This window comes from Pedobacter zeae, from assembly GCF_014196715.1.
Lineage (GTDB): Bacteria > Bacteroidota > Bacteroidia > Sphingobacteriales > Sphingobacteriaceae > Pedobacter > Pedobacter zeae.
Genome location: NZ_JACIEF010000004.1, coordinates 346,029 through 403,699, shown reverse-complemented (window position 1 = coordinate 403,699; position 57,671 = coordinate 346,029). Strand labels below are relative to the sequence as shown.

General features: G+C 40.6%; 31 protein-coding genes (1 of these 31 only partly in view). 11 read left to right on the top strand and 20 right to left on the bottom strand.

Features of this window, described 5'->3' with window-relative positions:
• The 6 genes from GGQ60_RS20330 to GGQ60_RS20305 all read right to left on the bottom strand — a co-directional run.
• A protein-coding gene (locus GGQ60_RS20330; protein WP_183767840.1) for an FKBP-type peptidyl-prolyl cis-trans isomerase crosses the window boundary here: on the bottom strand, positions 1–195 show its 5' end (the start). The gene continues 291 nt to the left of window position 1, outside the view; 195 of the gene's 486 nt are visible here — the first part of the coding sequence; the start codon lies at positions 193–195; its stop codon lies off the left edge, out of view.
• Between the two features lie 180 nt (positions 196–375).
• Positions 376–2,169, bottom strand: a complete 1,794-nt coding sequence (locus GGQ60_RS20325; RefSeq protein WP_183767838.1) for an acyl-CoA dehydrogenase FadE — start codon at positions 2,167–2,169, stop codon at positions 376–378.
• Between the two features lie 152 nt (positions 2,170–2,321).
• Complete coding sequence (locus GGQ60_RS20320; protein ID WP_183767835.1) at positions 2,322–2,672, bottom strand: four helix bundle protein; 351 nt, start codon at positions 2,670–2,672, stop codon at positions 2,322–2,324.
• A 107-nt stretch (positions 2,673–2,779) separates the two neighbouring features.
• Positions 2,780–3,955 (bottom strand): acetyl-CoA C-acyltransferase, encoded by a 1,176-nt coding sequence (locus tag GGQ60_RS20315; protein WP_183767833.1) that lies wholly within the window; start codon positions 3,953–3,955, stop codon positions 2,780–2,782.
• Positions 3,956–4,094: 139 nt separating this feature from the next.
• Entirely contained in the window at positions 4,095–6,500 is a 2,406-nt protein-coding gene (locus tag GGQ60_RS20310; RefSeq protein ID WP_183767831.1) for a 3-hydroxyacyl-CoA dehydrogenase/enoyl-CoA hydratase family protein, read from the bottom strand.
• Positions 6,501–6,574: 74 nt separating this feature from the next.
• Positions 6,575–7,009 (bottom strand): MarR family winged helix-turn-helix transcriptional regulator, encoded by a 435-nt coding sequence (locus GGQ60_RS20305; protein ID WP_183767829.1) that lies wholly within the window; start codon positions 7,007–7,009, stop codon positions 6,575–6,577.
• A 119-nt stretch (positions 7,010–7,128) separates the two neighbouring features.
• Here GGQ60_RS20305 and GGQ60_RS20300 point away from each other — a divergent pair, with 119 nt between their 5' ends.
• Complete coding sequence (locus tag GGQ60_RS20300) at positions 7,129–8,091, top strand: hypothetical protein (RefSeq protein WP_183767828.1); 963 nt, start codon at positions 7,129–7,131, stop codon at positions 8,089–8,091.
• Positions 8,092–8,139: 48 nt separating this feature from the next.
• On the opposite strand, the gene GGQ60_RS20295 is transcribed toward GGQ60_RS20300, so the two are convergent.
• The 6 genes from GGQ60_RS20295 to GGQ60_RS20270 form a co-directional block, all read right to left on the bottom strand.
• Complete coding sequence (locus tag GGQ60_RS20295) at positions 8,140–9,459, bottom strand: DUF6089 family protein (protein WP_183767827.1); 1,320 nt, start codon at positions 9,457–9,459, stop codon at positions 8,140–8,142.
• Positions 9,460–9,595: 136 nt separating this feature from the next.
• On the bottom strand, positions 9,596–11,305 hold the full coding sequence (locus tag GGQ60_RS20290; protein WP_183767826.1) for a DUF885 family protein: 1,710 nt from the start codon (positions 11,303–11,305) through the stop codon (positions 9,596–9,598).
• Between the two features lie 100 nt (positions 11,306–11,405).
• Positions 11,406–13,742 carry a GAF domain-containing protein gene (locus GGQ60_RS20285; protein ID WP_183767825.1) on the bottom strand — a complete coding sequence of 779 codons (2,337 nt, stop codon included), beginning with the start codon at positions 13,740–13,742 and terminating at the stop codon, positions 11,406–11,408.
• Positions 13,743–13,808: 66 nt separating this feature from the next.
• Positions 13,809–15,530 carry a gamma-glutamyltransferase gene (ggt, locus tag GGQ60_RS20280; RefSeq protein ID WP_183767824.1) on the bottom strand — a complete coding sequence of 574 codons (1,722 nt, stop codon included), beginning with the start codon at positions 15,528–15,530 and terminating at the stop codon, positions 13,809–13,811.
• A gap of 94 nt (positions 15,531–15,624) precedes the next feature.
• Positions 15,625–17,046, bottom strand: coding sequence for a TlpA family protein disulfide reductase (locus GGQ60_RS20275; protein ID WP_183767823.1), 1,422 nt, complete (start codon positions 17,044–17,046; stop codon positions 15,625–15,627).
• Positions 17,047–17,094: 48 nt separating this feature from the next.
• Complete coding sequence (locus tag GGQ60_RS20270) at positions 17,095–18,864, bottom strand: AMP-dependent synthetase/ligase (RefSeq protein ID WP_183767822.1); 1,770 nt, start codon at positions 18,862–18,864, stop codon at positions 17,095–17,097.
• Positions 18,865–19,120: 256 nt separating this feature from the next.
• On the opposite strand from GGQ60_RS20270, the gene GGQ60_RS20265 reads away from it, so the two are divergent.
• Positions 19,121–19,585: a hypothetical protein gene (locus GGQ60_RS20265; RefSeq protein WP_183767820.1), complete on the top strand. Its 465-nt coding sequence runs from the start codon at positions 19,121–19,123 to the stop codon at positions 19,583–19,585.
• 95 nt (positions 19,586–19,680) lie between these two features.
• Here the strand turns inward: GGQ60_RS20265 and GGQ60_RS20260 are convergent, their stop codons facing one another.
• Positions 19,681–21,459: a M61 family metallopeptidase gene (locus GGQ60_RS20260; RefSeq protein ID WP_229685172.1), complete on the bottom strand. Its 1,779-nt coding sequence runs from the start codon at positions 21,457–21,459 to the stop codon at positions 19,681–19,683.
• A 426-nt stretch (positions 21,460–21,885) separates the two neighbouring features.
• On the opposite strand from GGQ60_RS20260, the gene GGQ60_RS20255 reads away from it, so the two are divergent.
• The 6 genes from GGQ60_RS20255 to htpG all read left to right on the top strand — a co-directional run bounded on the left by GGQ60_RS20255 (position 21,886) and on the right by htpG (position 31,196).
• Positions 21,886–22,989, top strand: coding sequence for an efflux RND transporter periplasmic adaptor subunit (locus tag GGQ60_RS20255; protein ID WP_183767816.1), 1,104 nt, complete (start codon positions 21,886–21,888; stop codon positions 22,987–22,989).
• Complete coding sequence (locus tag GGQ60_RS20250; RefSeq protein WP_183767814.1) at positions 22,986–26,096, top strand: efflux RND transporter permease subunit; 3,111 nt, start codon at positions 22,986–22,988, stop codon at positions 26,094–26,096. The genes GGQ60_RS20255 and GGQ60_RS20250 overlap by 4 nt, the downstream gene beginning before the upstream one ends.
• Position 26,097: 1 nt before the next feature.
• Entirely contained in the window at positions 26,098–27,408 is a 1,311-nt protein-coding gene (locus GGQ60_RS20245) for a TolC family protein (protein WP_183767812.1), read from the top strand.
• A 395-nt stretch (positions 27,409–27,803) separates the two neighbouring features.
• Positions 27,804–28,667, top strand: coding sequence for an N-acetylglucosamine kinase (locus tag GGQ60_RS20240; RefSeq protein WP_229685171.1), 864 nt, complete (start codon positions 27,804–27,806; stop codon positions 28,665–28,667).
• 108 nt (positions 28,668–28,775) lie between these two features.
• A complete protein-coding gene (locus tag GGQ60_RS20235; protein WP_183767810.1) occupies positions 28,776–29,168 on the top strand; it encodes a response regulator in 393 nt (130 codons plus the stop codon).
• A gap of 141 nt (positions 29,169–29,309) precedes the next feature.
• Positions 29,310–31,196 carry a molecular chaperone HtpG gene (gene htpG / locus GGQ60_RS20230; protein ID WP_221236012.1) on the top strand — a complete coding sequence of 629 codons (1,887 nt, stop codon included), beginning with the start codon at positions 29,310–29,312 and terminating at the stop codon, positions 31,194–31,196.
• A 168-nt stretch (positions 31,197–31,364) separates the two neighbouring features.
• On the opposite strand, the gene GGQ60_RS20225 is transcribed toward htpG, so the two are convergent.
• Together GGQ60_RS20225 and GGQ60_RS20220 are read right to left on the bottom strand one after the other, a co-directional pair.
• Positions 31,365–31,832 (bottom strand): type I restriction enzyme HsdR N-terminal domain-containing protein, encoded by a 468-nt coding sequence (locus GGQ60_RS20225; RefSeq protein ID WP_183767808.1) that lies wholly within the window; start codon positions 31,830–31,832, stop codon positions 31,365–31,367.
• A 21-nt stretch (positions 31,833–31,853) separates the two neighbouring features.
• Positions 31,854–32,228, bottom strand: coding sequence for a hypothetical protein (locus tag GGQ60_RS20220; protein ID WP_183767806.1), 375 nt, complete (start codon positions 32,226–32,228; stop codon positions 31,854–31,856).
• Positions 32,229–32,593: 365 nt separating this feature from the next.
• Here GGQ60_RS20220 and GGQ60_RS20215 point away from each other — a divergent pair, with 365 nt between their 5' ends.
• Positions 32,594–33,337: a LytR/AlgR family response regulator transcription factor gene (locus tag GGQ60_RS20215; RefSeq protein WP_183767804.1), complete on the top strand. Its 744-nt coding sequence runs from the start codon at positions 32,594–32,596 to the stop codon at positions 33,335–33,337.
• Positions 33,338–33,502: 165 nt separating this feature from the next.
• Here the strand turns inward: GGQ60_RS20215 and GGQ60_RS20210 are convergent, their stop codons facing one another.
• The gene (locus tag GGQ60_RS20210; protein ID WP_183767802.1) at positions 33,503–33,655 is read right to left on the bottom strand and encodes a hypothetical protein; all 153 of its coding nucleotides are present in this window, start codon (positions 33,653–33,655) and stop codon (positions 33,503–33,505) included.
• Between the two features lie 145 nt (positions 33,656–33,800).
• On the opposite strand from GGQ60_RS20210, the gene GGQ60_RS20205 reads away from it, so the two are divergent.
• Positions 33,801–34,916: a sensor histidine kinase gene (locus GGQ60_RS20205; RefSeq protein ID WP_183767800.1), complete on the top strand. Its 1,116-nt coding sequence runs from the start codon at positions 33,801–33,803 to the stop codon at positions 34,914–34,916.
• On the opposite strand, the gene GGQ60_RS20200 is transcribed toward GGQ60_RS20205, so the two are convergent.
• From GGQ60_RS20200 to GGQ60_RS20185, 4 genes are all read right to left on the bottom strand, one after another.
• On the bottom strand, positions 34,900–37,710 hold the full coding sequence (locus GGQ60_RS20200; RefSeq protein WP_183767798.1) for a lantibiotic dehydratase: 2,811 nt from the start codon (positions 37,708–37,710) through the stop codon (positions 34,900–34,902). The two genes, GGQ60_RS20205 and GGQ60_RS20200, sit on opposite strands and share 17 nt — an antisense overlap.
• A 368-nt stretch (positions 37,711–38,078) precedes the next feature.
• On the bottom strand, positions 38,079–40,079 hold the full coding sequence (locus GGQ60_RS20195; RefSeq protein WP_183767796.1) for an OmpA family protein: 2,001 nt from the start codon (positions 40,077–40,079) through the stop codon (positions 38,079–38,081).
• A 69-nt stretch (positions 40,080–40,148) separates the two neighbouring features.
• Positions 40,149–41,150, bottom strand: a complete 1,002-nt coding sequence (locus GGQ60_RS20190) for a PorP/SprF family type IX secretion system membrane protein (RefSeq protein ID WP_183767794.1) — start codon at positions 41,148–41,150, stop codon at positions 40,149–40,151.
• Between the two features lie 37 nt (positions 41,151–41,187).
• The gene (locus GGQ60_RS20185) at positions 41,188–54,651 is read right to left on the bottom strand and encodes an Ig-like domain-containing protein (RefSeq protein ID WP_183767792.1); all 13,464 of its coding nucleotides are present in this window, start codon (positions 54,649–54,651) and stop codon (positions 41,188–41,190) included.
• Positions 54,652–54,891: 240 nt separating this feature from the next.
• On the opposite strand from GGQ60_RS20185, the gene GGQ60_RS20180 reads away from it, so the two are divergent.
• Complete coding sequence (locus GGQ60_RS20180; protein ID WP_183767790.1) at positions 54,892–57,483, top strand: NACHT domain-containing protein; 2,592 nt, start codon at positions 54,892–54,894, stop codon at positions 57,481–57,483.
• Positions 57,484–57,671 lie beyond the last annotated feature (188 nt).

The window sequence follows — 57,671 nt, the reverse complement described above, 5'->3', positions numbered from 1 at the left end:
TATTATCTGATAAAAAATACCGCTGGCATCTTTTGTTGCCGGAATATTATTAGCCTTAACAAAAGCACTGATTGCAGTAGTATCTGCCTTAAATTGCGGAGTAGGATCGTAATCATCAACTGGCGCATTTTTTTTACAGGCGGCAAGACATCCCGTAAGGCATATCAATAAAATAATGTATTTAAACTTAACCATAGTCAGCAAAAATAAGCTTTTAATGCAGATGCTGCAATTTTTAACCTATTTTAACAAATTTAAGGCGTTTAAAAAGGTAAAAAGCTAAAGAACATGAGAAAGATTTCTGCAGCATAAAAAAGGGTTTAAGATTTAGGCATGCACCTAAACCTTAAACCCTCAACCTTTCGACCTTCTACCTTAAAAGATATATTTATTGGCTTCGATTAATTGTTGTGCAACCCTTTGGCGGGCATCTTTAACATTAAATGGCTCCATTTTGGTAAAGCGGCGCAAGCCTACCTGCATCATACGCAACTCATCGCCTTCGGCAAATGCCCATAATGCTTCTTTACCCGCCTTGGCTATTCCATCAACCGCTTCAACCAGATAAATACGAAGTAAATCCAGCTGACCGGCCACCGCGGCTTCGCCACGCATGGCAACCAGTTTTTCGGTTCTCAACAAGGCGGATTCAGCTACATATACATAACTGGCCATATCGGCAATGTTCATTAAAATTTCCTGTTCTTTGCTTAAGGTCATCATGAGCTTTTGTACCGCAGCACCGGCTACCATTAAGGTTGCTTTTTTAAGGTTCGATAATACCTTTTTCTCTGCAGCAAATAGCGTGGTATCTTCTTCTCCGAAATCAGGAATGCTCATCAATTCGGCTGCTACAGCAGTGGCAGGTGTCATTAAATCCAACTCGCCTTTCATGGCACGTTTCAGCATCATATCAACGGTTAACAAACGGTTAATTTCGTTGGTACCTTCGAAAATCCTGTTGATACGTGCATCGCGGTAAGCCCTGTCCATTGGTGCATCGGCAGAAAAACCCATACCACCATAAATCTGAACGCCTTCATCAACGGTATAATCCAATGCTTCCGAACCCCACACTTTTAAGATAGCGCATTCTACCGCAAATTGCTCAACAGATTTTAACCTGGCTTTGCCCGATTCCATTCCTCCTGCAACCAATTGGTCGTAGGTATCATCTATGTTCTGTCCGGCACGGTAATTCGCCGCATCAACGGCATAAATTTTAGAAGCGATCTCTGCAATTTTAAAGCGGATGGCCCCATATTTAGAAATGGGACGGCCAAACTGAATCCTTTCATTTGAATAATTGATCGCAGTATTTAACGTTGCTTTTGAAGCACCGATGGCAGCAGCAGATAATTTAATACGGCCAATATTTAAAATGTTTACCGCGATTTTGAAACCGTTTTCACGTTCGCTTAACATATTCTCAACAGGTACGGGACAATCATTAAAGAAAACCTGGCGTGTTGAAGAGCCTTTGATGCCCATTTTATGTTCTTCAGGATTCATGGTGATCCCGCCGAAATCTTTCTCCACAATAAATGCGGTTAAGTTTTTATCGTCGTCTATTTTGGCAAAAACAATAAAAATATCGGCAAAACCACCGTTCGTGATCCACATTTTCTGACCGTTGATGATATAATGTTTACCATCATCGCTCAGTTTAGCTTTTGTTTTACCTGAGTTTGCATCCGAACCCGAGTTTGGCTCTGTTAAACAATAAGCAGCTTTCCATTCACCAGAGCCCAGTTTAGGGATGTATTTTGCTTTTTGTTCTTCATTTCCGTAATATAAAATTGGCAAGGTACCGATACCCGTATGTGCAGAAAGTGCCACCGCAAAAGAGTGTCCGGCTCCAACTATATCAGCAACCAACATGGAGGTATTAAAGTTTTTACCAAAACCTCCGTATTCTTCAGGTACCGAAACACCCAAGATACCCAGTTCGCCGGCTTTGGTTAAAAGTGTTGGCATTAACTCCGGGTCTTCCTGTTTATCGATTTTATCTAAATTGGGGTAAACTTCAGCCGCCAAAAAATCGCGACAGGTCTGTGCAATCATCTGTTGCTCTTCATCAAATTCTTCAGGGATGAATACTTCCTGATAGGTGGTATCCTTAATTAAAAATTCTCCACCTTTAATTGTCTTTTTTTCAGTTGTTTCCATGGTTTTTAGTATCTAGTGTTGAGTAAAGAATGCCAAGACATGAGTATTAAGTATCAAGACAAAGCATACATCATAAATTTTCATTTTATATTTCCTGCTATGCAATTCAACCTTGATCATTGATAATCAAATCTTAACTTTCGATATCCATATCAAATTAATCTTCTTTCCAGGGCATAAATCATCTTTTGAACTTCAGTAGTTTTTTCAATCAAATCAATAGCAAGCGGATCATCCAATAATCCCAATTTATTTGAAATAATTACCTGAGCCTCTAGTTCAAAAGCAGAGCCCTGACTTATCGTTAAAAAATATTTAAATTGTGCACTGGTTCCCCTACCCGCTCCCTCAGCAATATTGGAAGGTATCGAGACAGCGCATCTTTTCATTTGAGAAATCAAACCGTATCTCTCATCAACAGGCAAAAACGAACTAGCCTTATAAACATCAACTGCCAAATCAATTGATTTTTGCCAAACTTTTAATTCTTTAAAATTGTGCATATACCATTAGTATTAGTGATTGAGTAATATGTCGGGATGATTTTATAAACCGGTTTATTCACCTGCTATTAAATCTTGATACTACATACTCATATCTTGATACTAATTTAAAGCAACTCAAAAATCCCCGCAGCGCCTTGCCCGGTTCCAACGCACATGGTTACCATTCCGTATTTTTTGTGCTGTCTTTTTAATTCGTTCATGATCTGTACGGTGAGTTTTGCTCCGGTACAGCCTAATGGATGGCCAAGTGCAATAGCCCCTCCATTAACATTGATAACATCGGGGTTTAAATCTAAAGTTCTGATTACCGCTAAAGATTGAGAGGCAAAGGCTTCATTCAGCTCAATTAAATCGATATCTTCTTTTTTCAAACCAGCTTGTTTCAGTGCTTTTGGAATAGCCTCAATTGGCCCGATGCCCATAATGCGGGGCGGAACACCTGCAATACCGTAACTTACCAGTCTGGCTATCGGCTCGGCATTCAGTTCTTTCATTTTCTTTTCAGACACTACCAGAACAAAAGCAGCACCATCAGATGTTTGCGATGAATTACCTGCAGTTACGCTTCCAACCGCATCGAATACAGGTTTCAGTTTCGCCAATTTATCTAAGGTAGTATCTGCACGTGGCCCTTCATCCGTGTCAACTACATAAGAACGCGTTTTCTTTTTCAAGTTGGCATCCAGGTAATTTTCGTTCACCGTGATAGGCAAAATACCATCCTTTAAATGACCATTTTTAATGGCATGAATGGCTTTCTCGTGAGATTTTAGTGAAAATGCATCCTGATCCTCACGGCTCACCTTATACTCTTTGGCAACTGCTTCGGCGGTTAAGCCCATTCCCCAATACCAATCCGGATTATTTTTTGCCACCTCGGCATTAGGCACCAGTTTCCAGCCCCCAAAAGGCATTCCACTCATTACCTCAACCCCACCGGCAATGATACAATCGGCCATACCAGCCTTAATTTTGGCAACTGCCGTAGCAATGGTATCTAAACCCGATGCACAGTAACGGTTTACGGTAACGCCTGGAACCTTATCGGTATCCAGCCCCATTAGCGAAACCATACGGCCTATGTTTAGCCCTTGCTCTGCTTCTGGAGTAGCGTTACCCACAATTACATCATCAATCTGTTCTTTATCTAAATTCGGAACCGAAGCCACCAGGGCCCTAATTACTTCCGCAGCTAAATCGTCGGCCCTTGTGAAACGGAATACACCGCGGGGTGCTTTACCCACTGCTGTACGGTATCCTGCTATTATGTATGCTTCCATTTTTTTTTAGTATCTAGTAGCCAGAATCAAGTATCAAGACCTAATCCTCGCATTGTTTTATTTGTTAATTAATGTAAGTAAAACTTTATTCGTCATTCGTATCCTGATACTTGATACTCATTCCTAAATATTTAACTCACTAATTCCTCAACGGTTTACCTTTCGTAATAATTGACTGAATCCGCTCCAACGATTTCCGTTCTCCTGCGAGTGATAAAAATGCTTCTCTTTCCAGATCCAACAAGTATTGCTCGGTTACTTCTGTTGGATAAGATAAATCGCCACCACACATTACATAACCTAATTTTTCGGAGATTTTTTTATCGTGTTCAGAGATGAAATGCCCTGCATACATGCTATTTGCACCTGCATAAACAATTCCTAATCCTTGTTTTCCCAGAACTTTAATATCGTTGCGCTGAACCGGTTTGGTATATCCTGCATCAGCCAGTTCAATGGCTTTGGCTTTTGCGTCGGCCAATAAACGGTTGCGGTTCATCGAGATTGAAAATTTATCTTTTTGGAGGTAACCCAGTTCGTAAGCTTCGTAACCTGAAGTAGAAACTTTGGCCATTCCGATGGTTAAGAAACGGTCTTTCAGTGCATTCTGCACAATTTGATCATCCTTATATTCATCTGAGGCGCGCAAAGCAAACTCCTTTGTTCCACCACCACCCGGGATCACGCCCACGCCAAACTCTACCAAGCCCATATAAGTTTCGGCAGAAAGCTGTACGTGATCGGCGTGTAAACTAAACTCACATCCACCCCCCAAGGTTAGGTTATGAGGAGCTACCACAACCGGGATGGAAGAATAACGGATACGCATTGAAGTATTCTGGAACATGCGTATTGCCATATTCAGTTCGTCCCACTCCTGTTCTATCGCCATCATAAAAATCATCCCCACATTGGCACCAGCAGAGAAATTTGCACCATCATTGCCAATCACCAGGCCACGGTAATCTTTCTCGGCCATATCAATGGCTTTGTTGATTCCGGAGATTACATCACCACCAATGGTATTCATTTTGGTGTGGAATTCTACGTTCAGAATACCATCTCCCAGGTCGATGATCGAAACACCAGAGTTTTTCCAAAGGGTTTTCGTTTCGCGCAGGTTGTCTAAAATGATAAACTCATCCGTACCCGGTAAAGCTTTATAATTTTTAGAAGGGATATCGTAATATTTTTTGATGCCGTTTTCTACTTTATAGAATGATGTATTCCCCGCATCGAGCATTTCGTGCACCCAGGCAGCCGCTTTATTGCCATATTGCTCCATGCCCTCGATGGCCTCTTTTACACCTACAGCATCCCACAACTCGAAAGGACCAAGTTCCCAGCCGAAACCTGCACGCATGGCATCATCAATACGGTATAGCTCGTCAGAAATTTCTGGAATACGGTCAGATACATATTCGAACAAACCAAAAGAAGAGTGGCGGAACAGTTCGCCTGCCTTATCTTTTCCTTTAGCAAAAATCTTCATCCGCTCACGAAGGTTCTCCACCGGTTTGGCCATTTCCAAAGTGGCTGATTTTACTTTTTGCTGAGGTTTATACTCTAATGTTTTTAAATCAAGTGCCAGGATTTCGGTTTTACCATCAGCAGTTTTTGTTTTTTTATAGAAACCCTGTTTGGTTTTATCGCCAAGCCACTTGTTCTCTTCCATTTTCTGCACATAAGCCGGAAGTTTAAACAGTTCATGCGCTTTATCGTCAGGACAGTTGTCGTAAAGACCTTTGGCTACTTTGATCATGGTATCTAAACCAACCACATCAGAAGTACGGAAAGTAGCCGATTTTGGCCTGCCCAGCGCTGGTCCGGTAAATTTATCTACTTCTTCTACAGTGAGATCTAATTTCTCAACCAGGTGTAAAAGTGCCATAATGGAATAAACGCCCACACGGTTAGCAATAAAAGCCGGGGTGTCTTTACATAAAACGGTTGTTTTACCTAAAAACTTATCACCATAATGCATAAGGAAATCAACGATCTCCGGTTTTGTATAAGGGATAGGAATAATTTCTAATAATTTTAAATAACGCGGTGGATTAAAAAAATGTGTTCCACAGAAATGCGCTTTAAAATCTTCGCTCCTGCCTTCTGCCATGAGGTGTATCGGAATACCGGAAGTATTTGAAGTGATTAAAGTACCCGGCTTACGGAATTGCTCTACCTGTTCGAAAACTTTTTTCTTAATATCAAGATTTTCGACCACCACTTCAATCACCCAATCGTAACCAGCAATTTTCGGCATATCATCGTCGAAGTTTCCGGTTTTGATCTTATTTAATGCTTTTTTGGTATAAACCGGTGATGGATTGGTTTTCACTGCGGTTTGCAAAGCTGCATTTACAATCCGGTTTTTTACTGCTGGGTTATCCAGCGCTAATCCTTTTGCCTGCTCTTCGGGACTGAGTTCTTTTGGGGCGATATCCAATAGCAATACCTCAACACCAATATTGGCGAAATGGCATGCAATACGCGACCCCATAATACCCGAACCTAAAACAGCAACTTTATTAATGCTTCGTTTCATTGTTATCTATTTGCTTTTCAGTAGTCTTAAAGAACCTGTTTTAGCCATTACCAAACAGGCGATTTTATATCTGATTAATCGACAGTATAAGCTACCGTGATTTCGTTCAGTTTGATGAGTAAATTAATGAAGGTTTCTTTCTCTTTTTTAGTAAAATGCTCATCGAGGTATTCATTAAATTTCCTGACAACACCTTTGGCCAAATGTTTTTTCTCTTTACCAAAATCAGTAAGGAAAACTTTTACCGAACGTTTATCCCCTGCAGAAGTTTCGCGGTAAATCAGGTTGGCTTCTTCCATATTGTTTAACATACGGGAAAGGCTGGTGGCTTTAACACCCAGCAAGGCAGCTAAATTTGAAACAGCTGTGCCATCAGTATCGTCAATGTTGATCAGCATATATCCAATGGCCTGTGTAATCCCAAAACCGGATGCCATCTGATTATACTTATTAAACATATTTTGCCACGCAAACTTAACATGGTAATCTATGGTTTGATGTTGTTTCATTTCTGTTAATTTATTATGCTTGCATAACAAAGCTAATGAATGTATTTTGTTAATGCAATAAAGATTCCGATTTTTTTTGTGTTTTATTTGTAGATTAGATCAACACTAATACACGCAACATGAAAAATAAAATTAAAATTTGGCTGATCATTTCTGCAGCTATGTGCACTGTAAACATTACCAAAGCGCAGGTATCATGTTTTGCACAGTCTTATTTAAACGATAATGATTTTAAAAAATTTAAAGGTACTACCACACTCTTTACTTTAAGATATGATGACTATAAAAACATTGAGAAATACCGCGAGGCTATTCAAAAATCATGGACTATAACCCCGTTTTTAATTATAAAACCAAACGAATTAGCTCAATATCAAGACAATCCTGCATACTCTTTTTTCTATTTTGATAGCTACACAGAACAAGTCGATTCTCTTAACTCCCTAAACGTATTGTATGCCCTGAAACTCGGCGCTCATAAAAGGACAAAAAAAAACATGCCCGTTATAGCCACCGTAAATTTGTACCCAGATTTGTTTACGCTTAAATACCTGGAAGATATTGGTTATAGTTTTACATCTACATCTAATAAAAATAAACTTTTTATTAATAACCTTTACCAGCATGCCACATTTTATAATTGGTCGCCCGGCATGTTAACCACTTATTTAATGCTATTGAATAATGCATTAATATCTAGGAATGAATTTGATATTGAATTCGAAACCACTGATAAATTAAGTCTAAGTAAGCTTAAAAATGAGCCATTGTATATTCCTGATTATGTCAAAGACAGCTTTAATCAGGAATTCAATCAGTATTCAATCCTTAACGAAGTAAATCAAGGCAAAAGTGAAAAATACCAATATCAAGTTCAGTTTGTTTCTACAAAAGAGCTTGATGAATTAATATTAAAGCCAGGTTCAAATATAAAATATCTTGTTTACACACAAAATTCCTTTGATAAAATCATTTCCATTTATGACAGCAGAAACAATAAAATTATTTACCAAAAATATACTCCAAAATCATACGGTTTCAGAAACAGTGATCTGAGCAATATTCAAAAAAATCTAAATTAAAAAAGCCCCTGATTTTCATCAAAGGCTTTAACGGGTAAAATTAAGTTTCTAGTAAAGTGTAAACTCTACGCGACGGTTTTGCTGACGACCAGCTGCTGTTTTATTAGAAGCAATTGGCTGACCCATACCGTAACCTGTAGCTTCGATACGTGATGCGTTGGCACCTTGAGAAACCAAATAAGCTTTAACAGATTCTGCTCTTTCTTTTGATAAACGTAAGTTTAATTCTTTTGAACCAGTATTATCGGTGTGGCCTGCCAGCTTTAAGCTGAAGTTTTTCTGAATTAATAAGGCAGCAACCCTGTTTAACGAAGCGTAAGATTTAGGGCGGATAGTTGCTTTGCCTAAATCGAACTCTAAGTTTTTAATGGCTTCATTAACCACTTTGCGGTCTTCTTCAGTTACAATTACTTTTTCTACAACTTTTTCTGGTGTTTTTAATGGACAACCTGAACCATCTACTACCGTACCGGCAGGAGTATCAGGACATTTATCCAATTTATCTGCAACACCATCACCATCGGTATCTTTTAAGATATCGTTCAATTCAGCACGTAATTTTGCGTTATCTGCTTTTTGTGCGTTTAAATCAGATTTCAAACCTTCTGCAGTTTGTTTTGCTTTTAAAGCTTCGTCATAAGTTAAGGCTACAGGATTATGGAAAGCCAATTGTTTTCCGCTACCTAAAGCAAATTCCAAACCTGCATAAGCGTAGTTGTATTTATCATTACCACCTTTGTAGTAACCATCTAAGTTATCTCCATCCACAAAGTTGATTGTCCAACCCAAATCGAAGTTAACCGCATCCGAGATTTTAAATTTAGCACCTAAGCCTACAGGGATGATCAACTCATTGATGTTTTTATCTCCTGCAAAAAGAGAGGTACCGGTTGCTGTTGTAATGGTTGGTTTATAACCAGCAATACCTGCACCAGCAGAAGCATAAAGCTGTAAAGTGTTTTCTTTTTTAAACATATCGATATTGAACATGTTTACTACAGCGCTCAAACTTCCTGAATAAGATAATTGTGTATCGAAAGCCCTCACCGGAGAGTTGTTTACCGCTCCGCTTTCATAAGGTTCGGAGTTATCGCCTTTTAATTTACCACGAACTCCGTCTAAACGTAGGGAGAAATAAGGTGTAAATTGTTTTTTGATGTAAAGGCCATAACCAAAACTCGATTTGTTATTGCTAAAATCGTTTTTGCCACCCAATGGCGATAATGGCGTAAGCACACCGGCGTTTACGCCGATAGACCATGTTCTGAACGTTGTTGATGTTGCAGGGCTTTCCTGAGCTGAAGCAACAGACCCGATGAGTAAACCAGCGAGCGCAACTGGTAAGGTTTTAAATAATTGTAATTTCATAATTTTCTGTATAACGTTGAATAGCGTTTCACAACCTTTACAATAGCCATACCAAAAACTACAGGCATGTAAAAATACTTATCAACTTTTCCACAGCATCAGCTTAAGAAATCTTATCCTGATTACAGCTTTTTACTTATTTAATATCACCGGCAAATTTCCATCGGGTACTGAAATTTTCGGGTAGTTGCTGGTTGGTCAGTAAAGCCCTTACCATTTCTACCGGCATATTATTTTCGTGTAATATGCGGTTGTGGAATTGAATATTAGTCATTTTACCACTTCCTACCAGCTCCTTATGCAAAGCCCTGAATTGCAGGCCGCCCAACATGTAACCAATTTGATAAAGCGGTCCGTAACCTCCTGTAAAAGAGCGGCGCACCTCTGCTTCGGCGTTGGCCCGTTCAAAACCTACACGATCTACCAGAAAATCGATACATTGCTGAGGTGTCCATTTACCCAAATGATAATTCATTGAAAAAATAATGCGCGCACAACGGTGCATGCGCCAAAAAAGCATCCCGATTTTATCTTCAGGAGATTTAGGAAAATTCTGGTCCCAAAGCAACATTTCCCAGTAGAGCGACCAGCCTTCGGTCCAGAAAGGTGTACTAAATGCCCGGCGGTAAGGTTTATAGCGGCTTTGCATAAAATATTGCAGGTTATGCCCCGGGATGAGCTCATGAAATACTACCGCTCTCGAAAAATGGCGGTTGTTTCCTCGTAAAGTCATCATTTTAGCATCTTCGCTCATATCTTCAGTTGGATAGGCAATTAATACCGATTCGCCACCTAAAAAAAACGGGGCATACAATTGTTCCTGCGGGCTTAACATGCGCATACGCCAGCCTTCTTTAGCCATTTCCGGAATAGCGATCAGCTTGTTTTTTTCTACAAAGTTGATGGCTTCATTGGCCAGTTCATAAACCAGTTCGGGTTGCTTGCCCAATTCAGGGTAATCGGTCTTTACCTTTTCGAGTGCTTTTTTCCAGTCGTTACCAAAACCCATTTGTTGCGAAGCCCTGAGCATTTCGGCATCACACCAGGCAAACTCCCGTATTGCAATGGCCTCAATCTGCTCGGGCGTGTAGGCAATCATTTCATCCTTTAGGTTGCTTAACAATGCATTTCTTCCTATCGGATTGCCAACAATACCACTTCCATCATCCCGAACATTAGCAGGTTTGGCCATTTTATCCAGTAGCGCAGCATAATCTTTCATGGCGTCAACCACTTCCGGATAAACGGATTTGGTGGCTTTGGTAAATTGCGGATCGTAACCGTCGTAAAACTTATAAGCTTCAGTAAATACGGCCTGGTATTGATTGATGGTTTTTTGCGTCCACAAAGCCTGCGCCGGGCTAACAGCAAGCTCATTCTTTTCTACCGCCTTTGCAGTTTTCAGGATCGCTGCTTTCAGTTGTTCGAATTGCTGCTGCGTAGTTTTACCATCCTGCTGCCGACCAATCCTGCGTTTTGCTTCAAAATCAAGCAGGATATTGGCAAAAGGCAAGGTAAAGATGCTGGTCTTAAATTCTGCATAGTTCTGCTGTAAAGCTGCCGAATCAGAACGGATATCGCGCTTAAGCAAGAGGTAATCAACTTTTTCGTTTACCGTAAGTTTGCTAAAAGGCAATGCTTTTAATTGTTTTTGCCATGTGGTATAAAAGCGTTCCATTCGTTTATAGTATTCTTCCGATTGCTTGAGGCTGTATTTGCGGTTAAGCATCGTTTTATCTGACTGATATTGGTTTATCAGCGGACTTACAAGGCTGGCTTCGTTGATCTGGGCCTGCACTTTTACCATAAAAGTTAAAAGTAAAAACAGCGGAAATAATCTGCGCATAGCAATAGGTGGTTTGGGTTAGCTGACGCAATATAAGAAACGGGAAGAATTGGCCATAACGGGGCAATGTAACTTATTGAAGATACTCCGCTTTTATCCCTTAAACAATGCCTAAACGCAGGGCTTTCAATCCACTTAAACCCTGCAGGTCTTCTAAATCAAGATCTTCGCTTTCAACTCCCAACACCCCGGTTTCCTGCAGATATTTTACAAACGGGAGGTAGTCGTCTATATCGCGTTTATTCAGATAAATGAGTGCCAGTTTATCAGGTTGGGTTAGCCGCTCATCAGAATTACGGATAAGCACTTTATCGATCCTTTTTTTAATCATCTGGTACCGGATGTTGTAAGCTCCTTCAACATCAAATTTCCGCTCATCGATCCTGAAGCTGATATCGATCGGGTGGTTATGGATAAAAATTAATTGGGTAGTGGCCAGCTTAACAGGCAGGTCGGCCTGGCGCTGCCGCACCATCTTTGCAATTGCCGCCATTGATGAAAGTTGCCATAAACGCAGGTTCTTCAGGTGAAAATGATTGAAAATACGGTCGGGTGCAATAGACTGCCCGATGTAGATGTCGTATTCCACTCCGTCTGTCCTGAATTTCTCGAAATAGCAAGGGAAAGATTCCTGTAGTTTTTCGCGTTCGGCCTCGAAATAATTGTTAATGTCAGTATTAATCAGCTGCATGGATGTTTCTAAAGCCTGCCGGTTTTTGTATACCACGCCACCTTGCACTGAAATACTTTCGAGGTACTGATCAATCATACTTTTCGTATTGGGGTGCGATTGCGAAATAAGCCTCAAATAATCGCTGGTTTCTTCATTGAGAAAAATATTGAGGCTGTTTTCTTCGGTGGTATTCAGCTCATCGTCATTCAAAATGGCACTCCATTTATTACAGTTAAAGATGATTTCGACAAGCAGTGCATCGCTATAGGTCTTACGAAGCTGTTCGAGCGTATTGCGGAGCAGGCTTAAATGCAGATTAAGATCGGCTCTGCTGGCAAGATTTCTCTCGGTTGTCGAGTTCCTGATATCTATCGCTCCATAAAACGGATAAACATCGGTAAAGCTGATGTCTTCGGTACGCAACGGCAAATTCTTTTTCTTATTGCGCAGGTAATGCCAGGCTGCTTCATTAAATTTCCATTGCACAGCAGGCTGGATGGAAGTATATTTCTCTTTAATGATATTTTCGAGCTCGAGGTTAAATTCATCAATGTAAACCTGCAGTAACTGGGCAATGGGTGCCAGCACCTGCTCCAGCAGCGTAATTTTCTTTTCGTCGAACGTTTCGCCAACCCAGGTGTGCATGCCCAATACACCAACCAATACCTGATTATGAAATACCGGTAAAAGTGCCATCGACTTTACATTCAGTTCTCTGAAGCGCGCTAACCAGGGAAACATTTCTCTGCTTTCGGCCCAGATATCGGGCGAGTAAAATGAATTGGGATTTGCGGCATAGCTCTCGGCAATTTCCTGAAAAGCTTCAGGGCTCAGCGTTTCTTCGCCCCACACCGAGAAAAGCAATCCACTTCCTTCTTTCACATAACCATAAACCATTTTATTGTTAACCCTTACAAAAGGAAAAAGATCAAACTCTATATTGGCATTCTGAACCAGTATCTTAAGCGACTGAATTACAGCCGAGTAAGCCGAAACTTCGTTACCCGGCACACGGCTCAACCTTACGGCTTTAATATTTTCGACGGCCTGCCTTGCGGTAACATCGGTAATCGTCAGTACTGAAATGCCCCTGAGTTCGAAAAGCGATAAGGGCAATACTTGCTGCAGCTTATCAAGTCCGGATTCTTCACTTAAGCATTGCTGTAACTCCCTATAACTGAGTTGGGGCAAGGGTTTCTCGGCTTTAACCTCGATAAATCCCGTATTTACCCCAATCTGAAAATAGCCCGGCAAAGCAGTATCTGAATTGATTCCCGAATGATATTTTTCCTTTAAGGGCACATGGAAAGCATATAATTCGTTAAGAATAAATGAATAGATAAAATGAAGCCGATCCCGCTGTTGCTGCTCGGCCGTTCTTGTTCCGGTAAAGGTGCTCTGATCTTTTTCTTCATGCTCAAGCAGCTCATACATCAGTGCTGTTCCGTAAAAAGTAATGGGCTGCATGGGTGCACAAAGGCCCCAGGCCAGTTGATCTTCGGCCAGAAGTGAGGGCGAAAGGCAGGCGTACATATGTTCAAGCAATAACTCATGCCAGTAGATGTCTTCCAGCGCAATAACCTGATCATCTATTCCCTGCTTTTTAAATTCTTTAAGGGCATTGCGGTAAAGCGCAGATTTGACGGTTTGCTCTTCTTTAATTTTTCGATGCAGGTATTTTATGAAAGGCCCAAAAGAGATGGCAGAATCTACGCCAGGTAAATCCGGATAATTGACGGCTAGATTAAATATGCGCTTTTTCATCTAAAGCAAAATAGCAAATTTAACCTATAAACACCCAATCTGAAGGAAAAATATGAAGAACCACTACTACCAGCCAACGGCCTTATCATCCCCCCGCGGGTCTGCTCCGCCCTGATAGTTACCCCATTTTGTCCTCAAAATGGCATCTACCCTTCCAATAGGTCCCTTTACAACAATAGAATAACCTTTGGCCTTTAATTTTTGGGCGGCCAGGCTATCTATGGCATCTTTTTCTACGTATACCTCATCAGGCAGCCACTGGTGATGAAATTTCTTAGCTGCCACCGCCTGTTGCATCGACATGCCAAAATCGATTACATTAATGATGGACTGAAATACCGACGTTATGATGGTAGAACCACCGGGGGTGCCCACCACCATAAACAGCTTCCCTTCTTTCTCCACAATAGTGGGCGTCATGGAGCTTAACATTCTTTTATTGGGTGCAATGGCATTGGCTTCGCCGCCAACCAGGCCATACATATTGGGTGCACCGGGTTTAACCGAAAAATCGTCCATTTCGTTGTTCAGCAAAAAACCTGCTCCCTTTACGGCAACCAACGATCCATAAGAGCCGTTTAATGTGGTGGTAATCGAAACGGCATTGCCATTACGGTCTACTATAGAAAAATGTGTGGTTTCTTCATGTTCTGCGCCTTTAATTTCGCCGGCCATTATGGTACTGCTCGGTGTTGCCGCAGCCCAGTTAAAATTTGCCATCCGGTTTTTATTATAAGCGGCCTCTAATAACTGCTGTTGCGGAACAGCATAAAAATCGGGATCTCCCAAATGCGTGGCACGGTCTGCGTAAACCCGCCGCTCGGCCTCTACAATTACCTGTACGGTTGAATCGGAATTGTGCCCCCATTTTTTTAAAGGATAAGGTTCTACCGATTGCAGCAACTGAATTAAGGCAATGCCTCCGCTGCTGGTTGGAGGCATGGTAATAATCTTATAGCCTTTATAACTTCCGGTAATGGGTTTTCGCCAGGCTGAATGGTAATTATTTAAATCTGCTTTGGTAATTAAGCCTTTGCCGCGTTGCATTTCGGCCACCACTGAATCGGCCACAGCGCCTTCGTAAAAGCCTGCCCTGCCCTTTTGCTGAATGAGCTTTAGTGTATTGGCCAATTCTTGCTGCACCAATACATCATTTTCGCGCCATGGATGTTCTAAATTTACGAGTGCCGTTCCGTTAGGGTTAAAATCCATTAATTTTCTGTGCAAGCTGTTCAGCTCGCCAGCCTGCCGGTTCGTAATGTTGAATCCGTTTGTTGCTAAATCTATTGCAGGTTGAAGTACCTGTGCCCAGGTTAGCTTCCCGTATTTTTTATGGGCCTCTACCATACCATCAACAGATCCGGGTACACCGGCAGCCAAATGTCCGTAAAGACTTTTATCTACTATCGGGTTACCGGCAGCATCGAGGTACATATTCCTGCTCGCTGCCGCAGCAGCTTTCTCCCTAAAATCCAAAGCATTTATTTCGCCATTTGCACCTCTGTATACCATAAAGCCGCCACCGCCGATGTTCCCGGCATTGGGATAAACAACCGCCAGGGCAAACTGTACTGCAACAGCAGCATCAACTGCATTGCCTCCTTTTTTTAAAATATCTACCCCAACCTGCGAAGCTTCCGGATGGGCAGAAACCACCATGCCGTTTTTATATTCACCACTATTATTTTTACCCAGCTGCCCGGTTACACAACCTGTTAATAAGAACACCAGGCCCAGGTAGCTTACCGATTTTTTAAAATTATTGAGGGGCTTTATCGTTCTCAGCATGTTTATCGATTTTTTATTGCTTATTGTCTTTTTCCGGTAACCAATTTCTTATTTAACCCTGGCTTTCAGAAAGAAGAATACTTTTTCAGGAAAGTTATAAATATTTACCAATCTGTGCATATAATTTTTCCTTGTCACTTGGTCTTAAAGCATCTTTCACAACTAATTTCCCATCTTTAATAATTAAATAACGTGGTATGGCGTAGCCCTTACCTTCCCACAATTTATCAATTAAGTCTTTCTGCAGGGCATTATTTGTGCGGATATGATTACCAGAAAGTTTATAATATTTTATCATTTCTTTCCATCTTTGGTCTTCCGTATCCTTATCCATGGAAATAAATAACATTTCAACGCCTTTAGCTTGTAGAAATTTTTCCAGACCTGCACTATATTCAAATTCAGCTTTACATGGTCCACACCAGGTTGCCCAAATATCTACAAATACCGTTTTGCCTTTAAACCTGTTTATTAAACTGTCTAAGCTGTTAATTTCAGGATAATTGGCTACAAATTTTTCATTTGCGGCATAATCCTTTTTTATATCCTTTTGGTAAGCTAAAATTTTGTTGGCCAATGGTTGTAAAAAGGGCGAAAAATTGCTTTTCGGATAGTGAGATTTAAAGTTGTCGAACAAATCAAGCAAAATTCTTTGATGATTACTCTGCAACATTTCATCATAAAGAAAGGTAGCCAAAAGGTATTCTTTTGTTCTACCGCTAAAATTATCTTCAAAGCTTTTATAGTTGCTTTTCAGGCTTTCATCTTCGTTTCTTTTCGATGGCTTTATCCCCTTTTTTAAAGGAAGATAATAATGAAGATAGGTGCTGGCATAGTATCTTGCATGGTAGTAAAAATCAGGATAAAAGACATATTGAGCATTATCTACCGGGTGTTTCTGGTATACCTCTGCCCACATTTTATCCAAATCGTTATTTATTTTTTGCTTCGTACTTAAAACGATCATCGGGATGGCCGCTTGCAGAATGACCTGTTCCGCAGAAAAATACCTTTTTATTTCGTTATAAAAGTTTGCGGAGATCTTTTGCCTGGAAAACAGCCCGGCATAAGGCTTTAGTACTTCATTCTTATCATTTTCGAGCAACTGATATAAACCGGCCGAAGTGCTGTCTCTCTTGTAATAATCTCGGGCCCTGTACTGATAAAACTCAGTATTCCTTTTGCTAAAAAGCAACATTCCCTCCATATTCCGGTCACTTTTTACCAAAACATTATTATCCAAAACCAAATTCGTGGTACCTGGCTCAATTAAAATTTGGTTATTATTGATACTCAGCCATGCAAAGTTTTTTATTGGTAAAGAATAATGTATTGTACTATCTGCACCAAAACTTAATTCCTTTACAGCAGGATAAAACCAGGTATTATCAACAGGGGTTTGAATTTTAAGTATATTATTTTTGGCATGCAGTATCTTGATAGTAATTTTTGCCTGTTGGGCAGAAGTATTTATCGCTGCTGTAGTTAATAAAATAAATAAAATAATCCGGTTCATAATTTTGACTGGCTTATGCCTTTTCTAAATTCTTATGCTGAAATCTTTTTACGGTTTATATCCCTCAGCATCTTTATATATCTTTTCAATTATTTCGTTGTTTTTTTCGGTGATTATCTTTCTTTTCAGGCTTAATTTTGGCGTGAGCTCACCACCATCAATGCTCCATTCCTTAGGTAGTAAAGCGAATCTTTTTACCTGCTCCCACTTACCGAATCCTGTGTTGGCAGCTTCGATCACTTCGTTGTATTTGGCAATAACCTGTTCATTTTTAATTAACTCCTCTATTGCCGAAAAACTAATGCCTTTCCTGCCCGCCCAGGTTTTTAAGGTTTCGAAGTTAGGTACAATCAGTGCAGAAGGGAATTTCCTGTTCTCTCCCAGAACCATAATCTGTTCGATAAAGATCGATTCTTTATATTTATTTTCAAGTATCTGTGGGGCCACATATTTGCCTCCAGCTGTTTTGAACATTTCTTTCTTGCGGTCGGTAATCTTTAAAAAGCGGCCCTCTACCATTTCGCCGATATCTCCCGTATGGAACCAGCCATCCTGATCGATGGCTTCACTGGTTAAATCAGGCCGGTTGTAGTAGCCCTTCATTACCTGGTGTCCGCGGGTTAATACTTCGCCATCTTCGGCAATTTTAACTTCAACACCTTTAATCACCTCGCCCACCGTACCGAACATGATACCGCCGTAATGATTTACTGTAATTACCGGTGAGGTTTCGGTTAATCCGTAACCTTCGAAAACCGGCATACCCGCTGCCCAAAAAATACGTGTTAAACGTGGATTCAGTGCAGCTCCCCCTGATACGATCACCACAATTTCTCCACCCAGGGCTTCCTGCCATTTTTTAAAAACCAGTTTACGGGCAATACTCAGTTTAAAGTTATACCAGGCGCCCGCGTTAACGGAGTATTTTTCGGCCAAAGCAACCGACCAGAAGAAAATACCTCTTTTAATACCGGTTAATGATTTCCCTTTCTCCATAATCTTATCGTACACTTTCTCGAGCAACCTCGGAACGGTAGAGAATACGTTGGGTTTTACATGTTGAATATCGGCCACAATGGTTTCCATGCTTTCGGCGTAGTATACCGCAGTAGAATTAAACAGGTACAGGTAAATAATCATCCGCTCGAAAATGTGCGATAAAGGCAAAAAGCTTAATCCCTTTTTAACCCCTTCGGGAATCAATACCGATGAGTTGACAAAGTTGGCCACCAGGTTATCATGCGTAAGCATTACGCCTTTTGGGGTACCTGTTGTACCCGACGTATAAATTAATGTTAAAACATCTTCGGCTTCAACCTGCGAACGGTAATCATCCAGATTTATATCTGCAGCAGCCTGGCCCTCGTTTATCAACACCTTCCAATTTTCGGCTTCGGCAATTTCGTTGAAACTATAAATCTTTATGTCTGGGTTTATGGCATCGATACAGGGCTTTATTTTTTTATACAATTCCTCGTCGGCCACAAACACAATCGTCACCGCTGCATCCTTTAATATAAACTGGATATCATGTTCGGCCAGCGTTGGGTATAAGGGCACCTGGTAAGCTCCGATCTGGTTGACGGCAAAATCGGCAATATTCCATTCTGGCCTGTTATGTGACATTACGGCCACTCTTCCTCCTTTTTTGATGCCTTGTTTAATTAACCCACGACTCAAATTATCAACCGCATTACAAAAATCGGCTGTACTATAATTTATCCATTCTCCTTTAATTTTTCCGCTGATGAATTCGTCCTTAGGATTTTCGAGGCTGTACTTCAAAAGATCAAAAACCCGTGTAATTTTTGCCGCCATATGAGTTGTTATTATTTGGTTAAGTTAAAAAAATCAATCATTAAGATTGAGCATTATGTACTTTTTAATTTAAATAATACCATCCTGCTTTGCCAGGAGCTGTATTTATTAGGATTAAAAAATTTAATACTAAACTTAGTAATTACAAAATTACTATGCAAGCATTGTTTTTTAATCTTTCGAGATTTTGACCTTAAAAACAGAAACGGCATTAAAGTTGTTAGGCTGATAATTATTTTACAAAAACATATCAATTATGAAAAAGTTATTTACAATTTTAGGATGCATTGCATTATTTGCCCTGAGTACAACAACCGTTAAAGCTCAAAACTATAAAACCGGATTAGGTTTAGGTATCGATTTCGGGGATGGCGCTACATTGGTTGGTCCATCGATCAGACATCACTTTAGCCCTAAAGCAGCTATCCAGGGCGATGTGCTTTTTGGTGGTAACTCAACAGTTATTCAGGGATTTTTACAGTATAATGCTTCAATTCCGGGAGCAAGAGGTTTAGATTGGTATATTGGCGGTGGTCCATCTGTTCAATTGTATGATGGTGGTTCTAGCTTCTACCTGGTACCAATGGTTGGTTTAGATTATAAATTTTCAGGAGCGCCTTTGGCACTTGCCTTAGACTGGAGACCAAGACTTTATATCGGATCTAACGACAGTGACTTTAATGCCGGCAGATTTGGTTTAGGCTTTAGATATACTTTCTAGCAAAACGCATGGCGCTAAGCATAAATTAGAAAACAAAAATCCCGTAAGAAATTCATCTTACGGGATTTTTTATGCCATGAGCTCAAGACTCCAGGCTAAATCCCCGTCCATTTTTTTAACACCGCCTTTTGTGCAGGTGTTGCATTTTCGTTAACGGTTGCTTTTAATCTTACCGTAGGATTTTCTTTTAAGGTTAAAGAAATTTCTTTCTCAAGTCCGTCACGGATTACTTTGACTTTCAATACATCGCCAATATTCTTTTTGGCCACCAAAGGAATCACATCTAAAGATAACATAGGGCTTTTTAACCTTACCGTTGATAGCGCATCTCTTAATGAGGTATCATCTAAACTGAGTACCACATCATTTACGTTTAAACCATTGATCCAGGCTGCAGAGTTCCTTACGGTAGAAGTAATTACCAAACCATCGTTGGTTAATTGTCCGGAAGCACCCGTAACCGGCTTACCTGGTGTTGCATTTTCTGCTGATACCTCTACACCGGCATAGCCAAAGTATTTTACATATTCCACATCATCTACCCCGTTAACATATTTTGCCCAAAAATTGGTAAAGCTGATTCCAGCTATTTTTTCGACCATAGCTTTAAACTCTGCATCCGTATAACCGCGTTTTAGCGTTTTACATTGCAGGTACATCGCTTTCATCACATCATCTAAGCTTTTAGCTCCTTTTGTGGCATTAATGATTTCAAGATCCATTAAAATACCGATTACCTCACCTTTGTTATAATAAGAAATCGAATTGTTTTTAGAGTTTTCGTTCGGGCGGTAACCAATAATCCAGGCATCATAACTTGATGAAGCGGCAGATTGATATTTCGCACCTGGCGTATTTAATACGGTACCTACGCCGCCAACCAAATCTTTCAAAAATTCATTTACATCGGTAAATCCGGCTCTGTGCAGGTATTTATTTTCGTAGTAGGATGTAAAGCCTTCAGCTACCCAAAGATTGGTGGTGTAATTTTCGTTGTCGTAGTCAAACGGGCCCAATGCAACCGGGCGCAAACGTTTAACATTCCAAAGGTGGTGATATTCATGTGCCACCAAAGATAAAAATCCTTTATAACCCTCGGCCGTATTGTAGGCATTCCGGGTAGCTCCCAAAGTAGTTGAGTTTAAATGCTCTAACCCCCCGCCTCCTTTTAAAAAGTTATGAACAATAAACAGGTAGTATTTATTCGGATTTTCGCCATAAACCTCTGTTTCTTTTTCTACAATTTTGGCCATATCAACCTTAAGTTTTTCTTTGTCGTAGTTACCTCCGCCATACATCGCTACTTCATGGCGAACACCGGCAGCTGTAAACTCAAAGGTATCCTGGTTGCCTACTTCGATCGGGCTATCATACAAAATATCAAAATCGGCTGCTTTATAGGTAAACTGCTCACCTGCAACCGGAGTTAAACCGGTTGAAACTTTGCTCCAGGTAGTAAAAGGAATAATTTTAACGGTACTTGGCGAATTGATCATCCCATCAGGATGCATAAAAATTCCTGTTGGGGATAAGAAAGCATGAGATTCGTCGATAAAAGGGGTACGCACAGAAATTTCAAATGCATAAACACGGTAGCTGATCTGGATATTGGCGGCTTTAGCCGAAAAAATTCTCCAGGTGTTTTTCCTTACTTTTTCAATTTTTACGGGTTTACCTGCTGCAGTAGCCTTAAATTCTTCCACACTTTTTTCAAATTCCCGAACCAGATAAGAACCCGGTGTCCAAACCGGCATTTTTACATCTACATAATCTTTTACCAGGCCAGAAATATTCATCCTTACTTCTGCATAATGCGCTTGCGGTTCTTTAAAAGAAACCTCAAAGCCTATTTTTACCTGTGCCTTCGCTGCCATAATACACGTTAGTAGTAAAACTAAACTTAAAATTGATTTTTTGTTAAACATATTGATATTGACTGTGTTTTGCTGCAAATTTAGATTTATTGATGGGGTTTTAATATAAAATAGCTAAATATGGTGTAAAATAGTTGTTTCTGTTTCAGTGGTTCATAGTTAATGGTTGACAGTCTTTTAGCCAATTAAACCATAAAAATCAATTGTCTTTCTTCCCTACAGCTTAGTTGTAGCATATAAATGCCAATTACATCCTGTTCCAGGCCGGCTTAACACCCAACTGAAAACTGCCAACTCCAAACTGAAAATCGGTAACATCCTTAATACAACAATTTTAGGACTAAACTATTTGAATATTTTTGCTCTCTAATGCCAAAACATTAATCTTATTTTAATGCTCAAAATACGCACGACACAAATATAAACATGAAGAAAAGGTATTTCATCTATGCTGTTTTAGCCATAGGCTTAGCTTATTTGGTTTATTACAGGATTAACGCCAACAAAAAACTTGAAGGAAAAGGCGGGCCGTCAGCTGGTGCCGGAAAAGGTAAAACGGGAGGTAAAGACGGAAAATCGGCACCACTGGTAGTAGACGGTATTGTGGTAAAACCGGTATCGTTCGATAACGACCTTGAAATTACCGGCGCCATTGATGCAAACGAATCGGTTGCCCTAAAAAGCGAAGTATCGGGGCTCGTTACCGGAATTTATTTTCGGGAGGGTGCCACGGTATCAAAAGGAAGCGTATTGGTAAAGGTAAACGACAGGGATATACAGGCACAATTGCAGGATGCGCTGACCAAACAAAAACTTTCGGGTACAAACGAGAACCGGGCAAAACAATTGTTAGCTAAAGGTGCAATAAGCCAGGAAGAATACGATACAGCCCTCGCAGATTTAAAATCGTTGCAGGCCCAGGCACAATTAATCAGGGCGCAGCTGGCAAAAACCACCATTCGTGCTCCTTTTAGCGGCAGAATAGGTTTGCGCAATATCTCTGAAGGAACTTATTTAACCCCGGCAATGGTAATTGCCAACCTGGTAAGCACCAACCCAGTTAAAGTTACTTTTTCCGTTCCGGAGAAATACGCAGGGCAGATTAAAGTGAACTCAGAAATCATATTTACTACGGATGGCTCTTCCAAAGAAAATAAGGGAAAGGTTTACGCAATAGAGCCCGGAATTAATGCGGCTACCCGTACATTACAGATCAGGGCTTTGGCACCTAATGCAGATCAGGCATTATTGCCAGGATCTTTTGCTAAAATTAAGCTTGCGCTTAACACCCTTCAAAACGCCATTCTCATTCCAAACGAAGCGGTTGTTCCGGTTTTAAAAGGCAAAATTGTGTATATCCAAAAAAATGGGAAAGCGCAGGAAGTTAAGGTAGAGGCCGGAACCCGTACGGATGAAAATATTGTTATTACTTCGGGATTAAAAGCCGGAGACACCGTGCTGACCACCGGATCGATGGCCTTAAAGAAAGATGCTCCTGTAAAAGTTCATTTGGCTAAAGAAAAATTATGAGTATCTCCACTACGAGCATAAAACGGCCGGTTTTGGCCATTGTGATGAACTTATTGATTGTTCTTTTTGGCATTATTGGCTATACTTTTCTGGGCGTTCGCGAATACCCTTCGATTGATCCGACTGTAGTTTCGGTAAGAACCTCTTATCCAGGCGCGAACTCTGATATCATCGAATCGCAGATTACCGAACCTTTGGAAAAATCGATCAATGCGATCGATGGGATCCGGAATATTTCTTCATCGAGTAACCAGGGAACGAGCAATATTACCATAGAGTTTAACCTCGATAAAAATATAGAAGAAGCCGCAAATGATGTTCGTGATAAAGTATCGCAAGCGGCAAGAACTTTACCTAAAGATATAGACGGTTTACCGGTAGTCAGTAAGGCTGATGCCAACTCCGATCCGATTTTATCGATGACAATCCAGAGCGATAAACGCAACACACTGGAGCTAAGCGATTTCGCTGAAAACGTAATTGCCGACCGTATCCAAACCATTCCCGGGGTAAGTAGTGTACAAATCCAGGGCCAGAGGAAGTATGCTATGCGGATCTGGATGGATCCAAATAAACTAAGTGCCTACGGCTTAACCTCGCAGGATATTGTTACCGCCTTGGATAATGAGAATGTAGAGCTCCCTTCAGGAAAAATTACCGGGGCTACCACTGAACTAACCGTTAAAACCTTAGGAAAACTAACCAACGAAAGTGAGTTTAACAACCTGATCTTAAGAGCCGACAGCAATCAGGTGGTTAAATTAAAAGATGTGGGTTATGCAGTTTTAGGACCGGAAAATGAGGAAACCATCCTGCGCGAATCCGGCAGGCCCATGGTGGCCATTGCCATTATCCCTCAGCCTGGGGCTAACTACCTCGATATCAGCAAAGAATTTTATAAACGTTTTGATAAACTAAAAGCCGATATACCCCAGGATATTAAACTGAAGGTTGCATTGGATAATACCCTTTTCATCAAGCGTTCGGTAACTGAAGTGGCCGAAACCATTGGTTTATCGCTGGTACTGGTAATTTTAATTATCTACCTGTTTTTTAGAGACTGGGCCATCGCTTTCAGGCCATTGATCGATATTCCGGTGTCACTCATTTTCACTTTTTTTATCATGTATGCCTTTGGCTTTTCGATAAACGTATTGAGTTTACTGGCCATTGTACTGGCAACCGGTCTGGTGGTTGATGATGGTATTGTGGTTACTGAAAATATCTTTAAAAAGGTAGAAGAAGGCATGTCGCCATTTGAAGCGGCCATAAAAGGATCGAACGAAATCTTTTTCGCGGTAATCTCCATTTCCATTACCCTTGCGGCAGTATTCTTACCGGTAATTTTCCTGCAGGGTTTTGTTGGCCGTTTGTTTAGAGAGTTCGGGGTGGTAATCGGTGCTGCTGTATTGGTTTCGGCTTTTGTATCCCTTACTTTAACACCCATGCTAAATGCCTACCTGATGAAAAAGGGTGGTCATAAACCATCGAAGTTTTACAACTGGACAGAGCCTTATTTTATCAAGCTGAACGATGCCTACGGATCGAATTTGAATAAATTTTTAGATAAAAGGTGGCTTTCCATCCCGATTATCCTGGTATGTATGGGTTTAATTTTCTTATTCTGGAAGATTTTACCAAAAGAAACGGCTCCTTACGATGACAGAAGTGCAATCAACATCAATGTAACCACCCCTGAAGGTGCATCTTTTACTTATACCGACCGGTTTATCATGAAACTGAACCAATTGGTGATCGATTCTGTTCTGGAAAAAAACGTGAATATTACCATCACCTCACCTGGTTTTGGGGGTTCAGGTTCAGTAAATTCCGGTTTTGTAAGGATGGGTTTAGTCAATCCCGAAGAACGTAAACGTTCACAAAAGGATATCGCAGATATGCTTACCAGGGTAACTAAAAAATATACAGAAGGTAAAACGATCGTTAACCAACAGCCTACCATCTCAGTTGGCCGCCGTGGTGGCTTACCGATCAGTTATATTATACAGGCGCAGAATTTCGAAAAGCTAAGGGAAAAAATTCCTTTGTTTATGGATGCAGTATCGAAAGATCCTACTTTTACTGTATCGGATGTGAACCTGAAATTTAACAAGCCCGAAATTAACCTGACGATCGACCGGGACAAAGCCAAAAATTTGGGGGTCTCTATCTCTGCAATTGCACAAACCCTGAATTTAGGCCTGAGTGGCCAAAGGTTCTCTTACTTTTTTATGAATGGTAAACAGTACCAGGTAATTGGTCAGTTCGACCGGGGTGACAGGAAAGATCCGCTGGATCTGAGTTCGGTGTATGTTCGGAATGATAAGGGCGAATTGATTCAGCTTGATAACCTGGTTACCGCTAAAGAAGAAAGCAGTCCGCCACAGCTTTACCGGAACAACCGTTTTATTGCCGCTACCGTTTCGGCAGGTTTAGCGCCGGGCAAGAGTATTGGCGAGGGTATAGATGCGATGGATGCGATTGCTAAAAAAGTACTGGACGAGACTTTCTCGACCGATTTAAGTGGCGAATCGCGCGATTTTAAAGAAAGTTCTTCAAATACCTTCTTTGCATTCGGTTTGGCCCTGCTCCTTGTTTATTTAATCCTTTCGGCGCAATTCGAAAGCTTTAAAGACCCAATTATTATCATTTTAACCGTTCCAATGGCCGTTGCCGGAGCCTTTCTATCCCTTTGGCTATGCGGCCAGAGCTGGAACATCTTCAGTCAGATTGGCACTATTATGCTTATTGGTTTGGTTACTAAGAACGGTATTTTAATTGTGGAGTTTGCCAACCAACTTAAAGAAAAAGGTATTGCCATTCCAGAGGCCATTAGGGAAGCGGCGGTTTCGCGTTTGCGCCCGATTTTAATGACGAGTTTGGCCATTGCCATTGGGGCCTTACCTATTGCACTTGCATTGGGGGCGGCAGCAAAAAGCAGGATGAGTATGGGAACGGTAATCGTAGGTGGCACCTTGTTCTCTTTGGTATTAACCCTATTTGTTATACCGGCCATTTACTCTTATTGGGCCAAACCTTATAAACCAAATAAAGAATTAAAAGAAGCCCATCGTTTTGAACAGGAAGCTTTACATACAGAAGAATAAGATGAGCAAGAAATTAAGAACAGTTATCCTCCTGATTAGCTTATCGCTTTCGGGCTTTGCACAAGAAAAGCTAAGCCTGAAGGAAGCCATTACCCTTGCTTTAGCGCATAATTACGACATCAAAATCAGTAAAAACCAGATCGATATAGCAAAGAACAATGCTAATATAGGCAATGCGGGCATGTTACCTAACTTAACTGGAAATTATACCAATGGAGGAAGTATCCAGAATACCCGGCAAACCCCTGCAACTGGTCCTGACCGGGTAATTACAGGTGCCAAGAGTACCAATAATAGTTATGGAGTTGATCTGAACTGGACCATTTTTGATGGTTTTAGGATGTTTGCCAATTACGATCGTTTGAAAGAACTGCAAAAACAGGGCGAATTAAATTCCCGTTTAACCATTTTAACCACTGTAGCTGATGTAATTACGGCTTATTACGATGTTGTAAGACAACAACAATTGGTTAGAGCAGCCGATAGTGCTATGGATGTTTCGGTATTGCGTACCAACATTGCCAAAACCAAATTACAGCTTGGCCGTGGCTCTAAATTGGATGTTTTAACGGCACAGGTTGATTATAATACCGATACTTCAAATTATCTGCAGACCAAAAATGCGCTGCAGGTAGCCAAAGTGCGTTTAAACCAATTAATGGTCAGAGATATTGGCACCTCCTTTACTGTTACAGATAGCATTGATGTGGATGAGGGTATCCTGTTTAGCAAAATGGCGGAAATAGCCGGACAGCAGAACCCTAACGTCCAGAATGCCTTTATTAATCAACGTATAGCTTCCTTAAATTTAAAATCTGTCCGTGGGGCACGATATCCATCCGTTAGCTTAAATTCAGGTTACAGCAGGGCAAATAGTACCAGTCCTACAGGTTTTAACCAAAAATTTGCAGCAAACGGTTTTACCTACGGTGTTACGGCAAGTATAAATTTATTTAACGGTTTTTTACAGCGTCAACAAGAACGCAATGCAAAAATAGAGGTCGATAATTCTACCCTTAACCTGAGTAAGGCCAAGCTGGATGTGAATGCACAGTTGCTCACTGCTTACGAAAATTATAGCACCTATTTAGACCTGATTAAACTGGAGCAGCGAAATGTAGATATTGCAAAAGAAAATTTAGCGATTACATTGGCAAAGTACCGTTTGGGCAGCATCGCTCCTTTAGAATTAAGAGAGGCACAGCGAAATGCCATTGATGCACAAAACCGTTTTATCGAAATGCAATACCAGGCCAAAGTAGCCGAAACTACACTGAAAGAAATCAGTGGAAATATCGATTTAGGAAATTAGTTGCTGAGAAATTGCCTGAATTCGTTTAAAAAGGTATAAATAATAAAGTTCATCAGTTATTGTTAGCGGTTTAGCTGCACGAATACGTTAACCCCTGCCAATCTATTTGGCTACATATGCCAAAAGGGAGTATTTAAAACAACTCCTATTTGTTTAAATGATGGCGAAATGAAAAGTGTAATCTGCTAAATGAGAGATTATGAAAGAAATATAGCCTCAACTGACTAATAATTACGATGGTTTCGATATCATAAAAGCTAAATTTAGGTAATAACCTGTTTTTTTAGCAACGATTGCACATTAGCACAAAAACACAACTAAACGGAACAGCACTTTAGAAGTAAAGAAATTATTTCAAGTATAAAATTCTATAATTAATTTTTATATTTAGTCCCATGATACTTGTTGCAGACAGTGGCTCATCGAAAACCGATTGGATGGGCTATCATAATGGCGAGACCATTAAATTTAGCACCCCCGGAATAAACCCTTATTTCTTAAGTGAACAAGAAATAACCAAGCTGATTTCTAAAAATGAATCCTTGTTGCAATACGCTGATGAGGTAAAAGAAATCTACTTTTTTGGAGCCGGTTGTTCTTCGCCCGATAAACATGAGGTTGTTTCAAATGGCCTCTCGGCCATTTTTGGTAATGCCTTTATTTCGGTAGACCACGATCTTCTGGGCTCTGTTTATGCTACCTGCGGAAATGCAGAAGGTTTAAACTGTATTTTGGGTACCGGCTCGAACATCTGTTATTTTGATGGAAAAAAAATCCACGATGGGCATCATGGCTTAGGTTATGTTCTGGGCGATGAGGGTTCCGGTACCTTTTTTGGTAAAAAGGTACTTCTAAGCTATCTGTATAATAAAATGCCATCAACTTTGGCGGCAGAATTTAAAAAATCTTATCCGGCAGAGAAAGAGCAGATCATCACCAATGTGTATCAAAAACCTTTCCCAAACATTTACCTGGCAGGCTTTAGCCGCTTTATGGCCAGCCATAAAGAGCATCCGTTTATTCAGGATATTTTAAGAACAGGCTTTCAGGAATTTATAGATACGAATATTAAAGACTACCCCAAACATAAAAGCGTACCCTGCCATTTTGTAGGGTCAATTGCCTATTATTATCAGGATGTCCTGGTTTCAGTCTTGGTAGAAAACGGAATCGAGCCTGGTAAAATTTTACAAAAACCTATCGATGAGCTGTTTAACTTCATTTTGCAGAAAGAAGGCGTTATACAGCAAGTCAGTTAAATCAAAATCTACTTAAGCCATAATAAATTGTTAAAATATGCTTAAGATTGTAAACATATCGACACAAACGTTTGTTATAAGCTTAACAGCATATAATTGCTAACACATATGAAGAGAATACTGGTTGTAGACGATGATATTGAGGTTTTAGAAACCATACAATTAATACTGGAAATTGGAGGGTTTAAAGTTTCGTCACTGAATGATGGTGAGGAGATTTTTAACAGAATTGAAAAATTTAGTCCTGATTTAATCCTTTTGGACATTTCTCTGGGGCATATAGACGGGCGCGTATTATGCGAACAGTTAAAATCGATTGAAAGCACGGCGAAAATTCCAATTTTGCTTATTTCCGGTTTATATGACCCAAAAGATTTTACAACTTTAAACTACGGCCAGGACGATTTCTTGTCAAAACCGTTTCAAATGGATGTGCTGCTTAAAAAAATCAGTAAAATTCTTTCCCTTGAAGAAGATAAACCGAGTTTTCTTTTAAATTAGAGTACATCATATACGATTTTAAGCCAAAGAACATGCCGTTTTTTGGCTTTCTCTTTTCTGCTAATCTGTCATTTTGGCAAACAAATCCTTTTGGAACAACCCTTGTTAGGTCGGAAGTAGATTTAAACAATTTATTTACGTATGAGCATACAGGAAAAAGGAAACATCTCGATACATACCGAGAATATCTTCCCGATTATTAAGAAGTTTTTATATTCTGATAACGAAATCTTTCTTCGTGAATTGGTTTCCAATGCAGTAGATGCAGTCCAAAAGATTAAAAGACTGGCTTCATTAGGTCAGTTTAATGGAGAAGTTGGTGCACCATTGGTACAGGTTGCGGTTGATAAGGATGCGAAAACCATTACCATCAGCGACAATGGTTTGGGTATGACTGCCGAAGAGATAAAAAAATACATTAACCAGGTTGCATTTTCAGGCGCAAGTGAGTTTGTAGAAAAATTTAAAGATGCTAAAGATGCCAATGAAATCATCGGTAAATTCGGTTTAGGTTTTTACTCAGCCTTTATGGTTGCAGATTTAGTCGAGATTCAGACGTTATCCTACCAGGATGGTGCGGAACCTGCGCGTTGGGTTTGCGATGGCAGTACCGAATTTGAAATTACGGAAGGTACCAGAACCACCCGTGGTACCGATATCATCTTACATATTAACAAAGATTCTGAAGAATTTTTAGAAGAGAGCAAGCTTCAGGGTATTCTCGATAAATATGCTAAATTCTTACCAGTTCCGATTAAATTTGGTACTAAAACAGAATCTGTTGAAGACGGTGTTGATGAAGAGGGTAAAGCAAAATTCAAGAGTGTTGAAGTAGATAACATCATTAATACCACCAACCCTATCTGGACAAAAGCTCCTGCAGATTTGTCAGATGAGGATTATTTAAGTTTTTACCGCGAATTATATCCGTTTAGCGACGAGCCATTATTCTGGATCCACCTCAATGTCGATTATCCGTTTAATTTAACCGGCGTACTGTATTTCCCTAAATTGAAAAACGACTTCGAAATACAGCGCAACAAAATCAAACTTTACTCGCGCCAGGTTTTCATTACCGATGAGGTTAAAGATATTGTACCGGAATTTTTAATGTTATTGCATGGTGTAATCGATTCGCCAGATATTCCGTTAAACGTATCCCGTAGCTTCCTACAAGCCGATAGCAATGTTAAAAAGATCAACAATTACATTACTAAAAAGGTTGCCGATAAATTAGCGGAACTTTTTGCAAAAGACCGTAAAGCTTATGAAGATAAATGGAAAGACATCGGTTTATTTGTTAAATATGGCATGATCAGTGAAGAGAAGTTTTATGATAAAGCTAAAGATTTTGCTTTAGTTGGAAATACTAAAAATGAACTTTTCACACTTCCTGAGTACAAAGAAAAGGTAGCTCCTTTACAAACAGATAAAAACGGTACGGTGGTTTATTTATATACCAACGATGCTGCCAAGCAGGATGCCTTTATCCAATCGGCAAATAAAAAAGATTATGATGTTCTGGTATTGGATTCGCCTATTGACAATCATTTTATCAATCAGTTAGAGCAAAAACTGGAGAAAACATCGATTAAACGTGTAGATTCGGGGGTTGCCGACAAGTTAATTGAGAAAGATGAGCAGAATGAGCATGTATTAAGCGAAGATCAGGTAAAAGAATTAACGGCCATTTTTGAAAAAGCAGTGACCAAACCAGGGATGCATGTAGAGGTTGTAGCCTTACATCCTGAAGAATTGCCGGTTACCATTACCATGGATGAATTTATGCGCAGAATGAAAGATATGGCTGCAATGGGTGGTGGAATGAGCTTTTATGGCCAAATGCCGGATAATTACAAGGTTGCCATTAACGGAAACCATAAATTGGTGAGTAAAATTTTAAAAGCTGAAGGAGAAGAGCAAAGCAACCTCGCCAAGCAAGCGGTAGATTTGGCACTTTTAGCACAAGGGATGTTAACTGGTGCAGATTTAACCGCTTTTGTTAGCAGAAGCGTAGAACTCATCTAATCAGGATATCATGTATTATGGGAAGGGAGAAACCGAATCGGTTTCTCCCTTTTTCTTTAGTACAGGAAAATAAAAAGCCCTGATTAAATCAGGGCTTTTATAATAATTTTCGGAAAACGATTCGATTAAGATAATCTTGTTTAGCTTGCTGTTGTATTGCTTTTTGATCTACATTGATGAAGTAACATTATGATCTTCGATCATTTTAGCAATGATAGCCGCTTTAGTATCCGTTATTTTAAATTCAAATAATGGCTCCTGGTTTTTCTTTGATCTTACCATTTTCTCTGTATAAAAGCGGTATACTAAACCATTGGTTAATAAACCGTATTTAGCTTTTGTTTTACGGAAGTATTTAGAAAGGCGGGAATCGTGAATATCTAAGTTATCATTATGATGTTTACATTCTACAAGGATGGTTGGTTCGCCATCTTTCATAATGGTGTAATCCACTTTTTTACTTTTTTTAACCCCGAAATCTAGAACGGCTTCGGATTGAACCTCTGAAGGATCGAATCCTAAGATTTGGATAAAAGGCATAACTAACGCATTCCTGGTTAAATCCTCAGATTGAACTTGTGGAAGCATTTTCTTAATTCTTACGGCAAATTGCCCGATTTCGTCTTTCAATTCCATGTTTTCTCTATTATTAGGTGGTTAGTTTTTTAAATTGTACTGGTTAAACACCGAGTTGGCAGTGGTAATAATTTGATCTAAACTTTGCTTATCAAAAAAGTTCCTGTTCAACATATCAACCATGTAGGTTAATTTGTTGATATCTGCTGCCTGCATGGTAAACTGGAGGCTTTTCATGCCATCTTTAATCGCCTGCTGAACGTAGTTGCGTACCACCAGAAAAGATTTTCTGAATGCATAATCGCCATCCAACTGGCCTTTAACAGGGCTTTGTCCATCAAGATTGCTATACTCATTCTGCATTCTCTGATACATATCTGAGTTAATCCCTTGATTTTTTAGAATTCCCTTGTAGTAGATTTTATTCAGTAAATACTCGTATTCGTTGTGTTTCATGAGGCTTGATAGATGTAGGGAAATAATTCTTTGCTTTTCGGTTTTTAGTTTTTAATTAAACTTACCCAGTATTGTATGGCCTGTTTTAATTTTATTATCTAACAGGCTACACAAAATTGGGCAGGTAGATGTTTTTTTTTCAATTAGCCGTTTTCACTTCTAATTATTTGTTTTTGGCAAACAGTATAAAGATTAAAAAAAGAAGCTGTGCGATTAATTTTTTTACATCAACCACCCGGAATATTACACGAAACCCTTAAGTTTTTTAGATGAAAACGGATTCAAGATTTTTTTTAGCCCATGTGCTAAATCCATTCATTTTTATTTAACTTGCATTTCAAATCAAAACAAACCTATTTATACCCATGAATCTAAAATGCGTTGTTATAGACGACGAGCAACACGCAATTGAAGTACTAACTGACCACATTGCAGAAATGCCTGGTTTAACTGTTTTTAAAACTTTTACCAGCCCTGTCCAGGCGCTTACGGAGATAAGCATGAAGGACGAAATTGATTTATTGTTTATGGATATTGATATGCCAGGAATAAATGGATTGGAACTGGCTAAAAACATCAGGGAAAAAGCAAAATATTTGATTTTTACAACAGCACATCCAGACTATGCCTTGCAGGCATTTGATGTACAATCGGATCAGTATCTGCTAAAACCTATTTCATTTTCAAAATTTGCAATCGGTATCGACAGGATTTTGAAGAAAGAGGCAAACAATACAAAAGTTGTTTCCAAAGAAGCAGACCCGGTATCGGCTTTATATATTAAAGGCGACCATAAGTATGCTTTTTCCAATATTGCCATTGATGAAATACTTTACATCAAAGCTTTACAGAATTATATACAGATTATTACAAAATCTGAAACCCATACTACCTACCTCACACTTAAGGAAATTGAAAAGGCTTTAGAAAACCACGCATTTATACGCGTTAATAAATCTAATATTGTTGCCAAAGCTGCAATTAAAAAGGTAGATGGAAATATAATCCGATTGGTAAATAACGAAATGATACAAATTGGCGAAGGTTATAAAGATACTTTCTTCGCCTATGTACAAAGCAGTTTACTAAAATCCAACAGGAATCAATAATTGTAAAACAGCATCAATCCGGCTGGTCAGTATTATTGCATGGCTTTGTTCAGAACTCAGATGAGTTGCTTAATGGTTCTGAACTTTAATATTTTTAATAAACAAAACGCTTATTGGCAAATTTACCCGTAGCTACTGTATTTCTAGCTTTTATAATAGAATAAACTATATTACATCTACAATAAAGCTTGTCATTACGCTATGACTCATATCGCCTGTCGGACTTGTAGAATAGTTGTTTTGAGCTTTAATGTTTTTATAAATAAAGGCAGTTTTTTTAGCAAGTTTAGTTGTGGCAGTTGTATTTTGAGCTTTCATAATATTGTATATTAATTGTTGTAATTATTTTTTGTTATTAATTTTCTGTAAAGATGCATGTCAAAACCAACTACAACCATTTTTTTACACAAACCCCCAGTTTTGGGAGATAAAAACCCCATTTCAATAGATTAAAGGAAAAAAAATGAACTTTTTAAACTTAAAAACATTCTACGAAAAGTACAAGTTTCACCTATTGGTATGGAGTCTTTACATCGTTTATGAAGTGTTTATTCTTGGTTTAGTAACCAACAGGTTCAGACAACCAGCCGCTTATTTACTCGTTTATATTGTTAACATTTCTACATTTTATATTTATGGTTTTTTCTTTAAGAAAGCATTAACTACGCAAACGAAATCATTAAAAATATTAAAAATCGTTACCCTGATTACATTAGTAATTTCCGGATACGCAGTTTCTACATTTCTGCTGATCATTTTGTTTGAAAAAATTGGGCTGCTAACGAAAAGCTCAATAGGATTCTTAGACCGGGAATTTATATTATCCTGTGTTTACAGGTGTATACTCTATATTGGTTATTCTACCGGTTATGTGTATATCATTAAATCATTCCAGGATCAAAAAAGATTAGAGGCGCTGGAAAGACAGAATCTTGTTACCCAAATAGAAAAGCAGGCTTTAGAGAATGACCTGGTTCAATCCCAAAACGATTATCTGCGCAGTCAGATCAACCCACACTTTCTGTTTAATACATTGAACTTTATTTATAATGATGCCCGCAAAAAGGCACCGATGGCGGCAGATGCCATTATGAACCTGTCTGAAATGATGCGTTATGCATTAAAACGGCCTGAAGCATCAGAGATGGTTCCTTTAAGTGAAGAAATTGAGCAAATTGAACACCTGATCAACCTCCATAAACTCCGTACAGCTAACACAATTAACCTGGAACTTGAGGTAACAGGCGATATGTTCGGGTTGAGATTTCCGCCGCTTATTTTATTAACGCTGGTGGAAAACATGTTTAAGCATGGAAATGTTTCGCACTCCACTCAGCCGGCACTTATTAAAATTACTTATCAACAAGATAAACTTCATATCAGCACCATCAACATGATCAACGATAATAAGGGCAAGCAGACAGCAAGCCACCATGTTGGGATTGATAATATTGGCAAGCGCCTGAGCAGTTTTTACGGTAATGATTATGTATTCAGTTATTACAAAGATCCGCTTAACCGCTATATCACCGAAATAAGTGTAACCGCCCTTAATCCATTGGCTAAGTTAAACCGTTAATTCCAATCGCATTCTGCCGCTGAATATCTTTTAGTAGAAAATAGTACATAACCATTTCGTGGGTTCGCTGATCTTGGTTGAAAAGCCGGTTCACATGCATATGGATTAAATCGGTCAATAGCTTTGGCGCATTTTCCGGGGCACATAGCTTAAGCGTTTTGATAAACGAATCTGAAAACATGCCAAAGCTCCGCTCCTGTTCTGCTGTTGATACTGCTCTTTCTGTTTTTCGAAACTCCTGGTAATGATTATTTAATTGTTTAAAATCGGCTGCATCTAACCGGTGTTCTTCATTAAAGCTATCAGACATCAATCTTACCATCTTATTGATAGCCGGCTTATCGATCACACCAGATCCGGTAATCTTCGAAAACAAAAGACCACACCATTGGTATTTGCTGAAATCGTCAGCCTGGGTTTTTAATAGCGATAATACAAATTCACTATCGACAGCAAAATGCTGCTCAACATTTTCGATCATATTACTGCCATAACGCTCTAACTCACGCTTATAGGTTTTAATCTGCACATCAGACACCAAACCTGAATTTACGAACAGTTCAAGATCATCCATGAGTTTTGATGTTAACAATTGCCCATCGTCCGGATTGTTCAGTCGAATCCTAAACCTGATGTGGTTTCCATTTTCATTGTAGCGGATAAAAAACCACGATTTAACATGATCACTATGGGTGGATACCAAAGGGGCGATTACTTCTGTCAAAATCTGATCACCACGCTGATGGTGGCTATAAATTTCGAAATACAACCATTCTTTACCCGGCAGGAAAAACCGGGTTACCCCTGCATCTGCAGATTTCTTGGTCAAACCACGATAAATTTGTTCACCGTGACCTAGGCCTAATACAAACTGTGCCAAATAAGGCCTGCCGGCTTCATCAATCACGGTAGTGTTTTGAGGCAATAACATTTCTTCTATATAGGTACTTCCATTTTTTTGCAGGTATTGCAAAAAAGCAGCTATATCATCGTCGTTTTGCAGGGCAAAACATAGTGTTTGATCGGATATACCTGCTTTAAAATATTCGCTAACCCCTAAATTGTTCAGGTATGATCTACAGTTGGCTACAGACAGCAATTTCTGATCGGCACCTAAAAGGGCTTCTTTTTTAATCCTCCATTTATTACGGCTTAAAACTATGTTTTGATATTGTAGCCTTGGATAATAATCCAAATCAGGGAAAACAGTATCCAGCTGAAAGGAAAGATTGGCCTGTATGCCTTGATATTGTAAATCGCACAGTAACCGGAATACAGAAAGATCAGAGCGGGTGTAGTTATACGCAGAAGCCATTCTTGGCACGAGGCGTTTATTCAAATGCTTAGAGCGAAGAATAATCTCTGTGCCCCTAATTGAAATCTGTATATCGTTTAAGGCAAGCGGCGATGCTGAGGTATCAAAATTTAAGATGGATAACTGATGCCCATAAATCAGTTTTCTTCTGTTTACATTATCTACACTGGCCTCTACCATGTAAGCCACATCAAAAAATAGCACCTCCGGATTTGCCTGTTGTTCTGCAGCCGCAACGTCTTTGGCATACTGTGCTACCTCGTCGGCTGCCATTGTAAATCTCCCGTTTAATGCATTTGATGTAACTCCGCCGATCTGTTCGATAAAAATCAAATCATCATGAACCGACATTACCATGCTAAATGAATTGGGTAAAGGTGCCAATTTTTGATTCGGCTTCACATCCTGTTTGTTCAGGTAAACAGTTTTACCTTTTTCGAAATGCTGTTCCGTTAAATAAGGCTTTAATGCCGTTTTAATATTTTCTGCATCTGATTTTTTCGGTGCCTTATTACTAAAGCGGGTGATAAACGCGCTGTTGTGACCGGATTGTTCCAACTCATCGTAGCCTACTCCCATTTCCGGATCCAGCGCCAATAAAAGCGGTACTTCCTGCTCTTCGAATTTCTTCTTAAACCTAACCTGAAACTGGCTAAGCGCATCACGGTCTCTTGCTGGCATTATATTATGCAGCATAGTGATTAAACCTGGAACGGCCTGAAACAAATGCTCATTAATACCGCCCGACAAAGCTTTGCGCTGTGCGATCAGGTATTTTGGCAACCCGGCTGTAGCATTGAGGCCTAACCGTTCAAAATAATCATCTCCAATAATATTGGGGTCATAATTGGTAAAAATAAGCTGTAAATCATGCATATCCTGTAGCAGGCCAAACAGATTATCAGTTTCAGCATTACTTAAATTTAATTGTTTTACCAGATCATTAAACCTGAGCGGCTTTAAGCAGGCAGCCAGTATTTGTTTTACAAAGTTATCTTGATCCAACTCGGCCAGTTCGAAAACACCATCGCTACAGGCTATATAGCGGATACTGTTGGGCGTTAAATAATAACTGCTGTTACTAAATAAAAGGCAGTTTTTCTGCAATAGGTCTGCTAATGGAAATTGAATATTGTTCTTAGAAGGCCAATCAACCAGTTCGCGTACCGTTTGAGTTTGTTCGATTACGATTTTGCTTTCAGATGGTTTAATGGCATTGTTTAACAACGTAAAACCAGCAAAAGTGCCGTAAGGTGTTGAGCGGAACTTCGCACGGTTAAAATATTTCCAGATGGTGAAATAAACCCTAGGCGGAAGATCCTTGAGTTCGCTTGCTTTTACTTCTTTTATGGTTTCGTAAAAAGCTGCTGAAGACACAGAAATGGCCTGTTTTAATTCCTCCCAACAATCTGCCAGTTCGGATTGATATGAAAATTTAGGTGTTCTAAAAATTACGGTTGGTTGGATCTTCAGTTTCATTGCGTGTAAATGGTAGCCGAAAATTACAAAGATTAATTTAATTATTCTTTTTCAGCCCGCAATTGGTGGCGCTCAGTTGATGATCAACCTCAAAATATAATGGACTTTGTTCGTATCTTAATTGGGTTTTCGATCCTTGATGATACGGGAATGACGGAGGCAGAAGAGAGGTTAAAAATTTGTCGTTTGAGTTAAAACACAAAGCCCCGGTTCGTGTATCCACGAACCAACAATTAACTAAGCTATATTTGGTGGAGGATGGCAATCCTGTATCATGAATCAAGGATCATTTATTTAGCGGATAAAAAACCTACTAAAAAAGCCATCTTCTTTGTAGAAAGATGGCTTACCGGGATGTTAATTGTATACTATTTTTTGGTTACTTTAAATTCTGTTCTTCTGTTCTTTGCCCTTCCTTCGGGATTATCTTTTTTCTTACGTTTCACAATAATCTCGTTTGGTGCGATTGGCATCGATTCTCCATATCCTTTAGAAGTCATTCTCGAAGCAGCAATTCCTTTACTTTCCAGATAATCGGTGCAAGATTTTGCCCTTCTGTTGGATAGATCCAGGTTATACTCATCTGTACCAATGTTATCGGTATGTGATCCCAATTCTATTTCCATTCCAGGATTATCTTCCATAATCGGGATCAGAAAATCTAATACCTTTTTAGAAGCTTCGGTGAGTTCGGCACTATTAAATTCGTAATAAACGTTTTCTAACGTTATTGGAATACCCAATTTGAAAGGACTTAAGCAATAATCCTTATAAATTAAGGTATCTGCTTTTGCCAATTCCTCATAGGCATAGTTTTTAGTAATTGCGAAATAATTATCTTTTGCAAAAAGCAATTTGATCGGTCTTTTAGAATCTACCTTAAACCTGTAAATGCCATCGGTACCGGTGGTTAATTTCTGAGAACCTTCTGCATTGGTTAGGGTAACACTGGCACCTGCCAATGGTAATTTGGTTTTACAATCGGTTAAAAGGCCTGCTATAGAAAGGTATTCTTTTTTCACTTCAAATACTTCTAAACAGCATGACGATTCGCGGTCAGAACTGATATAACCTTTGGTACCTTTGTCATCAGTTGCGGTAAAGTAAAGGTCGTCTTTTGATGAGTTGAATGGATAACCCAGGTTTTTAGGACTGGACCAATTGACCAAATCACCTTCCGACTCAAAGAAATCAAGACCTCCAAAACCAATTCGCCCGTCGGTACTGAACAATAACTTTTTGGTTAACGTGTTATAGTATGGGGCACGCTCATCGTCTTCGGTATTAATTTCCGGGCCAAAATTTACGGCCTGGCCTAATGAACCATCTTCACGCACGGCACAATACCAAAGATCGAATTTACCATAACCACCGCTTCTATCGGACGAGAAAAGGAGGAATTTACCGTCGCTGGTAACAAAAGGCTGCGTTGAATTAAAATCCTTACTGTTTACCTGCAAACCAAGTGGTTGTGGATCTGTCCATTTATCACCTGTTTTCTTAGAAGAATAAATAGCATATTTTTCTTTATCCTTCCAGGCTGTAAAATAGATCGTATTCCCATCAGGCGTAAAAGCAGCTGCCGCAGCTTCTGTATTTTTAGGGAAACTGATATCGATTTTTTTAACTGCGATATCGGTTGAAGTTAGTTCGCCTTTAGCCACATAAATGTTATTAATAAACGGATTGGTTTTAGTTGATACCTGAAACTCTCCGGCATCTGTTTTAACCATATCTTTTTTACTCGCTACAGCAACCGGGCGGGAAGAAGTAAAATACAGTTCGTTATTGATTTTAACAGGAGCATAATTGGATCCTAAACCGTTTACATTACCAGATACTTTTTTAACCTGTACCATGCGTGGAAAACGCATTTCTTCGATCGCAAATTTGCACGACTCGATTTCCTTTTGGGCGTCTTTAGCTAACACATCACCCGGATTTTTCTGGATAAACTGTTGAAAAGCATCGATGGCCTGATTAAATTTTTTATTTGCCCTTAAACTTTCAGCATAATAATATAACGCCTTTCTAAAACGTGTATTGGTAAAGGTTATCGCTATTGCATAATATTTTTCAGCCTCGCCAAATTCCCTGTACAGTCTACTGGATTCTGCAAGGTTATAAATCGATCCTTCATAGTCTTCTATCACTTTATCATCAGCCGCTGATTTTCTTTCTTTACCATATGGCAATATGACATGGCTACTATCGCCAGTAATTTTCAAGGCTTTTTTATAAAAAGTTGATGCTGCGTAATAATCCTTATTTTCGAAATAAGTATCTGCAACCTTTTTATAATTTACCACATACTGTGCGTTTGCAAAACCGCCAAATGCCACTAACAAAAAGAGTAATATTTTTTTCATCTTCCTAAACTTGTTTCAATGGTGATGAAGCATCATGATCCGAAAATCATCATGGTTTCATTTGATTAATTATAAACGTGGACAAAAGAAATTCGGACCAATAATTCCATTACGGCCAATCAGTGATATTGAAAGCTCTAAACCACCGTTACTATTAGAAGCACGGTTAAATGAAGAGGTATTGATATCATAGCTTAAACCGAACACCATATTTTTCAATTGTAAGCCCACAAAAGCAATTGCAGCATCTTTATTACGGTAATTGCCACCAAACAGGATGTTTGCCGATGGATTAACATTAAGCTGTGCATAAGCGCCGAACGAAACTTCGTTTGTATTGCCCTGATACATGAACAATGCGTTGGGTACAATATCCAATAACTCCGAAGCCTTGATACGTGCGCCCCCATGTGCGGTAAAACGAATAGGAATACGTGAGTTTGAGCCAGAAAAACGATCCATAGGGCGTGTTAAGTGTGCTGCACTTGCGCCCAGGAAAACATTTACACTTTTGTTAGGGTTACCATCAAAAAACATTACTCCGGCGTTGACATCAGGCACCAAAGAAGATTGTGATGAAAGTGTTTCGCCGCTCATCATACCGCCATCGTAACCTGAAATTGGGTTAAACTGGTTACCAAACCTAGCCTGAGAGAAATCGAAACTCCGGTTAATTACACCGGCTTGTAATCCAAAGCTTACCATCTGCAAACCTTCGGCACCAAACCTTAAACGGTATGAGCCCGATACCAAGGCCGAGAGGTAGTTAAAATCCAGCTCTCCGGCCCTTTGATTTAAAATGGTTGCCCCAAAAGCGAAGTTCTTTTTAGGAGCCATATCGAAAGATGCACCACCCGTTAAGAAAGAACTGTTGAGTGCACTCCATTGTTGTTTAAAATTTACAGTTGCACGGTAATCGCCATCTATCACCCCTGTCAGGGCCGGGTTAAGATATAATGGGTTTGCATAATATTGTGAAAAATGCGGATCAGTTTGTGCGAAGGACTTAGCTGTATAAAGCAGCAATCCTAGCACTGCAACATATATTTTTAAAGCCGATAGTATTTTCATGGTCTTTGATTTTATCTGTTTAATATTAATCCTCTTCTTATCTAATCAGCGTTACTGTACCTTTTCTCAATGATGTTGTTCCATTGGTGAATGTAATATCAACCATGTATACATAAACTCCGACCGGTTGATTTACGCCTTTGAAAGTTCCATCCCATCCATTTGCTACGTTATCTGACTGGAATATCAATTGACCCCATTGTGTGTAAATACTCATTTTCGCACTTGATATGGTATTACCATAGATTAAGAAAATATCGTTCTTACCGTCGTTATTCGGGGTAAATGCATTTGGTATGTAAACCTGATCTCCGAAAGGATTTGCTGCCTTGCCAGTTACTGGGGTAGAATTTGCACTGGTTTGACACTCAATCTGACCTTTGGCCCTTACAATTATGGTTACGCTTTGATCTGGTTTCAGGCCGGTAACCAAATAACTTGTGCCGTTTGATCCACTTGTTGGGTTAACCCAGGTTAAACCATTATCTAACGAAACTTCGTATGCCGTGGCACCTGTAACAGCAGCCCATGCGAAGGTTACACTGTTCGGTGTTGTATTTTGTACCACCACTACTGGTTTTTCCAATACCGGCAATACATTAACGGTAACGCTTGTTCTTGTTGGGCTGGCACATCCGCCAACGGCTATGGCCTCTACATAATAGATGGTGGTAGCCGTTAAGTTTGGTGTAGTAAAGGTTATGCCTTCTGCCAATACCGCTCCGCCTGAGCTCGCAGCGTACCATCTGTATACTAATCCTGTTACCGGATTATTTACAGTTAATATCGTTGAACTACCCGCGCACAGTGTTCCATTTGCTGGTGTTACCGATGCCGGTGCAACCGGCACTGGTAATGCAACTACGTTTACTGGTGTTCTAGATGATGATGTACAGGTTCCGTTTGCTCCTTCAACATAGTACGTGCTGTTTGCATTAACTGCAGGTGTGGTAAAGTTTACACCTGTTCCTGCCAACGTTCCACCTACTGATGCAGTGTACCAATTGTATGTTACACCGGTTTGAGGGTTGGTAACCGTTAGTACAGCTGAACTGCCTGTACAAACGCTAACTGATGATGAAGTTACTGTTGGTACGGTTGGTTTTGCATTAACAGTAACTGTTACTTTAACACGGCCACCATTGTTGTTACAACCTCCGGTTCCGATAGCTAAAATGTAGTAATCTGTTGTTGCCGTCAAGGCTGTTACATTAAATGTAGTACCTGTGAATAATAAATTACCACCAACAGCTGCATTGTACCATTCGTAAGTAACACCCGCCTGTGCATTGGTTACCGTTAGGGTGGCACCATCGCCTGCGCATATACCTCCATTTGGAACAGACACTACAGGGTTATTTGGTGCTGCATTTACCGTAACGGCTACTGCTCTTGCAGTTGCTGCAGTATTTTCACATTTATTATCTCCTTTAACCGTTACATAATATGTTGTATTGGCAGTTAATACTGGCGTGGTAAACACCGGACCAGTAAATACTACTGTATTTAAAGCAGCATCGCTGTACCAGGTAAAGATTGGATTAGTAACGGTTGTGCTTGTTGCGGCCAAAGTTGCAGCTGTATTCGCACAAACCGAAGTAGATCCATTTACTGTAATATCGGTTGCAACAGCATTTGGATTAACTGTTACGGTTACTGTTTTTGCATTTGCTGCTGTGTTTTCACACCTGTTAGCACCCTTAACGGTTACATAATAAGTTTTGGTAGCCGTTAATAGAGGAGTGGTAAATGTTGGTCCGGTAAAGGCAACACTGGTTAGTGAAGCATCATTGTACCAGGTAAATACCGGGCTGGTCACTGTTGTTGAGCTTGCGCTGATTACTGCTGTGCCCGAACCACATATTCTGGCTGGGGTTGATAGGGTAATATCAGCAGCCGTTGCCCCTGTATTTACATTAACCGTAACTACTTTCGCGTTTGCAGCAGAACTCTCACATCTGTTATCGCCTTTTACAGTTAGGTAATATTTAGTTGCTGCGGTTAACGCTGGCGTGTTAAAAGTTGCCCCTGTAAATACCGGTGTTGTTAAAGCAGCATCGCTGTACCAGGTAAAGATTGGGTTCGTTACTGTTGTGGTAGTGGCCACTAAGCTGGCTGATGATCCTGCACAAATGGTGGCATCTGAAGCCGTCACATCAGTTGCCGAAGCTACCGGATTAACCACAATATTAACCGATTTAGCTGTTGCCGCACTGCTTTCGCATTTGTTATCACCTTTTACAGTTACATAATAAGTAGTGTTTGCGGTTAATGTTGGCGTGGTAAATACTGCGCCTACAAAAGCTACATCAGTTAAAGTGGCGTTGGTATACCAGGTAAATACCGGGTTGGTAACGGTAGTGCTACTTGCCGTTAACACAGCCTTAGATCCTCCACAAACATTGGTTGAGCCATTTACCACTATGTCGGTTGCAACAGCTATTGGGTTCACCTTAATGGTAACAGTTGCTGCATTTGCTGCGCTGTTTTCACATTTGTTAGCGCCCTTCACGGTTACATAATAAGTAGTAGTACTGGTTAGTACCGGCGTGGTAAATATTGGTCCGGTAAAGGCCACACTGGTTAATGAAGCATCATTGTACCAGGTAAATACCGGGCTGGTTACCGTTGTTGAGCTTGCATTGATTACTGCAGTGCCCGATCCGCATATCAATGCAGGTGTTGATAAGGCAATATCCGCAGCGGTGGCACCTTGATTAACATTTACAGTTACCACTTTTGCAGTAATGCCTGAGTTTTCACATTTGTTATCGCCTTTAACAGTAACATAATATTTAGTTGTTGCCGTTAATGCCGGGGTAACAAATGATGTACCTACATAAGCAACCGAAGTTAGAGCAGCGTCGTTGTACCAGGTAAATGTTGGATTGGTTACAGTTGTTGTGCTTGCTACCAGGGTAGTACCAGATCCAGAGCAGATGGTTGCATCGGCAGCAGTAATATCAGAAGCAGTAGCAACCGGGCTAACTGTAATGGTAATTACCCTCGCCGTACCAGGTGCATTCTCACATTTATTGTCGCCTTTAACCGTTACATAATAAGTAGTAGTAGCATTTAATGGCGGTGTAGTAAATGTTGCACCAATGAAACTTACATTGGTTAAAGCCGCATCACTGTACCAGGTAAATACCGGGTTGGTTACAGTTGCAGAAGTTGCACTTAATACTGCCGATGAACCTGCACAGGCAGTTGTGCTTCCGTTAAGAATAATATCGGTAGTGGTAGCCAATGGATTAACCGTTACAGTTACAGCTTTGGCATCAACGGCAGCGTTTTCGCATTTATTGGTTCCTTTAACACTTACATAATAAGTAGTAGTAGCCGTTAAACCGGTTACGGTAAAGGTTGGTCCGGTGAATACCACGCTGGTTAATGAAGCATCGCTGTACCAGGTAAATATTGGCTGTGTTACCGTGGTGCTCGAAGCCATTAACATTACAGTAGAGCCCGAACAGATTTTGGCATTGCTTACTGCAATGTCTGCAGCAGTAGCAAAATCCTTAACAGTTACGGTAACTGCCTTGGCGTTAGCCGCCGAATTTTCACATTTATTATCCCCCCTAACGGTTACGTAATAAGTTGTGCTTGCGTTCAGTACCGGTGTAGTAAAGTTTGGTCCTACGTAGGCTACAGTTGTTAAAGCAGCATTACTGTACCAGGTAAACACCGGATTAATTACTGTAGTTGTTGAAGCAGATAATGCCGCGGTTGATCCTTTACAGATTGAAGTAATTCCGCTGGCAGTAATATCGGCATCAGTAGCAGCAGGATTAACCGTAATCGTAATCGATTTTGCAGTTGCTGCCGTATTTTCGCATTTGTTATCGCCTTTAACCGTTACATAATACGTAGTTGTAGCAGTAAGCGTTGGCGTAACAAAGCTAGCTCCGGTAAATGCTACCGTTGTTAAGGCGGCATCACTATACCAGGTAAATACCGGGTTGGTTACGGTGGTACTTGTTGCGGTTAAAGTAACTGAAGAACCGCCGCATACTGTGCTTGTTCCTGCTAAATTAATATCAGATGGGTTTGCAACAGGATTTACCGTAATGGTAACCTCTTTTGCATTGCCTGCTGTATTAGCACATTTATTTGTTCCGTTTACAGTAACATAGTATTTGGTGGTAGCTGTAATTGCTGGTGTAGTAAACACTGCTCCAACATAAGCTACTTGTGTTAAAGCTGCATCACTATACCAGGTAAATACCGGACTGGTTACAGTGGTGCTGGCTGCAGTAAGTACTGCCGTGCCAGAAGCGCATAATGAAGTTGTTCCGGTTACCGTTAAATCAGTAGGCAGTGCCGATGGATTAACCGTAATTGAAACCTTGGTACGGGTTGAGCTTGAACAGGCGGCTCCACTTACGGCTTCTACATAATAATCGTAAGTTCCTGCTGCAAGTGTTGCAGGCGTATTAAAGCTGCTGTTGTTGGTTACCAGCATATTTCCACCTGTGGCAGCATCGTACCAGTTATAAGTAATTCCTGCAACAGCCTGTAGACTCAGGGTAGCAGATGTACCGATACAGGTAGTAGCCGGATTGGTAGTTGATGGAATTGGTGCTACTGCCGGAGGCAATACAGTTACTGTTACTTTAGTACCTAAAGTTTCACAGCCATTAGCTGTTGCAGTTACCGAATAAACATAGGTTCCGGCAGTTAAAGTTGGGTCTGTTATGAAAGTTACCCCATCTTTTCCTGTTTGATAAGTTGTACCCAAGTACCATTTGTACACTACACCTGCTTGTGGGTTCTGCACACTTAGGGTTGCAGATGACCCCTGACAAGCACTTGCTGTAGCTGCATTAACGGTTGGGGTAGTAATTACCCTTTGTGCATAATCGAAATTAACTGAGGTTAGTGCTCCGAGTAAACCCGAGTTTAACCTCAATTCTACTCCATCAAACCTGCTGGTCGGTACGAAAGTTAATATAGCCGATGTTCCACCGCTTAATAGTTTTAAACTAATTAATGGGTTAGATACAGACACCGCATCGTTATTGCTGGTTGTTCCCTGGAAAGTGGTTACTGTTAAGTTCGGTAAAACAGCTACCGAAAGCAATGTACCTGGAGTAGTAATTTTTACCCTTAATGTATCACCTACATTCGATAATCCTGTAAAACCAACCTGGTGATAAACAGATGCACCTAATAATCCTACCGGGATAACCAGGCTAGATCCTGTATTGATGTTGTTATCAACCGCAAAAGTAGGGTTGTATACGCCGGCCAATACGGCTACACCTGTTACACCGCTTGCAACTGTTGTTGTAGCCGCTCCACAAGGGGTAGGTATCGGACCACCATTAGGAATCACCGTTACAGTTACGGTTGCCCTGCTTGTTGCAGTACATCCACCTGGTATGGTAGCCTCTACATAATAAGTAGTTGTAGTGCTTAATTGTGGCGTTACATAGGTTTCGCCAGTATATACCGGAACTGTTCCGTTGGCAGTAGTGTACCAGTTAATGGTTGCTCCCGCTGTACTCGAAGTTGCTTTCAATACGGCAACAGAACCTTCACTAATGGTTATTGATGGTGGTGTAATTACCGGAACATCAATGGTTCCAAGTACAATTTTACCTTCAGTTCTGGTTGATGATGTACCACAACTGTTTACCGCAGCTACAAAATAACTTCTGTCTGCAGTAATTAACGGCGTAGTAAAGTTATCACCGGTAAATAATACGGTGGTTGATGTGGCAGTATCGTACCAGTTATAAGTAGTACCTGCAACCGGATTTTTAACCTGGAAGGTAACCGATGTATTAGGGCAGGTATTAACCGATGCCGAAAGTAAATCAGGCGTTACCGGAGCAGGGTTTGTGGTTACATTTACCACAGTTTTGTAGCTTACACAACCTGTTGCAGAAACTGCAGCTACATAGAATTTAGTATCGCCTGTTAAAACCGGCGTAGTAAATATAACACCGTCTTTACCGCTGAGGTAAGTACCGCTTGCATCGTACCACCTGTAGGTTAAAGCTGCTGATGGATTGCTCACCTGCAGCTGCGCAGTAGAACCCACACAAGAGGTAACATTGGCAGCCGTTACGGTTGGTGCCATTAAAATGCGTTGTGCGTAATTTAAATTGATCGAAGTTAAAGCGCCCAATAAACCTGAGTTTAACCTAAGCTCTACCCCATCGAAAACATTCGTTGGAACAAAAGTGATTAAGGCCTGAGTATTGCCACTTAATAATTGGATATTAATTAAGTTATCGTTTAACAGGTGCGAATCGCCATTACTGTTGCTTCCAACATAAGTAGTAATTGCAGCGTTACCCAATAACGCAAGTGATAATAATTTTCCTGGTGATGATACCAATACACGTACGGTATCACCTACTTTAGATAGCGAGCCAAAACCAACTCTTTGATAAACCGATGCACCAAGTGCGCCCACTGGCATTACCAATGAAGATGCAGTTTGTGTATCGTTATCAATCGCCAATGCAGGGTTAAACACACCGGATAATAAAGCCACCCCTGTAACCCCATTTACCTGTGTTGTTGCCGCCTCGCAAGGAACCGGGTTAGGCGAACCGTTGCCATCAACTGTAATCGTAATCTGAACCCGGCTTGCTGATGCACAACCATTGGTAGAAACCGATTCTACATAGTAGGTAGTAGTGGCCAACAACGGCGGCGTAACATAAGTTGCACCTACATAAACCGGCGTAGTTGAAGTGTTAGAAGTATACCAGTTGAAAGTATTGGTTGGATCTGCAGAATTGGCAGTTAAAATGGCTGTCTGACCAGCGCTTACAGTTGATGAACTTGCAGTTACCACAGGTAAAGCCGGACGAGGGTTTACAGATACAGCTCCTGCCGCACGTGCAGTACTTGTACAGTTGCCCTGCGATGCCTCTACATAATAGGTAGTAGCCGCTGTTAATGCGGGAGTTTGGAATACCGCCCCGGTAAATAGTAAATTACCAGCAGTTGCGGCATCGTACCATTTGTAAGTTACTGCCGGATCAGGGTTGGCAACTGATAAAGTTGCGGATGACCCCTCACAAACATTGGCAATGGTTGCCAATACCGGTGTTGGTAATGCCGGGGTAACCGTTACTGTTACCGGAACTCTTGTTGTGTTCGGGCAACCTGCTTTGCTTACCTGGATATAATAAGTGGTGGTGGCGGTTAAAGCTGGTGTTGTAAATGTTTCGCCAGTGGCCAATTGCGTACCACCGGTTGCAGCATCGTACCAGGCCAATGTTGTACCACCGTTTGCTGTTGCAGTTAAAGTTGCTGTACTTCCGGCACAGATGGTTTGTGCACCTGCTGTTACCGTTGGATCAGGATAAATTACTGTTGCACCATAGATATCTAAGCTGGTTAAAGCGGTAACCAAGGCTCCGAAACTAACCTGTACCCTATCGTAAGCGCCGCCTGCCAGTACAGTGGCAGTGAAACGGTTACCTGATAACAACCGAAGATTTAATAGTCCACCGTTTAATTGTACTGTTTTTACAACGGTAGTACCATTTAATACGGTAACCGTTACATTATTTAATAGACCAACATCTGCCAAACCGGTTGGTAATGCTAGGTCTAAACGAATACTATCTGTAGCTGTTCCAGCAGCAGGGAAAATTAACTGTTGGTAACCCGATCCGGTTACGCCTACTGCAAGTGATATTCTGGTAAAGTTGGTTGGGTCGGCATCAGTAGAATTGCCTGCGCCGGTTATACCGCACAATAAACAGATTCCGTTTATACCAGAGTTTTGCGAATTTGCCGCGTTACAGGCAGTACCGCCATTGTTGTTTAATACAGTTACGGTTACCGGTACCCTGCTTGCACTTTTGCAGCCGTTTGCATTGGTGGTTTCTACATAATAGGTAGTAGTTGCGTTAAGCACAGGAGTTGTAAATGAAGTACCTGTTCCTACCTGCGTTCCGCCTGTAGCCGCATCATACCATTGAATCGTATTTCCGGCATCGGCTGTTGCCAGTAAAGTGGTAGACTGACCGGCGTTAATTACCTGGTTGTTGGTGGTTACGGTTGCCGCTGTGGCCGGAGGGTTAACCGAAACATTAACCGCAGTTCTTGAACTTACTGCTGTTCCTGAAACCGCCTCAACATAATATACTGTTGGAGCAGTTACTGCAGGTGTTACAAAAACGCCTGTATTATTGGTAGCCAATGGTGTACTTCCGGTAGAAGCATACCAGTTATAAGTTACTCCGGCCTGTAAATTGCTAACACTTAAGGTAGCCGGGCTTCCGGAACACACAGTAGCTGCAGCAACCACTGGTGCATCGACGGTTACGGTTAAGCTATAAGCTGTTGTGGCTTTGTTTCCGTTTGCATCTGTTGCGGTTAAAGAGATCGTAAAAGTTCCACCTAAAGTAGGTGTTCCTGTAATTTCCCTTGTTGCCGTATTAAAACTTAATCCCGGAGGAAGGTTTGTAGCTAAATAAGTATATGGCGCTGTTCCGCCTGTTACCGCCGGCAAAGTTTGCGTTGGATAAGGTGTACCCACAATACCGTTTGGTAAAGTTGCACCTGGTAAAGATAATACACCAATTACTTTAAGTGCATAGGTATTGCTCGCCGTTCTGCCTTCACTATCTGTAGCCGTTACACCGATCGAATAATTTCCGGCTTGTGTAGGTGTTCCAGAAATTTCTCTCGTTGCCGGATTAAAAGTTAATCCTGCCGGAAGATTGCTTGCTACATAAGTATAAGGTCCAACGCCACCAGTAGCCGAAGGAAGAGTTTGCGTAGCGTAAACTGTTCCTTCCGTCCCGTCAGGTAAAGTTGCCGCTGGCAACAATAACGGATCAACCACTACGATGGTGTAGTTACTGGTTGTTGTTTTTCCATCGGCATCGGTAACGGTCACCGGTACTGTGAAAGTTCCGGATTGTGTAGGTGTTCCCGTAATTGCTCTTGTTGCCGGATCAAAAGTTAATCCCGGCGGGAGACCAGTTGCGGCATAAGTATAAGGTGCTGAACCACCTATTGCAGATGGAATCGTTTGTGTAGGATAAACTGTACCAGTGGTTCCATTAGCTAAAGTGGCCGCTGGTAAAACCAATGGATCAGTTACTTTAAGGGTGTAATTGGAAGTAATGGTATTGCCATTGGCATCTGTTACCGTAACCGGAATAGTAAAGGTTCCGGTTTGAGTTGGCGTACCGGTGATTTCTCTCGTGGCCGGATTAAAAGTTAATCCCGGAGGAACACCTGTAGCTGTGTAAGTATATGGTCCGGTTCCACCCGTTGCAGCTGGAATTCCGTTTGTAGTATAGGCCGTACCTGTTACACCGTTAGGCAATGCTCCAGGAGCCAAAGCCAATGCTGGTGTTACGGTTAAAGTAAATGTTGCTGTGGTGGTACAACCTTTTGTATCAGTTGCAACAACATCGAAGGTTGGGTTACCTGTTGCAGTTGGTGTTCCGCTTACCAGGCCACTTGTAGATAGGGTTAAACCTGCTGGCAAGGTACTGCCCGCAGCTAAAGCATAGGTATAACCCGGAGTTCCGCCGGTAGCAACCGGAAGCTGTTTACTGTATGGGGAGGCAATGGTTGCATTGGTTAAAGTAGTACCCGCAAATACAATGGCCGGATTAACAGTAATTACCACCGGAACTCTTGTTGTATTTGAACAAGTCCCTTTCGTTACCTGAACATAATAAGTAGTAGTTGTGGTTAATGCCGGAGTAGTAAAGTTTGCTCCCGTTCCAACTTGTGTTCCGCCTGTTGGTGCATCGAACCAGGTTAAAGTGGTACCACCATTTGCCGTTGCACTTAATGTGGCAGTGCTACCAGAACAAATAGATTGTGCACCTGCTATAAATGTTGGGTTAGGATAAACTACGGTTGCACCATAAATATCTAAGCTGGTTAAAGCCGAAACCAATGCGCCAAAGCTCACCTGAACCCTATCGTAAGCGCCCCCTGCTAAAACAGTGGCAGCAAACCGATTTCCGGATAAAAGTTGAAGGCTTAATAATCCCCCGCTTAATTGTACTGTTTTTACAACCGTAGTACCATTTAATACAGTAACGGTTACATTATTTAAAAGGCCAACATCAGCTAAACCGGTTGGTAAAGCTAGATCTAGGCGAATGCTGTCAGTAGCTGATCCTACAGACGGAAAAATCAATTGTTGGTAACCAGTTGCGGCAACGCCTACAGCAAGAGAAATTCTGGTGAAATTGTTGGCATCAGCATCAGTTGAATTACCTGCACCATTTATAGCACATAGTAAACAGATACCATTAATACCGGTATTCTGACTGTTAGCCGCATTACAAGCTGTGGCTCCGCCACCGTTAATTACGGTTACCGTCACCGGAACACGGCTTGCACTTTTACAGCCATTGCTGCTTGTGGTTTCTATATAATAAATTTTGGTTGCTGTTAAAGCTGGTGTAGTAAACGAAGTTCCTGTTCCTACCTGTGTACCTCCTGTCGGAGCGTCGAACCAGGCAATGGTATTTCCAGCATCGGCAGTCGCGTTTAAAGTTGTGCTTTGGCCGGAGTTGATGACCTGGTTATTGGTGGTAACCGTAGCTAAAGTGGCAGGTGGATTAACTGAAACTGTAACTGATGTTCTTGAACTGACTGCTGTTCCGGAAACAGCCTCTACATAAAATACTGTTGCCGAATTTACAACAGGTGTTACAAAAGTACCATTATTACCGGTTGCCAATGGAGTACTTCCGGTTGATGCATACCAGTTATAAGTTACACCAGCCTGAAGGTTGCTTACGGTCAACGTAGCCGTGCTGCCACTACATACGGTAGCTGAAGCCACAACCGGTGCATTTACTGTTACTGTTAGGGCGTAAGTGGTAGTTGCTTTATTATTATTGGCATCTGTAGCTGTTACAGAAATAGTATAGTTGCCACCTTGTGTAGGTGTGCCGGAAATTTCTCTTGTAGTAGGATTAAATGATAACCCCGGAGGAAGGTCAGTAGCGGCATAAGTATATGGCGCAGTACCACCTGTTACCGCCGGTAAAGTTTGCGGTAAATAAGAGGCACCTACAATTCCGTTAGGCAATGTTCTTGTTGGCAGCGTTAATGTTCCATTTACCTTAACAGCATAAGTATTACTGGCTGTTTTGCCCTGACTATCGGTAACCGTAACATTAATAGTATAATTACCGGCCTGGGTTGGCGTTCCGGTAATTTCTCTTGTAGTGGCATTGAATGATAATCCTGCAGGTAAACCGGTAGCTACATAGGTATACGGACCAACACCGCCTGTTGCAGCCGGTAAGGTTTGTGTAGCATAAGCCACTCCTTCAGTTCCATCAGGCAAAGTTGCCGCTGGTAAAACCAACGGGTTGTTAATGTTAATGGTATAATTGGTTGTTACCGTTTTGCCATCCGCATCGGTTACCGTAACCGGCACCGTGTACGTTCCGGCAGTTGTTGGTGTACCCGAAATGGCTTTGGTAGCCGGATTAAAGCTTAAACCCGGAGGAAGGCCTGTTGCCGAGTAGGTATAAGGTGTGGTACCGCCCGTTGCAGATGGGATAATCTGCGTGGTATACACGGTTCCGGTTGTACCATCAGCCAAAGTCGCTGTAGGCAATACCAATGGATCTGTAATTTTTAAAGTATAGTTCGATACAAGGGTATTACCATTTGCATCAACCACCGTAACCGGAATCGAATATAGTCCGGGTTGGGTTGGTGTTCCGCTAATTTCTCTTGTTGCGGGGTCAAACGTTAAGCCCGGAGGCACGCCTGTTGCACTATAAGTATATGGTCCTGTTCCGCCGGTAGCGGCCGGAATAGTCTGCGTAGGATAAACCGTTCCGGTTACACCATCAGGCAATGCACCGGGTACCAGTACCAATGAGGCGGTTACCGTTAAATTATAGGTTGCAGTTGCCTTACAGCCTTTACTGTCTGTAGCCACCACATCAAATGTCGAATTACCGCTTACCGTTGGCGTTCCTGTAATTGCACCGGTTGATGATAACGTTAAGCCAGCCGGTAATGCACTGCCAGAAGCCAGGGCGTACGTATAACCTGCCGTTCCGCCTGTGGCTGCATCCAATTGTTTAGAATAAGCAAAGCCCGGTGTGGCATTCGGTAATGTTGCCCCATTAAAAATAATCTGTGGGTTTACCGTAATGGTAACAGGAATCCTTGCCGATTCTGCCGTACAGCCCAATCTTCTGGCTGCAACATAATAAGTTTTGGTAGCGGTTAACGGTGGTGTAGTAAAGGTACCGTTAAAAGCTACTGTTTGTAAGGCTGTTCCTCCTTCAATTGCATCATACCATCTTAACTCGTTGGTAGCAGGGGTAGTTGCGTTTAAAGCTACGGTACTGTTATAACATGCAGCAATTGCGGTGCTGGCTGGCGTTGGCCGGCCTGCCGACCGGATTACACCATAAACATTTAAGGTTTGGGTAAGATTTAAAGCTACCACCGAACCCAGTGTTACCTTCACCCTGTCGTACACCACATTTGCACCCGGAGAAAAAGGTATTGAAACCGGTTGCCCACTATTTAATAAGCCAAGTAAATCCAGATTTAAGACTGTTGGAACCGATCCGGTATATACCTGGGTACCACCATTGTATGCGGTGATAGAAATATTTTGTAAAAGCCCCGCCGTTAATAATGCCGGAGAAGAGCTTATTCTCAGGTTAATATCGTCGCCAGGATTAGAGGGTGTTGCAAAATAAAAATTTTGGCTAATGGATGAGCCCACGCCAAGAATACCTAAACTGAGTTGAGAAAAATTGTTTGGATCTGAATCAATGGCCCTTTCGCTATTGGTTACACCTGAGCTGCCCAGTTGCAATGCATCGAGTGTAATACCGGTACCTTCATATCCGGTAGTAAATGCCTGTGCACAAGGGTCGGTACCTGAAGTATAAAAAGAGTAATAAACCTTAGTGCTATTAGAAACCGAAAGCAAAAGCGCGTTGGTTACATCTTTTATAAACACCCTGTCGTAAGTCTGTGTTGGGGTTATTCCTATGTAAAAGAAACCATTAGCATCTTTTACCAGCCGTAAATTATCTGAAGAAAACCCATCTACGCTATTCCCGCCCGTTGGGGGTACTGCTGTGGCACCATTCCTGGCCCCCACCTGGAAGGAATGGTTTCCTAGAACTACCGTTCCGCCTACATTAGCCAGTAAGGTACCTAAACTACCGCCCAGTAGCCTGTTCAGGATATCACCGTCAAAATCTATCCTGATATACGAGGTAATTCCGGCAGCAACCGGAGCCGGATAAGTCAATTCCAGTTCGCCACTATATGACCCGATACCTACAGCAACTCCGCCATACGAATTAACCGAGGCAAAAGTGTTGTCGTTTATCGTTGCATTGGTTGCATTGGTAACATGATCCGATTTGGTTACTGTATTTGCAAAAATTTTTGTTTGCGAATACGATTTGGCGGAAAAGAGCGTTAATACAATGATGATTGCAACACAAGTATTGCGAATTATCCCAGTTAGGGACGAAAAAGTATGAGTTTTCATCATGTCAGGCGTTATTTTAGGAGACATACTATGCGCTAATGCTGCTATTGGTAAATGTTTGGCAGTGCATTATATAATTATGACAAATCTATATCTAGAATAGCATCCTATCCTATCCATTGCTATTCATTTTTACTCGATCTGTTTCATTCATTTTATTCATACAAGGCTTTCTTCATGAATAGATTTCCTCAATTGTGAAATTTTGATGACATTAGCGGTAGTCATCCCATCTGTTAATTAATGAATACTAACGATCTCCTTATCGAACTCAGGAAGTTTGTCCTTATAAAATCTGGCTTGAGAAATATCGACCCGGCTCATTGTAAGATTATTTCTGAATATGTATTTCAAGAAACCAAAAACTATGTAAGTGAAACCACGATCAAACGATTCTTTGGCTTTGCAAATACCTTACATAAATTTTCCTTATTTACGTTAAATAGCTTATCACAGTACATAGGCTATAACGACTGGGATTCATTCTGTAAAGACAAGGAAAATCAAACTACCTCTGTTCAAAGTATCTGGCAGGATTTAAGACTAAAAGCACATGCCATAACCGAGATATCGTTAATTGCCCAAAAGAATAATTCTGGCGTTCCATTTAACGCTACCGCCAATAGAAGTTTTTTTTATCCCGATTTTGATTATTTCTTAAAGAACAACTATCAGTTTACCACCATCAGTGCGCAACCCGGTCAGGGAAAATCGATCCTGCTGGCACACATGGTTGAGTATTTTTTCTTATCAGAAAATGCCCTCTACAAAAACGATATTGTTTTAATGATTAATTCTACCAGTATCAATACCATTATTCAAAATGGAGATACTTTAAAAGATTGGTTTTTAAAAGAATTTAAATTCGGGAGCCTTTCTGAGTTAATCAGTTTTTTTAAAAAAAATCCAGAGAAAAGAGAGGGCCGTTTCATTATTATTGTGGATGGTATTGACGAACATTTAGGAAGGAGCAATTACTTCAAAACGTTTATCGATTTTTTATATAGTATTGAAGAAAACAGTTTTGTTAAGCTGGTATTTGGCCTAAGAACAAATAGTTGGATCAATCTTCAGCCCGCCATTTACGGTTCTGCATCTTTAACTAAAGCCTGGTATACGGGCTTATTTTATGACCAGGAAACCCTAAGTAATGTGCCTTCATTGAATGCCGATGAAGTACTCTACACCTTAAGCCACATAGAAAACAAAATTATCAATCGGGCAGATGTAAGTACGCCTTTACTAACACAGTTTAAAACACCATTTTGGCTACAGGTTTATTTCAAGCTCAAGGAAGAGAATCACCATCTTGAGCTGAGTAATCCTTTGTTATGTTATGAGTTAATAAGCTATTTCTTAGAGAAACGTGTGTTTCTGGCAAAAAAAAGCACCGAAAAAGTATTTCTCCTCAAAAAAATAAGCGATTGCATTTCAGAAGGAAATAAGAAATTAAGGGTTTCCAAAGAAAAAATCTTAAGTTATATCAATTGTTACCCCGATGCATATGAAGAACTTTTACACGCAGGGATCATCATCGAAGAAAAAAGGTTAAGCACCACCATTCCTACTGAAATTGTACGTTTTTTAAACGACGATATTTACACCTATTTCCTGTTTATACAAATTACCGATAAATTCGACTACAAGCCTTGTAAATTATTTTTTGAGCATATTTTAAGTAATTTCCCTGGGCAGACTTCTTTGAGAGACCATATCCTGAACTGGGCGATCAGGTTCTGTATCACCCGAAATGAGATTTCGGCCCTAAAAAATATTTTCAGGCTTCCCTTTGCCAACAGCGAAAAAAACAAGGCATTCGATTTTATCTGTTATGTATCAAAATATGAACTTAGCAAACCCAATTCCAACTTTAATAAGTTAAGTATTGGAATCGATTTTATAGACATTATGGCCAGTGGGCGGACCATGAGTAACCTGTACAAGGAAACCATTAAAACCATTTCGGAGAATGTACTGAATGAAGACGTTCAGATCATGCTGCATATAATAGAGTGCAACGTTAACTTAATCGATGTAGATAAAATAGCTTTAGCCAACACCATGCAGCTGTTAAAGCGGAATTACAAAAGATTAAACGAACTCTTCCCGATCAATCCATACGATTTAATTCTTTATTTCTACAATAACCTGGTTAATAAACCCAATGAGAGTAAAACCCTCGAAGAGAAAATCGTAAAACTTTGCCAGGAGATAGACCAGAGCAAACCACAAAAAAACGAAGAGATCACTTCTGCTGAAATACTCTCTTACCGGTTGGTATTGATTACCTTGTTCTCTCAAAAAAGCTATGCAGAATGCCATCGCTTTATCATGGCAATTTTAAGTAAGTATCCTAATATTTTTTATGTAAGATATTCGGTTTTCTCTCCTTTTTTGTTGCTGCATTTGGGGCAAACGTATATCAAACTTAACTATTTCAAAAAAGCTCAGCGCATTATACAATTCGTTGATAAAATTATCAGCAGCGATTATACTTATTATACCAATTTTATACTGGCTGGCTTTAGCGTGCTTAAAGCCAACTTTTACAATGCCACTAATAATTACGAACAGGCGCTTATAGAAACCAATACAGGCCTGGCCATTACGGCAAAAAATAACTTTAAGATGTTCGAGATTTCCCTGTTGTTAAATAAGATCGAAATCTTAAAGCATACTGAAGAATCTGAAGAAGTATCGAACGTAATTAAAGAACTGCTAAATTTTTTAACGGTACATAAGCTCTCTATGCCTGATTATTCTAATCTAAGCAGCCATGAGTTCGAACATACCTTTAAGATCTTAAAATCTTATCGCCGGCACCAAAACCTATAAGGAGAGGCGGTATCAAAAGTTAAATCAACCAGATTTAATAACATATCGAAAGGCACTGTTATGATGTTAGTTCGGGATGGTAACCTGGATTTAAGACAGCGCTTCATTCCCAAAATCACAAGCCCCTTATTTCCTCATAATAAAATACTTTTCAAATTTGGAGCGTAGTGCTTGTGTTAAGCAGCATT

Bases quoted from the DNA above. Each gene is read 5' to 3' on its own strand.
- GGQ60_RS20300 (WP_183767828.1), top strand. From the start codon at position 7,129: ATGAAAAATAAAATTAAAATTTGGCTGATCATTTCTGCAGCTATGTGC.
- GGQ60_RS20285 (WP_183767825.1), bottom strand. From the start codon at position 13,742: ATGAAAAAGCGCATATTTAATCTAGCCGTCAATTATCCGGATTTACCT.
- GGQ60_RS20235 (WP_183767810.1), top strand. From the start codon at position 28,776: ATGAAGAGAATACTGGTTGTAGACGATGATATTGAGGTTTTAGAAACC.
- GGQ60_RS20185 (WP_183767792.1), bottom strand. From the start codon at position 54,651: ATGATGAAAACTCATACTTTTTCGTCCCTAACTGGGATAATTCGCAAT.
- GGQ60_RS20265 (WP_183767820.1), top strand. From the start codon at position 19,121: ATGAAAAAGTTATTTACAATTTTAGGATGCATTGCATTATTTGCCCTG.
- GGQ60_RS20255 (WP_183767816.1), top strand. From the start codon at position 21,886: ATGAAGAAAAGGTATTTCATCTATGCTGTTTTAGCCATAGGCTTAGCT.
- GGQ60_RS20250 (WP_183767814.1), top strand. From the start codon at position 22,986: ATGAGTATCTCCACTACGAGCATAAAACGGCCGGTTTTGGCCATTGTG.
- GGQ60_RS20310 (WP_183767831.1), bottom strand. From the start codon at position 6,500: ATGAAACGAAGCATTAATAAAGTTGCTGTTTTAGGTTCGGGTATTATG.
- GGQ60_RS20295 (WP_183767827.1), bottom strand. From the start codon at position 9,459: ATGAAATTACAATTATTTAAAACCTTACCAGTTGCGCTCGCTGGTTTA.
- GGQ60_RS20315 (WP_183767833.1), bottom strand. From the start codon at position 3,955: ATGGAAGCATACATAATAGCAGGATACCGTACAGCAGTGGGTAAAGCA.
- GGQ60_RS20240 (WP_229685171.1), top strand. From the start codon at position 27,804: ATGATACTTGTTGCAGACAGTGGCTCATCGAAAACCGATTGGATGGGC.
- GGQ60_RS20275 (WP_183767823.1), bottom strand. From the start codon at position 17,046: ATGAACCGGATTATTTTATTTATTTTATTAACTACAGCAGCGATAAAT.
- htpG (WP_221236012.1), top strand. From the start codon at position 29,310: ATGAGCATACAGGAAAAAGGAAACATCTCGATACATACCGAGAATATC.
- ggt (WP_183767824.1), bottom strand. From the start codon at position 15,530: ATGCTGAGAACGATAAAGCCCCTCAATAATTTTAAAAAATCGGTAAGC.
- GGQ60_RS20270 (WP_183767822.1), bottom strand. From the start codon at position 18,864: ATGGCGGCAAAAATTACACGGGTTTTTGATCTTTTGAAGTACAGCCTC.
- GGQ60_RS20320 (WP_183767835.1), bottom strand. From the start codon at position 2,672: ATGCACAATTTTAAAGAATTAAAAGTTTGGCAAAAATCAATTGATTTG.
- GGQ60_RS20190 (WP_183767794.1), bottom strand. From the start codon at position 41,150: ATGAAAATACTATCGGCTTTAAAAATATATGTTGCAGTGCTAGGATTG.
- GGQ60_RS20260 (WP_229685172.1), bottom strand. From the start codon at position 21,459: ATGGCAGCGAAGGCACAGGTAAAAATAGGCTTTGAGGTTTCTTTTAAA.
- GGQ60_RS20225 (WP_183767808.1), bottom strand. From the start codon at position 31,832: ATGGAATTGAAAGACGAAATCGGGCAATTTGCCGTAAGAATTAAGAAA.
- GGQ60_RS20325 (WP_183767838.1), bottom strand. From the start codon at position 2,169: ATGGAAACAACTGAAAAAAAGACAATTAAAGGTGGAGAATTTTTAATT.
- GGQ60_RS20210 (WP_183767802.1), bottom strand. From the start codon at position 33,655: ATGAAAGCTCAAAATACAACTGCCACAACTAAACTTGCTAAAAAAACT.
- GGQ60_RS20195 (WP_183767796.1), bottom strand. From the start codon at position 40,079: ATGAAAAAAATATTACTCTTTTTGTTAGTGGCATTTGGCGGTTTTGCA.
- GGQ60_RS20220 (WP_183767806.1), bottom strand. From the start codon at position 32,228: ATGAAACACAACGAATACGAGTATTTACTGAATAAAATCTACTACAAG.
- GGQ60_RS20245 (WP_183767812.1), top strand. From the start codon at position 26,098: ATGAGCAAGAAATTAAGAACAGTTATCCTCCTGATTAGCTTATCGCTT.
- GGQ60_RS20305 (WP_183767829.1), bottom strand. From the start codon at position 7,009: ATGAAACAACATCAAACCATAGATTACCATGTTAAGTTTGCGTGGCAA.
- GGQ60_RS20205 (WP_183767800.1), top strand. From the start codon at position 33,801: ATGAACTTTTTAAACTTAAAAACATTCTACGAAAAGTACAAGTTTCAC.
- GGQ60_RS20215 (WP_183767804.1), top strand. From the start codon at position 32,594: ATGAATCTAAAATGCGTTGTTATAGACGACGAGCAACACGCAATTGAA.
- GGQ60_RS20180 (WP_183767790.1), top strand. From the start codon at position 54,892: ATGAATACTAACGATCTCCTTATCGAACTCAGGAAGTTTGTCCTTATA.
- GGQ60_RS20200 (WP_183767798.1), bottom strand. From the start codon at position 37,710: ATGAAACTGAAGATCCAACCAACCGTAATTTTTAGAACACCTAAATTT.
- GGQ60_RS20290 (WP_183767826.1), bottom strand. From the start codon at position 11,305: ATGCGCAGATTATTTCCGCTGTTTTTACTTTTAACTTTTATGGTAAAA.